Genomic DNA, 56917 nt, shown 5'->3' with positions numbered 1-56917 from the left:
TTGCGAATTTGCCTCTTGCTCCTATTGCGACGCACCAAAAATCGCTATAATATTCGGTTAGGAAGTTTCCGTTGTCTGGCAGGCACCACCTGGTACGAAAAGCCTTCGAAGACGACCTAACGAGCGATAATTACCGGTAATTATTCATCGCAACAATATTGATTTATTTTTTGAAATAATTAAGGAAAACAAATGAAAAAATCCCTGCTGATCGCCTCCCTGATGGTTGTTGCTCTGGCTGCTTGCAGCAAAAAAGAAGAAGCTCCTGCACCAGCACCAGTAGTTGAAACCCCAGCACCAGCACCAGCAGTTGAAGCTGCTCCAGCTGCTGCTGCTGACGCTGCTGCTTCGGCCGCTACCGACGCTGCTGCTGCTGCTTCGAGCGCTGCTTCGGCCGCTTCGGACGCTGCTGCTGCCGCTTCGGCTGCTGCATCGGCTGCTAAGTAATTAGCACCCAGCACTAGAGAAAGCCGGCCTTAGGGCCGGCTTTTTTGTTGGGTAAACGCCCAACCAAACCTACTGCGCGCGGCGCTTTGCGGCCTGCGATGCTCACCGTACTAAAGTACGGTTGCGCTTCTTAGCCACAAATCACTGGCGCTCGCTACGGTTTTGTTGGGCGTTGCTACGTCCAAGTGCATTCACAATTAAAAAAGGCTGGCCCGGTTTCCCGGGCCAGCCTTTTTAATGCGCGGCAGGTTCTGATGCCTGCCGCGAATGTAGCGCTTATTTCAACTGGTCGTTCAGCAGACCCAGGATCTTCTCGGCCACTGGCGAGGTATCGGGTTTGCCTTCGTTGCTGAGGACGCTGACCAAGCTGGTCGAGCCAGTGCCGGCCTTGACCAGGACGCGGTAGCGCTGCGCTTCCTTGTCCTTGTCGGACGACGAACCCCAGCTGAACAGCTTCGAGAAGAAGCCATCTTTCTTGACCGCGTCCGGATCGACGTAACGCACGAAATACGTGCCTTGCGTGCGGTCGCGGTCTTCCACGGTGAAGCCGACGCGGTCCAGCGCCAGGCCGACACGGCGCCAGGCGCGGTCGAAACCCTCATCGACTTCGATGGCGCGCGCCGGCGTGGCGGCATCGCCCACCAGCTTGGCGTGCTGCGGCTGCACAATCGCGGCATCGACGGACGTCTTCGCTTGTGCTTCGTCGCTGGCCGCGCCCAGGCGCGTCATCAGCTTGGCCAGGAATTGCGCTTCCAGGCCCGGATCGTTCGGGCGAGCGGTCCAGGTGGTGGTTTCCTTGTCGCGGCCGGTGACAACCTCTTCCACGCCGCGGTGGCTGATGTAGATCTCGGTCGAACCGTCGGCCAGGCGCTCCACGCGGGTACGGAACTTGTCTTTTTCACCGGTCGAGTACAGCGAATCGAAGGCCTTGCCGATGGTGCTGCGGATAAAGTCTTGCGGCACCTTGGCGCGGTTTTCGTTCCACTCGGTTTCCATGATGCCAGCCGTCGGCTGGTCGACGGCAATGGTAAAGCCCGAATCTTCCCAGAATTGCTTGAGCTGCGGCCACAGCACCTCGGGCGACTGCTTGACGACCAGCCAGCGCTGGTTGCCCGCGCGCTCGACCTTCACGCCGCCTGCCGTGACCGGCACCACGCCGACCACGCCGTCGGCGCCCACAACGACCGGGGTACCGGCCGTGGCGTTGCGCTGCGCGTTGTAGCCGGACGCCGTGGCCACGCCGTTTTTCGCATCCGGCAAGGAGTAGCGGTTGTCCTGCTGCAATTGCGTCAGGTCAGGCGGCACGTCCAGGGTGCCGGCTTTCTTGACCGACTTGTAGTCGACCTTGTCGCCGCCGACTACCGAACTGATCATGCCGCAGCCCGCGAGGCTGGCTGCGACGGCGCCGATGACGATGCCGCGGACGGCGATGGTGGCAGGCGCCGATTGGTTTTTCTTGCAATTAGTCATGTCGTAACTGGATAAGAAGCTAAGTAGCAGCTGGAATCAGGGAAGGTCCGGACTGGTCAAGTCCGGGCTTGAAGTTCGGCCTTAAGACAGGACGCCGGCGTCACGCAAGGCATCGCGCACGGTGGCATGGCAGTTTTCAGCCAGCGGCACCAGTGGCAAGCGTATGCCGGCAGGCATCAGGCCCATTTCGGCCATCGCCCATTTGACGGGCACCGGGTTGGGCTCGACAAACAATTTCTGGTGCAGAGGGAAAACTTTGTTATTGATGGCAATCGCCTTGGCACGCTCGCCCGCCATGGCCGCGACGCACAGTTCGTGCATGGCGCGCGGCGCGACGTTGGCCGTCACGGAAATGTTGCCGTGGCCGCCGCAGAACATCAGCGCCATGGCCGTCGGATCGTCGCCCGAGTACACGGCGAAGTCGGCCGGCACCAGGCGCAGCAGGTCGATGCCGCGGCCGATATTGCCGGTCGCATCTTTCACGCCGACGATATTCGGGATGGCGGACAGGCGCACGATCGTTTCGTTGCTCATGTCGGCAACCGTGCGGCCAGGCACGTTGTACAGGATGACGGGGATGTCGACGGCTTCGGCGATGGCCTTGAAGTGCTGGTACATGCCTTCCTGGGTAGGACGGTTGTAGTACGGCACCACTTGCAAGACAGCATCGGCGCCCGCTTCTTTCGCGTAACGCGTCAGTTTGATGGCCTCGGCCGTGGAGTTGCCTCCGGCACCGGCGATGATAGGAATGCGTCCCTTGGCATGTTCGACGGTCAACTGGATCAGTTCACAGTGTTCCTCCACGCTGACTGTTGCCGATTCGCCCGTTGTGCCAACGATGACGATGCCGTCCGTACCCTCGGCGATATGCCAGTCGATCAGCTTGCGCAGACCTGGAAAGTCCAGACTGCCGTCTGCGTGCATCGGGGTGACGATTGCTACAATGCTGCCCTTGATCATAGTAAGTTTATAGCGCCGATAAATAAAACAACGATTGTAGCGGATAGCCCGCGCCTGTGGTGCATTCTGACATAGTATGGCCGCTCAAAACGTCGGCAGCAAGGCTGCCAACCGTGGAAAATCCGGCCGGACGGCACAAATTCGTTGCACCAGAGCAGCTTTTGGCTGTTCGACGCGCCCATCTTCATACGCTACCACACGCAAACCCTGCTGCACCGCCCAGGTCAGCATTTCGCCTTCCTTGAGCAGGAATTTCGGATTCGACGGCTTGCCGAACTGCTCATTACCCTCGGCAAACGTTTCATACAGCAGCACGCCATCGGGCGCCAGGCTGGCAATCATGGCTTCCAGCAACGGCCGGTGCAGATAATTCGTGACGACGATGCCGGCAAAGCGGCCGGGAGCGAAGGGCCACACGGCGCCCGGCGCCTCCAGGTCCACCAGCGAGGTGGTGATACCCGTGCCGGCCGCCTTTTCCAGCATTTCCGGATCATGATCGAGCGCAAGCACCGGGTGGCCCAGGCTCACCAGGTGGCGCGCATGGCGGCCTGCGCCGCAGGCCAGGTCCAGCACTTCGCCGCCCGGGATCAGGGGTGCCCAGCGGCGCAGCCAGCCGGAAATCGTTTCAGTGTCTACTATTGGTTCAATTGCTTGCATCGGTACTTCCATCAATTATTTACAACCATCCAGTTGCTTGCATCAAGTCAACAGGGCCGTCAGGGGCGTGACCACGGTGACAAAAATGCCTATGACAAATTCGATCGCCGTCAGCAGGGCGCGGTTCAGGATGCCTGTGTACATCAGCAGCACCAGGGCGCCGAACACATACAGGCTGTAGCGCTCGATGCTGGCGTACGGGCGCGCCAGCTGCATCGGCAGCAAGCCCGTCATGATGCGTCCGCCATCGAGCGGCGGCACGGGAATCAGGTTAAAGACGAACATGGCCGCATTGACGCTGACGCCGGCGCCCGCCATCTTGCGGAAAAACATGCCCATTTCCGTCGGCGGCAGCACGCTGAGCACGACAAAGGCGATCATCCAGCCCAGGCCCATGACGAAATTGGCGCCAGGCCCGGCAAACGCCACCCAGGCCATCTGTTTCTTCGGATTGCGCAGGCGGCTGAAATCGACGGGCACCGGCTTGGCATAGCCGAACGGTACCTGGATCGTGAAATACAGTATCAAGGGCAGCAGGATCGTGCCGAAAGGATCGATATGCCGGATCGGATTGAGGCTCAGCCTGCCCTCGTTCGAGGCCGTGGGGTCGCCGAAATAGCGGGCGGCGTAGCCATGCGCCGCCTCATGCAGGGAAATGGCAAACAGCACCGGCACCAGGTACACCGCAACGGTCTGGACTATCGTATTGAAATCGCTCATGACCGCGATTCTACCAGAGGCGTCCCAGGCCCTTTCTTACGTTGTCATTAAGAACAACTGAAGAGCTGCGCCCCAACGGCCGCGCCATGCCCCTCTACAAGCCCAGCACGGCCGGGTCGCCCCGTCCCACGCGCACCACTTCCGGCTCCGGACCCGTCAGGTCGATCACGGTGCTGGGGCCATGCGCGCAGACGCCGCCGTCGATGATCAGGTCGACCAGTTTTTCCAGCCGTTCGCGGATGGTGTCGGCATCCGTCAGGCTCTCTTCGTCGCCGGGCAGGGTCAATGTGGCGCCCAGCAGCGGCTGGCCCAGCTCTTCCAGCAGGCATTGCACGATGCGGTGCTGCGGCACGCGCAGGCCGATGGTCTTGCGCGAAGGATGGCTGAGGCGGCGCGGCACTTCCTTGGTCGCTTCCAGGATGAAGGTGTAGGCACCCGGCGTGGCCGCCTTGAGCAGGCGGAACTGGCGGTTGTCGACTCTGGCATACACGCCCAGCTCGCTCAAGTCGCGGCACAGCAAGGTCAGATGGTGCTTTTCATCCACGCCACGGATGCGGCGCAGGCGCTCGACGGCGCCCTTGTCGTCGAGCTGGCACACCAGCGCGTAGCAGGAATCGGTGGGCAAGGCCACGACGCCGCCGGATTGGATGATCTGGGCCGCCTGCTTGATCAGGCGCAATTGCGGATTCTCAGGGTGAATCTGGAAAAATTGACTCATGTGTAAGCGTTCTGGCGAACCAGCTTGTTAAGTTAGCATTATTGTACGCTGCGCAGCGCGGCGATACGTTCTTCGATGGGCGGATGGGTGGCGAACAGCGCGCCCCAGCCGCCATTGCCGCCGCTGATGCCCAGCGCCTGCATCGATTGCGGCAGTTCGCCCGGCGGCACGCCGCCCAGGCGGGCCAGCGCATGCATCATCGGCGTGGGGCTGCCCAGCAGCTTGGCTGAACCCGCATCGGCGCGAAATTCGCGCTGGCGCGAGAACCAGGCGACGATGATGGAAGCGAGCAGGCCGAAGATCACTTCGCACACCATCACGGTCACAAAGTAACCGATGCCGCGCCCGCCGCCTTCGCGGTTGTTATTTTTCAACAGCACATTGTCGACAAACAAACCCACGACGCGGGCCATGAAGACGACAAAGGTATTCACCACGCCCTGGATCAGGGTCAAGGTGACCATGTCGCCATTGGCAACGTGGGCGATCTCGTGGCCCAGCACGGCTTCGACTTCATCGCGGTTCATGCTTTGCAGCAAACCGGTGGACACGGCCACCAGCGCCGAATTCTTGAACGCGCCCGTGGCAAACGCATTCGCGTCGCCTTCGTACACGGCCACTTCCGGCATGCCGATGCCGGCCCGCTCGGACAGCGCGCGCACGGTATTGACCAGCCACAATTCCGTCGACGAGGTCGGATTGTCGATCACGCGCGCGCCCGTGCTCCACTTGGCCATCGGCTTGCTGATCAACAGGGAAAAGATGGACCCGGTGAAACCCACCACCAGCGAAAACACCAGCAGGCTGCCCAGGTTCAGGGTACTGCCCCGCGCCGGATTGCCCACGCCCAACAAGCTGAGGACGAGCGACAGCACCAGCATCACGGCCAGGTTGGTTGCGATAAAAAGAACGATACGTTTCATGGGCGATGGCTCCAGATGACTATGTATAACAAGAATAACAAAAAGATATGCACGCAAACGCAGATTTCAAGCAGCGACACGACGGCGCATCGGCAGCCAGGAAAATCGTCGCGAGCGGCAGTGATTTGTGGCCGAGAAGCGCAACCGTACTGGAGTACGGTGAGCATCGCCGGCCGCAAAGCGCGCCGCGCAGCAGATTTGCCTGGCTGTCAGCTAAAACCAGTCGTGCCAGATGGGGGTCACGTTGGCAGGCAACGGCGGCAACATGGCAAAATCCACGCGCGATTCGCCCGGCGCATGGAAATCCGTGCCGCGCGAGGCGAGGAAGCCGTAGGCGTTGGCCAGCTGCGCGTATTCCGGATACTGGTCCGGACTGTGGCTGCCCGTGACGACTTCGATGGCCGCGCCGCCCAGCTGCTTGAATTCATCGAACAGCACGCCTTGCGCCATGTCGCTGAAGCGGTAGCGGCCCGGGTGGGCGATAACGGCCACGCCGCCCGCGCCGCGTATCCAGCCCACGGCTTCGGCCAGGGTGGCCCAGCGGTGCTCGACATAGCCTGGCTTGCCTTCCGACAGGTATTTCTTGAACACGTCAGGGATATTCGCGCATTTGCCCGTTTCCACGATGTAGCGGGCAAAGTGCGTGCGCGACATCAGATCGGGGTTGCCGACGAATTTCAAGGCCCCTTCATAGGCGTCGGGGATGCCGGCCAGGTCCAGCTGGCGGGCAATCTCGCGGCCGCGCGCGTCGCGCCCCGAACGCGTCTGGTGCAAGCCCTGCACGAGGCCCGGGTTGTTTTCATCGACTTGCAAGCCCACGATGTGCACGGTTTCGCCGGCCCACGTGATCGAGATTTCCACGCCGGCCACGAAACGCATGCCCAGGTCCAGCGCGGCCGCGCGCGCGGCGGCGACGCCCGATACTTCATCGTGGTCCGTCAGCGCCCACACATCGACGCCCGCCTTGCGCGCGTGCGCAGCCACGGCGGCAGGTGACAGCACGCCGTCGGAGATATTCGAATGACAATGCAGGTCGACTTTAAGCATGTGAAAACAATACCCTGCACGGGCTCAGCATGGAAGAAGTTTTCATTGTACGCTGCTTGTCAAATCGCGCTGCAGCGTTCCCGATACACATCAGGTCAAAAATGCTTCCACCAGGCGCGCCAGTGCCGCCGGTTGATCATGATGCAGCATGTGGCCCGCGTCCGCCATCATCTCGCAGCGCACATCCTTGATGCAGGCCAACCGCCGGTCGATCTCGATGCGCGCCTGTTCCTTGGGCCCCATCCATTGCCACATATTCGTCTCAATAGCTTCCACCCACAGCACGGGCGCCGTGATGCGGCGCCAGCACGCCATCACTTCTTCCACCTGGTACAGGATGGGATTGACGCGCTTGTGCTGCGGGTCGCCCATGATGTCCCACTCGCCCGCCTCGTTCTGCGCCGACCAGTGTTCAGCCAGGAAGGCCGCGCGGTCGTCCGGCAGGCGCGGATTGGTCTTTTGCAGGCGCTCGGCCACGGCCTTTTGCGTGGGATAACTGCGCATGGCAGGCGGCTCGCGCAATTCATCCAGCCACTTGGCGTAGCGGCCCGGCGCCTGCTCCGGTTTTGTTGCCATCATGCCGAAGCCCTCCAGGTTGATGAAGCGGCTGATGCGCTCGGGCCGCACGCCCGCGTACAGGCCAGCCACGTTGGCGCCCATGCTGTGACCGAGCAGGTTAACGGGCGCGTCCGGAGAATAGTGCAGCAGCATGGCGTCCAGGTCGGCCAGGTAGTCGGGGAACCAGTAGGTGTCCGATTGCGTGTAATCGCTCAGGCCAAAGCCGCGCCAGTCGGGCGCGATCACGTGCCAGTCGCCGTGCAACTCGTCGACGACGAACTGGAACGAGGCGGCCACGTCCATCCAGCCGTGCACCATGAACAGGATGGGCGCGCCTTCGCGGCCCCAGTGGCGCACATGCGTGCGGGCGCCGCGGATGTTGATGAATTCGGAACGGGAAAGTTTCATGGGTTTCATCTGATTGCCTGCCTTGAAAGTGGCGCAGATGGCGCCACATGCTGTGTCTGTAGATAGGATGAACATAAAAGTACGACCGTTCGATAATTATACCGGATTGACGGTCGGCGCTCGGACTTGTCCTGCAACAGCGTAAAATAGCGCAAAACTTTTGCGTCCGGCCGCGCCCGGCGCTTCCACCACCGCCACAGGCTAACGATGACACTCTACCAATTGGGCGCCGATGCGCCGCAGATTGATGCTTCCGCTTTTGTTGCCGACACGGCCAACGTGATCGGCAAGGTGACCCTGGAAGCGAATACCTCCGTATGGTTCGGCGCCACGATTCGCGGCGACAACGAACGCATCACCGTGGGCGCCAACAGCAATGTGCAGGAAGGCGCCGTGCTGCACACGGACCCGGGCTACCCGCTGGACATCGGCCGGAACGTGACCATTGGCCACCAGGCAATGTTGCATGGATGCACGATCGGCGATGGCGCCCTGATCGGCATCCAGGCCGTGATCCTGAACGGCGCGAAGATCGGCAAAAACTGCCTGGTCGGCGCGGGCGCCCTGGTCACGGAAGGCAAGGAATTTCCCGACAATATGCTGATCATCGGCTCACCGGCGAAAGCCGTGCGGGCCCTGACGGCAGACGATATCACCAGGCTACAAGGCAACGCCGTGAACTATGTGCAGCGCGGCCAGCTATTTAATACGCAACTCAAGAAGATTGGATAAGAGAATGACGACTGAAACCACGGGCGCCGTCAGCGCAGCCGCCACCGGCCAGGATACCCTGCAAAAATTTATTTTCGACAATGCCGCCGTGCGCGGCCAGTTCATCGACGTATCGACCACCTGGCAGGAAGTGGTGTCGCGCCACGCCTACCCCACGGCCGTGAAAAAAGTGCTGGGCGAAATGGTGGCCGCCGCCGCCCTGCTGTCGGCCAACCTGAAATTCAACGGCTCCATCATCATGCAAATCCACGGTGACGGTCCCGTGCGCCTGATGGTGGTCGAATGCGATTCCGACCTGCGCCTGCGCGCCACGGCCAAGCTGGACCCGGACGCCGCCATTCCCGACGTGGCCACGGTGCCGCAATTGCTCAACGCCACGGGCAAGGGCCGCTTCATCATCACCCTGGACCCGGCCGACAAGGTGCCGGGCCAGCAACCGTACCAGGGCATCGTGCCGCTGGACGGCGACGACATGGCCACCGTGATCGAAAACTACATGTTGCGTTCGGAACAGCTCGACACGCGTCTGTGGCTGGCCACGGACGACACCGTCTCGCGCGGCCTGCTGCTGCAAAAGCTGCCGCACCATGGCGGCAAGGCCGAGGCGACGCCCGTGTCGGAAGAAGATGCGCTCGACACGTGGAACCGCGCCGTGATGCTGGCATCGACCCTGAAAGAGGCGGAAATCCTGTCGACGGACATCGATACCCTCATGCAGCGTTTGTTCTGGGAAGAAACGATCCGCGTCTTCGATCCGCTGCACCCGAGCTTCCATTGCAGCTGCACGCGCGAAAAAGTGGGCAATATGCTCAAAATGCTGGGCGAGGAAGAAGTCAACAGCACCCTGGAAGAAGTGGGGCAAGTGGGAGTGAACTGCGATTTCTGCGGCCAGCATTACGAATTCGACAAGGTCGATTGCGCGCAGCTGTTCATCACGGATGCGCCGGCCGAGGTCTTGATTCCGCCAGCCGCCAGCATCAACTAAGCATTACAGTTTCGCCATGAATCTGCCGCGCCGCCCTTGAGGCGGCGCAATCGTTTCCACTGTCATCGTTCCGTCATCAGTTCGTCATCAGCCCGTCACGCGCCGCCGTTACGCTGCGCAGCTTGTATTACTTCCCACTTTCCACAGGCTGATGATGACCACCCACTTGACGCTGGCCCTGCGCCGCCATTCCTTCCACGTTTTGCTGGGCGCGTGCGCCGCGGGCTTGAGCTTGCCGGCCCTGGCGCAAACGGCCGTGGCCGCCGCCGTGGCATCCGCCACGACCGACATGGCAGCCGCTGCCGCCCCGGCTGCCGACGATAATGCCCCGATGGCCACCGTGGAGATTTCCTCGCGCAAGACGCGCTCCTCGGTGGCCCTGAGCAAGAATGAAATCCAGAAAATCCTGCCCGGCACGAATCCCCTGAAAGCCCTGCAAACCTTGCCAGGCGTCAGCTTCCAGACGGCCGATCCTTGGGGCAACAACGAGCAAAACCTATCGCTGTTCGTGCATGGCTTTCCGGTCAGCAACTCGGCTACACCATGGATGGCGTGCCGCTGGGCGACCAGCAATACGGCAACTACAACGGCCTGTCGCCGCAGCGCGCCGTCATCAGCGAAAACGTGCGCAGCGTCGTGCTGTCCTCGGGCGCGGGCGACCTGGCCACAGCCTCGACCAGCAACCTGGGCGGCACCATCGAAACCTATTCCAGCGATCCGCTGGCCACGCAAGGCGCCAGCCTGCAGCAGACGGTGGGCAGCCACCGCACCTCGCGCACATTTGCCCGCTACGACACGGGCGTTTTCGGCGACGGCAGCAGCGCCTATTTTTCCATCCTGCACCACGAAGCGCGCGCCTGGGATTTCGATGCGCGCCAGGGCGGCGACCAGTTCAACGCCAAATACGTCAACCGCAGCGAGGCGGGCAAGCTGACCCTGTTCTTCAATTACTCGGACAAGATCGAGCCGAACGAAGACAGCACCGTGCACGTGGCGGGAGAAACGAGCGCACCGTACACGCGCCCCTTCCTGTACCCGGACTTCAAGGCGGCCCTGAACTACCTGTCGCCGACGGGCGCCACGCCTGCCGCGGACGGCAACAATTACCGCAATTACTACAGCGATGCGCAGCGCACCGATTACCTGGCCTACGCCAAGTTCGACGCAAACTTGTCAGATGGCATGACCTGGTCGAACCAGGTGTATTACCACAAGGATGACGGCGCCGGCGTGGTGGCCGGCCCCATCGGCGTGGCCGGCTTGCCGGGCCTGTTCAGCGTGTACTACCCGAAACAGAACCTGAAACAAGTGTTCGGCAACTCGGGCTACGCCGTGCGCACGACGGAATACGACATCAAGCGCGGCGGCTTCATCTCCACCGTGCGCAAGGAAATCGGCAATCACCAGCTGGAGGCGGGCCTGTGGCTGGAACAGAACCGCTCGTCCGCCTACCGCCGCTGGTATGCGCTGGACGTCAACAACCCCACCTCGCCGTATGACCGCCCCAGCAATCCTTTGATCACGCAGTACGGCAGCGAGATCGACAACAAGGTGGTGCAACTGCACCTGCAGGATGAATGGCGCATCCGCCCCGATATCGCCCTGCAGGCCGGTTTCAAGTCCAGCCTGCAGTTTGCCGACGGTCAATTCCCCGTGCAGCCGGCGCTGGGCGCCATCGCGGGCGGCTCGACGGCCTTGCCGGTCGGCACCATCAACACGAAAAAATGGTTCCTGCCGCAAGTGGGCGCGCGCTGGGACTTCACGCCGCAAGACCAGCTGTACTTCAACATCCAGAAAAACATGCGCCAGTTCGTCACCTATGGCGGCGGCGGCGCCTCGCCGTGGAGCTTGTCGACTCAGGCCGCGTTTGATCTGTTCAAGCGCGACGCCAAGCCGGAAACGGCCCTCACCTATGAAGTGGGCGTGCGCGGCAGCCATCCTTTGAGCCTGGGCGCCATCACGGCCATCGATGGCCAGGTCAACGTCTACCACGTCGATTTCAGCAACCGCTTGCTGCAGATCAGCCCCACGCCCGTGATTTCCTCCATCATCGGCGGCAATCCCGTGCTGGCCAACGTGGGCAGCGTGCGCACGGACGGCATCGATATCGCGGGCACCGTGCACTTTGGTAACAATTTTTCGTTCTACAATGCCCTGTCGTACAACCGCTCGCAGTACGCGGACAATTACAACAATGGCGCCGCGCTGGTCTTGACCGCTGGCAAGAACGTACCGGGCTCGCCGGAATGGCTGAACAAGTTCGTGGCTTCCGCCACGTTTGGCGATATCGAAGTGCAACTGACGGGAGACTATGTGGGCAAGCGCTACGCGACGTACACCAACGATCTGTCGGTCCCCAGCTATTTCCTGATGGGCCTGGGCGTGTCGGGCAAGCTGCCGGCCATGGCCGGCTGGCTGAAAAACCCGCGCTGGCGCGCGAACGTCAGCAACCTGGCCAACCGCGAAGGTGCGCTGAACGTGGTGGTGGGCGCGGCCGACAAGACGTACAACACCTTCCCGATTGCCCCGCGCCAGGGCTTCCTGACCTTGACGGCGGATTTCTGATGCGCTCACCCATCCTCCCGCAACGGCACTTTTCGCGCCGCAACTTCGTCCAGGCGGCCGTGGGCGGCCTGGCCCTGGCGGCAGCACCGGGCTTTGCCGCCGGCCTGCTGGCCACGCCCCCGAGCCGCCCGCTCGTGTTCGCCCACCGGGGCGCCAGCGCCCTGCGCCCCGAGCATACCCTGGCGTCGTACGCCAAGGCCATCCTCGACGGTGCCGACTACGTCGAGCCGGACCTGGTGGCCACGCGCGACGGCATCCTCGTGGCGCGCCACGAAAGCAACCTGATCGACACCACCGACGTGGCGCGCCGGCCCGAGTTTGCCAGCCGGCGCGGCAAGAAGATGGTCGACGGCGAATGGCACGAAGGCTGGTTCGTTGACGACTTCACCCTGGCGGAACTGAAAACCCTGCGCGCCATCGAACGCTTGCCGAAAGTCCGCACCGGCAACACCTTGTACGATGGACAATTCCAGATCCCCACGTGGGAAGAAATCATCGATTTTGTTGCAGCGCAATCTGCCGCCAGCGGCCGCGTCATCGGCCTCGTGCCGGAGCTGAAAAGCTCGACCTACTTCCGCGATGCGGGCCTGGCGCTGGAAGACCGTTTCCTGTCGACCATGCTGGCGCACGAATACACGCGCCGCGCGCCGATCGAAATCCAGTCCTTCGAAGTGGCGAATCTGAAGTACCTGCGCGAGAAGCTGGGACGGCGCGCCAACGTGCGCCTGATGCAGCTGGTGGTGGGCGGCGACGTGCGTCCGATGGATGTCGTCAAGGCGGGCGGAAAGTTAACGTTTGGACAAATGACCACACCGGCCGGCCTGCGCGACATCGCCGCCTACGCGGACGTGGTGGCGCCGCCAACGCGAGCAATCATCGCGCTGGGCGCCGACCAGCGTCTGGCAAAACCCTCGTCCATCGTCGACGATGCACACCAGGCCGGTTTGCTGCTGCACACGTGGACCTTCCGCCCGGAAAACCGTTTCCTGGCGGCCGACTTCCGCGATGGCAATGGCGAGAATGCGCGCAACGAAGCCGGTTCCGTGGCGGAAATGCGGCGTTACATCGAGACGGGACTGGACGGCTTTTTCAGCGACGATCCCGGTTTGGGACGCATCGCCGCCGGATAAACATTTGGTAACAAATTCTTTTTCAGGGCGTGGCCGGCGGCTACGCCCTTATTATTCGTTTCTTGAATTTCTGAAATTGGAATTTGAAATTAGACATATATCGCCAACTCCATTATTGTGCAATGCAACAACAGACCATTCATGGAGGGCATATGTCCACTTTTACCAACACCTACAGCAACGACAACGACAACTACTTCAGCAACCTGGGCCGTGCGACGCGCGCCTTCCTGGGCGCCCTGCTCGCTTCCAAGCCGTACAGCGAACTGGCCCAGAAGGAAGTCATCGCCAGCGCGACGACCAGCGCCGACGACGAACGCTATGTACGCCCAAGCAAGCGCGATTTCGCCCTGCTTAACTCGGAGGCAAACCGCTACGAAAAGCTGATGCCTAACCTCGCAGCCGAGTTGCGTTTCTTGGCCTCGCGCGGCTAACTAAATACTGAAAGGATTTTTATATGATGTTTCTCGAAACCGCACTGATCGCCGTAGCCGTCGTCGTTACCGGCATCCATTTCTACCTGATCTCGACCGGCAAGGCGCGTTTCTGATCAGCAAGCAGCAAGGCAATAGTGTGCAGCAGTACAAGGTAACAATATGACATGTCAGCCTGGCAATCGGTCCAGGCTGGCAAGCGGGAAGTGGGTACGACTTAGTGCGGCGCAGCAGCGTCCACCGGCGTTTCCTGCAGTGGCGGGGTTTGGCCCTTGCGCACGATCTGCACGAAAATCTCATTCTGTTTGACCATGCCCAGCTCATAGCGGGCACGCTCCTCGACGGCGCCCGTACCATCTTTCAGGTCGCGCACTTCGGATTCGAGCTTGGCGTTGCGCGCCTTCAATTCCATATTCTTTTTATTCGCCACCGCCACCTGGGCTTCCATGTCGGCAACGCGCAGCCAGCCGCCTTTACCCAGCCAGAGGGGAAATTGGATCAGCAGCAGCAGGGCTGCCAGGGCGAGCGTAATCAGGCGCATGGGGTAGTCGGTTAACAAACCGGCCGGATATCTCCGGCCGGCCAGTGGGTTTTACATCAGCTTACTTCAGATTATAGAACGCATCGCGGCCAGGGTAGCTGGCGATGTCGCCCAGGTCTTCCTCGATACGCAGCAGCTGGTTGTACTTGGCCATGCGGTCCGAACGCGACATCGAGCCGGTCTTGATCTGCAGGGCGTTCGTGGCAACGGCGATATCGGCGATGGTCGAATCTTCCGTTTCGCCCGAGCGGTGCGAAATGACGGCCGTGTAGCCGGCGCGCTTGGCCATTTCGATGGCGGCGAAGGTTTCCGTCAGCGTGCCGATCTGGTTGATCTTGATCAGGATCGAGTTGGCGATGCCTTTCGAGATGCCTTCTTTCAGGATCTTGGTGTTGGTGACATACAGGTCGTCGCCGACCAGTTGCACTTTCTTGCCCAGTTCCTTGGTGAGGATCGCCCAGCCGTCCCAGTCGCCTTCATGCATCGCGTCTTCGATCGAGATGATCGGGTACTTGTCGCACCAGGTCGCCAGCAGGTTGGTGAACTCGGTGGCCGTCAGGCTCAGGCCTTCGCCTTCCATTTCGTACTTGCCGTTCTTGTAGAACTCGGACGCGGCGCAATCGAGGCCGATGGCGATCTGCGTGCCTGGCTCGTAGCCCGCTTCTTCGATGGCCTGGATGATCAGCTTGATGGCTTCTTCATGGTTGGCCAAGGATGGCGCGAAACCGCCTTCGTCGCCCACGTTGGTATTCAGGCCCTTCTTGTGCAGGATCTTTTTCAGCGTGTGGAACACTTCCGCGCCGTAACGGACGGCTTCCTTGAACGATGGGGCGCCCACGGGAATGATCATGAATTCCTGGATGTCCAGGTTGTTGTCGGCGTGCGCGCCGCCGTTGATGACGTTCATCATCGGCACTGGCATCTGCATGGCGCCCGAACCGCCGAAATAGCGGTACAGCGGCAAGCCCGCTTCTTCGGCGGCAGCTTTGGCGACGGCCATGGAGACGGCCAGGATGGCGTTGGCGCCCAGGCGCGATTTGTTTTCCGTGCCGTCCAGGTCGATCAGGGTACGGTCCAGGAAAGCCTGTTCATTGGCGTCCAGGCCCATGATGGCTTCGGAGATTTCGGTATTGATGTTTTCGCATGCTTGCAGCACGCCCTTGCCGAAGTAGCGCTTGGCATCGCCATCGCGCAATTCCACGGCTTCGCGCGAACCGGTCGAGGCACCCGACGGCACGGCCGCACGGCCCATCACGCCCGATTCCAGCAACACATCGCATTCGACGGTCGGGTTACCGCGCGAGTCCAGGATTTCGCGACCGATAATATCAACAATAGCACTCATGTCATTCTCCAAAGTTAAGCGTAACAGGGGCTGCACACTGCGTTCTGATGCGCAATTGCACAAAGGGGGCAAAGAAACTCCCGGCGGGAACCATCTGGCCGGGAGCTGTCTTACGGGTAATACTGTCGTGATCGACCGCGTTATTGCGCAGCGGCGTTGGCTTCTTTGTGCGCCAGCGCTGCCTTGATGAACGAGGTAAACAACGGATGGCCGGTGCGTGGCGTCGACTTGAACTCGGGATGGTATTGCACGCCCATATACCATGGGTGGGCATTTTCACCCGTGCGTGGCAATTCCATGATTTCGCACAAATCTTCGCTCGGCGTGCGGGCCGAGACGATCAGGCCAGCCGCTTCGACACGGGCCAGGTAGTGATTATTGGCTTCGTAGCGATGGCGGTGACGCTCGGTCACCACGCTGCCGTAGATCTCGGCAGCGAGGGTGCCCGGATTGACGGCGCAGGTCTGCGCGCCCAGGCGCATGGTACCGCCCAGGTCCGAGTTTTCATCGCGCAACTCGACTTTACCATCGTGGTTTTGCCACTCATTGATCAGTGCAACAACAGGTTGATCCGTATCAAGGTCGAACTCGGTCGAATTCGCGTTCGGCATGCCAGCCTTGTTGCGCGCGTATTCGATCAGGGCCACTTGCATGCCCAGGCAGATGCCCAGGTAAGGGATCTTGTTTTCGCGGGCGAACTGGGCCGCCTTGATCTTGCCTTCCACGCCGCGCTTGCCGAAGCCGCCCGGTACCAGGATGGCATCGTACTTGGCCAGGTTCTCGCAACCCGTCGTTTCGATTTCTTCCGAATCGATGTACTCGATGTTGACGCGGCTTTCCGTGTGGATGCCGGCGTGGCGCAGCGCTTCGATCAGCGACTTGTACGACTCGGTCAGCTCGACATACTTGCCGACCATGCCGACGGTCACTTCCGCCTTCGGGTGCTCCATCGTGTAGATCAGCTTGCTCCAGATCGACAGGTCGGCCGGTGCGGGATCGAGGTCCAGCGCATCGCAGATGATCTTGTCGAGGCCCTGGTCGTGCAGCATTTGCGGCACTTTGTAGATGGTGTCGACGTCCCACACGGAAATGACGGCGTCTTCCTCGATGTTCGAGAACAGCGAGATTTTCGCGCGCTCGTCTTCCGGGATGGCGCGGTCGGCGCGGCACAGCAGCGCGTTGGGCAAGATGCCGATTTCACGCAGCTTTTGCACCGAGTGCTGGGTCGGCTTGGTCTTCAACTCACCGGCCGAGGCGATGTAAGGCACCAGGGTCAGGTGGACGAAAGCCGTGTTCTTGCGGCCGGCGCGCAGACTCAGCTGACGCGCCGCTTCCAGGAATGGCAACGATTCGATATCGCCGACGGTGCCGCCGATTTCGCACAGGGCCACGTCGTAGCCTTCGGCGCCACGGCGGATGTAATCCTGGATTTCATTGGTGATATGCGGGATCACCTGCACGGTCTTGCCCAGATATTCGCCCCGGCGTTCCTTGCGGATCACCGATTCATAGATCTGGCCAGTGGTGAAGTTATTCACCTTTTTCATGCGGGTGGAAATGAAGCGCTCGTAGTGACCGAGGTCGAGGTCGGTTTCGGCCCCGTCGTCGGTGACGAATACTTCACCGTGTTGCATAGGGCTCATCGTGCCAGGATCGACGTTGATGTACGGGTCGAGCTTGAGCATGGTGACTTTAAGGCCGCGCGATTCGAGGATCGCGGCGAGGGAGGCGGCGGCAATCCCTTTTCCAAGGGAGGACACAACGCCACCAGTGACGAAGACAAATTTGGTCATTGCAGATGGTGCCGAACGGCACGTGCGGGAAATTGAAATTATACACTAAAGCCCGCCTGCGTCGCCCCCCGCGCGCGGAAATTTGCGCCAAATACCGACTATCCCTCCCCCTCCTGCTGTCTACGCACAACAAAATTACCCGATAGCAAGAATTGAAATATTTCCAATTCCATACTTTGTGTGGGCGAGCGAACAGACCCTGCCGCGCCCTGGCCGCAGACTGGGATTTTTCAACAGGAGGTCACCATGAGCTACGAAGAACGCGACGCCTACGGCATGTATGTCAACCGCGGCCACAAAGGCCCCGGCCCTGAACTGATGGGTGCCGACACCCTGATCGGCGACCATGTGCACAACGCCAAGGATGAACACCTGGGCGAAATCAAGGAAATCATGATCGACATGCGCAGCGGCAAGATCGCTTATGCCGTCATGTCGCACGGCGGTGTCTTCACCATCGGCGAAAAACTGTTCGCCGTGCCCTGGGAAGCGCTGCTGCTCGACACCGTCAACAAGCGCTTCACCCTGAACGTCGACAAGGAACGCATCGAAAACGCGCCCGGCTTCGATACCGATAACTGGCCGAACATGGCGGACAGCGCCTGGGCGACGTCGATCCATAGTTACTATGGCACCACTCCTCGCGAGTATTAATTAACCCCTAAGCGGTGGGCTGGGGTGCACCTTAAAACCGGTACTCCAGCCCCGCCACATAGGTCCTGCCCCGCGCCGTGCTCAGCGGCGTGTTGTCCTGCGACTGCGACGGCATCGAGTTCAGGCGGTTCAGCGCTTCCGAAAAATCCTTGTTCATCGCGTTCTGCACGGACAGGCGCAGGAACAGGGTTTTCGACATCTGGTAACTCGCATACAAGTCGATCACGGCCGGGATCTTCGGATTGTCGGCCTTCAACACTTCACCCGTCGCTTCATCAGCTTCGTTGTCCGGCGACAGGCGGCGGTTCGACCCCGTGTGCTTGATGATCGCGCCGATCTCCATTTTATTGTCCAGCAAACGCGTGCCCACGTCGAGATTGTAATAAGTGCTGGGCAGCTCGCTGATGTCGGCCGCGCCGAACCAGGCGCTGGCGATCGAGGTGGGCTGGCGCGTCGTTTCGCGCGTGTACGACAGGCGCGCATACGCCGGTCCCAGATGATATTGCGCTTCCAGTTCCCATCCGCGCGAATACACGGGCGTGGCCGAGTTGATGTAGATATACATATTCGTCATGTAGTCATCGACATTCTGCCAATCATTGGCAAGCACTTCCGCGATATTGCACTTGCGGCCGCGGTCGCACACGAGGAAGGACTGGCTGGTGATATAGCCATCAATCTTGCTCTTGAAATACAGCGCCTTGAAATTCAGCACGTCATTCTTGCTCAGCAAGCCATGCAGGCTGGAATTGAAGCCCAGCTGATAGGTCGTCGCTTTCTCGCCCTTCAGAAACGGATTCATCGAAGCCCCGCCGTCATTCGAGAAAAACACTTCCTGCGGATTCGGCCCGCGCATGGTGCGCTCGGCGCTGGCAAACGGCTGGAACCACGGCGTCACTTGCGCGGAAACGAGCAGCGAAGGGTTGATGCCGTGTTCTTTCAGCGCAATATTGCTCGCCCCTTGCGGGAAACACTGCACGCGCGGATCGCAGGCGGGCTTGTGGCCGGTCAAATCAAAGTGCGTGGTGTTCAGGCCCGCATTGACCTGAACCATGCCGCGGTTGTATTGCAGGCCCGCGTACAGGCTGCTGATCTTTTGCACGCCTTCGGGGCCGAAGGTATTGTTTTCAATAGATTGCTGGTTCGCATCCGGGTTGTCCGGATCGTCGACGAGGCTTTCCACGTGCTTGCTGTACTTGTTGCGCATCAGCTTGCCGCCCACCGTCAGCAGCGCATCGCCGCCGGCCAGCTTGAAGCTGCTGGTGTTGTTGATGTCGATGGCATCGGCGCGGTTGGCCGCATTCGTGTTGATGAAATTGGTCAACGCTTCAGGCATATATTTCTGATTACCACGGCTGCTGCTGGCCACCACATTGAGGTCGATCAATTCCGAAAACGGCGTGTAGTGATATTTGACGTAGTAGTCATTGCTGCGGATATCGCGGCGCGTAAACGTGCTGCGGTAGTCGCGCGCCGACAGCTCCAGCGCGTGGAAGTCGCTCAATGTGAGGTCCAGCTTGAGCAGCTGCGATTTCGGTTTTTGCTTGTAATAGCGGTTGTAGCCGAAACCGAATTCCTCGCTGTTGACGCCTTTCGCATTCTTGTAGTTGTTGCCGATCGCGCTGGCACTGGTGGCGGCCATGAAGCCTACGCTGCCGCCATCGAAGGCAGGGTTTTTCATGCCCACGGCCAGCATGGCGCTGCGTCCTACACCGTTGTTCCCTGTCGACATCTTCGTGCGCGCGCCCACCTTTTCGCCGGCGAAGACCACGTCATCGACGCCGATGGTGCGGAAGTTGGCGCTGCCGGCCAGTGCATTGACGCCATCGCCGCCGACCACATTGCCGCGTGACACGTCCACGCCGATGATGAAGTTCGGGTCGATCAGGGCGCCGAACTGGCTGCTGGGCACGCCGCCGTGCGACACGGACGACGGTGCGCTGCCATAGTAATTCTGGCTCACGCCATCGACCATCATGTTGACGCGCCCCACGCCCGACAAGCCGCGGATGTTGACGCTGACGGCGCCCTGCGCCGGATCGATCTGGGTAAACGTGCCCGGCATGCTGCGCACGATCTGGTCCACGGGTTGCAAGCGCGTGTCCGCGCCGCGCGCGCTGACGGCGCCCGGTTTTTCCAGCGCCTGCTGTTCCGCCGGAACCGTTTCACCCGATACATTCAGCGGCGAAAACACGACCTTGCCGTCGCTACTTTCTTGCGCCCATGCCTGCTGCGCCAGCAACGCCATGCAGACGCCCACGGCTCGTGTCATTGTCTTGATATGCATACACCCTCGATTTGTTATGGTTGGATTTTTAATGAATACAAGCGGCATCCTCATGCCTTGTCCTGCCCTGGCTCCAGCCTGAACGAGACGGGCAAGGTGACGGTCACCGTGCCCTGGTGTAAGACCTTGTCGGGCGGCGCCGGCAGCGGCTGCGCGCGCTGCAGCACTTGCAGCGCTTCGCGGTCGAGCAGCACCGTGCCCGATGAAGTGACCAGTTCGCTGGCCAGCAGCTTGCCGTCGCGGTCCACCTGGAAGCGTACCCAGGCGGCGCCGGCCCGCTTGCGCTGGCGCGCGTCGCCCGGATAGCGTTTGAAATGGGCCAGGTGGCTGAGCACCCGGCTTTGCCAGCTGGCGGGCGCAGCGCTGGCGGGCGGCGTGTCGCTGTCGAACGGCGCCGCCTGCGGACCGCGCACCGAACTTGGCGCCGGCGTGGCGCTGCTGCTGGCCTGGGCTTGCATGGACGCTTCCCTGGCGGCATCCTTGCCGGGATCTGGCGACGGACTGGCTTCTGCCTTCGCTTCTTTTTCGGCCGCGACGATTTGCGGCGCGGCGGCGCGCGCCAGCACGGGCAGCGCTTGCTGCCTGGTCGTACTCTTTTTCGGTTGGGCTGCGCTGGACGCGGCCGACTGGCGCGCCCCTGCCGCTGCCGCTTGTTGCGTCTCCGGCGACATCGCTTGCGCGGCAAATACGACCATCACGCTGGCGGGCGGCTGCGCGGGCGCGACAGCGACGGGCTGCCAGGCCATCCACAGCAGCAGCGACAGTGCGGTAGCCGCCACCAGCGACGTGGCGATGCCCCAGCTCAATACCGGACGGGGATTCACCCGCCCTCCCGGCCCACCAGGCCCACTTTCAGATAGCCGGCCTGGCGCAGGGCATCCATCACGCCCAGCACGTCTTCATACGCGGCTTGCTTGTCGGCCTGGAAGAACAGCGTGCGCTGGCGGTCGCCGCCCGTCTGTGCATCGAGCAGGCTGCCCAGCTGCCCGCGCGCCACGGGCGACTCGCCCAGGTACAGGCTGTGGTCGGCTTTCAGGGAAACGAACACCGGTTTTTCGGGACGCGGCTCGGGCTTGGCCGTAGCGGCCGGCAAGTCGATCTTCAGGTCGACGGTGGCCAGCGGCGAGACCACCATGAAGATGATCAAGAGCACCAGCATCACGTCAATGAAGGGCGTGACATTGATCTCACTCAATTCCGGCATGTCGGCCGTGTCGTCGTCCTGCGATGGGAAAAGGCTGGCCATGGCTCAGGCCTGCTGGCGCAGGTCGAGGTCGCGGCTCAGCATCAGCAGCACTTGCGCGGAAGCGGCCCGCAGCTGCGCCTTGTACTGATTGATGCCACGGCTCAAGACGTTGTAGATGACGACGGCGGGTATCGCCGCCACCAGGCCCAGCGCTGTCGCCAGCAAGGCTTCCGCGATGCCGGGCGCGACGGTCGCCAGATTCGTGCTCTGGCTGACGGCGATGCCGATAAAGCTGTTCATGATGCCCCACACGGTGCCGAACAGCCCCACGAACGGTGCCACGGCGCCTATGCTGGCCAGTAAACCGATGCCTTGCGCCATGCTGCGTACCTTGTGCGCGATCAATTGCTCCTGGCGAAACCCGGCACGCTCCTTCAGGGCCGCCGCCGGCGCGCTGGCATGCGACAGACTCAGTTCCTGCTGCACCTCGGCCAGCAGCTGCTGCGCCAGCGAATTGCTGCCTGCGCCCTCTACTTTGACGGCCGCGTCCGGCAAGGACGTTGCCGTCTTCAGCATGGCGACGGCTTGCGCCGCCGCGCGCCGCGCTTGCAGCAAGCTGGCGCCCTTCACCAGTAAGACCACCCAGGTGGCCAGCGCGCCGAGCAGCAAGCCGATGAGCACGCTTTTGACGATCTGGTCGGCGGCGAAGAACATGCCCAGCGGCGACATATCGTGCGGCAATGCGGACGCTTGCGCCGTGGCATGGAACAGGGAAAGAAACACGCCGCCGGCGGCGGCTTTGATACAGAGGATACGCATGGGAGCTTCAACAGGTAACAGGCATGGCTGCGCCAACGGCGCGCACGCGCATGCAAAAAAATCGGAAAAACTACCTGGCTGCTGCGAAGAAGCTTGCTGGGGAGGAGTGCCGGGCTGAACGCCCGGCGGAGTTACAACGAATTACTTTGCGCTGGCGACGGCGGGTGCCGCCACCGGCGTGTACCACACAAAATCCGCCTGCGGCGCCAGCACCGTGGCGCCCTGCTGGGCGAGGACCAGCACCAGCGGCGCGGGGCCGCCCGTCAAGTCCTGTACATGCAGCGGCACGCCCAGGTCCTTGTGCGCATGGTAGGCGCCGGCGATCAGCACGGCGGGCGCGGGCGCGGCCAGCAGGCGCTCGGCCATGCGGCGGTCGCGCTGCTGCTGCACCGACAGCATGGCGGCCAGGCGCGGCGCATCGATCTGGTTGTCGTGCATGACGCGGATGATGTCTTTGAGTTTGTCATGCACCTTGCCATCGTTGGCCAGATTCGAATGCTTGCCCTGCACGGCAGGCTGGTCGACAAACAGTTGCTTGATCTCGCTACGGTCCAGGTTGGCAGACCAGACGGGATAAGGCGCGTGCATCACGGTCATGACCAGGTCGCCATATTGCGCCCACTTCCAGCTCGGCTGCCAGGCCAGCAGCTCGGCCACGTGTTCGGGGCGCACGACGGGGTCCGTCTGCAGCCACGGCTTGACCTTGTCCACCTTGGCTTGCTGGTCCGGGTTCAGCATTTCCAGCAGCACGCTGCCTTGCGGACGCTGGCCCTGCAATTGCTGCAGCAGCCACTGCTCGATCTTGTGGTGGCTGAGCTGGTCATGCTGCTCGCCCACGATGACCCTCGGGGCGGCGGCCAGCTGGGCCAGCAATTGCTCGGCAGTCAAGCGCTGGCCGCTGCGCAGGTCGATGATCTCGCCCAGCTGGCGCACGTCTTGCACAGTAGCGGATGCCGCAGTCGTGGTACTCAGCGGAGCGACGCTGCTGCAGGCGCTCAGCGCCAGCACGCAGACGGGCAGGATGGCGGCGAGGGACAGGGGGAGTTTCATGGCATGGCCTTTCGGGTGGAAGCACGCATTGCAAAATAACTACTGGCGGGCATTTTAATAGAAATGATTCTCATTTACAACCAATGCACGGCACGCCATGCGGATTTTTTTACAAGCGGCAAAAAATTAACTGGCGCTTCAGTGAAATCCCCGGGCGCGGAGTAGAATAAAAAAAACGGAGGACTTGCGTGAATCAAACTGACCAGTTGGCGGTACTGAAAAAACCGCTGCCCGTATCCCTTGCTGCCGTACTTTCCCTGATCTTTGCCGACCGCTTTTCCATGACGCAAGCCATGCGCGCACACCATGGCCGCGACGAGTCGAGCTATCCCCCCATGCTGCCCGATGCCGTCATCTTCGCCCATTCCACCGAGGAAGTGGCGGCCGCCGTCAAGCTGTGCAGCGCGCACGACGTGCCCGTCATCGCCTACGGCAGCGGCACTTCGCTCGAAGGCCATGTGCTGGCACTGCATGGCGGCGTGACGATTGATCTGTCGCAAATGAATCACATGGTCGCCGTGCACAATGAAGACTTGACGGCCACCGTGCAGGCGGGCGTGACACGCAAGCAGCTGAACGAGGACATCCGCGACACGGGCCTGTTCTTCCCTATCGATCCGGGCGCGAATGCCTCGCTGGGCGGCATGGCGGCCACGCGCGCCTCGGGCACGAACGCCGTGCGTTACGGCACCATGCGCGAAAACGTGCTGGCCCTCACGGTGGTGACGGCCGACGGGCGCATCATCAAGACGGGGACCAGGGCGAAAAAATCGTCGGCCGGCTACGACCTGACGCGTTTATTTGTCGGCAGCGAAGGGACCCTGGGCATCATTACGGAAGTGACGGTAAAACTGTATCCGCTGCCGGAAGCGATCTCGGCCGCAGTGTGCTCGTTCCCCGGCACGGGCGAGGCCGTCAGCGCCGTGATCCAGACCATCCAGATGGGTATTCCTGTGGCACGGGTCGAGTTTCTCGATGAAAATGGCGTGAAAGCCATCAACGCCTACGACAAGATGGCCTTGCCGGAAAAGCCGCTGCTGCTGTTTGAATTCCACGGCACGCCGGCCAGTGTGGCCGAGCAGGCGCAGCTGGTGCAAGCCATCACGGCGGAACATGGCGCCAGCGATTTCGAGTGGGCCAGCCGACCCGAAGAGCGCTCGCGCCTGTGGGCCGCTCGCCACAACGCGTACTTCGCCCTGCTGCAGATGCGGCCGGGCAGCCGCGCCATTTCCACCGACTGCTGCGTGCCGATTTCGCGGCTGGCCGAATGCATCCTCGCCACCAAGGCCGATTGCGAGGCGCAGGGCCTCGTCTATGCCATCATCGGCCACGTGGGCGACGGCAATTTCCACGTGCAGATGCTGGTCGACCCCGACGACCCGGCCGACATCGCGCGCGCCGAAAAGGTCAACAGCGACATGGTCACGCGCGCCATCGGCATGGACGGCACGTGCACGGGCGAGCATGGCGTGGGCATGCACAAGATGGCTTTCCTGGTGGAAGAACATGGCGAGGGCGCCATCGACACCATGCGCGCCCTCAAGCACGCGCTCGACCCGAAGAACATCATGAATCCGGGGAAGATTGTCAGATGGTAGGTCGCGCCCTTCGGGATCGGCATTTTTCCCACTGGGAAAAATGCCCTCTCTGGGTACGTCTCCAGTCCTTGCCGTTGGCTTAATTTCTACGCCGTCATCAAAGTCATAAGCCCGCAAGCAAAAAATGGGGGCAGACCCGCCGGGTCTGACCCCAGCCTTGGCCATTTTACAATTCCATGCGCATCGGCACGAAAGCGATGCCGCCCGTTTCCACCTTCGGCCCCGTGGCAACAAAGCCCAGGCTTTGATACAGGGGCAAGGCGTAGGCCGAGGAATTGACGGTAAAGGCCGTCACATCGCCCTTGGCCAGCGACGCGTCGCGGGCCGCCTGCCACAGGCGGCGCGCCATGCCGCGCCGGTGCAGGGCGCGCGGCACGAACATGTGGAACAGATGCGTGTTGTCGCGCATGGCCACCACGCCGGCCAGTACGCCGTCGATATGCGCGAGCTGGTAGGCGTAATTGGGCAGCGACAGATAGCCTTCGATGGCGGGCTGGCGGCAGTTCTCGATGAACTTTTCCGCCCCCACGCCGTCCGGGTGCAGGGTCAAAAAGGGCATCAAGTCGTCGATCAGGGCGACGATGGCGGGCGCGTCGGCGACCAGGGCGGGACGCAGTGTCGGTTCGGGGAGTGTCGTCATATTCAAATAATGCCATGCCCCCTCCCCGCCGGCAACTCTCAGCAAAAATCGCGGCTGCTGGTCCGCAAGCGCCCCAGCAAGTGCGACATATCGACCAGGTGCTTGGCCACCAGGTTGCGCACGATGCCTTCCCTTTGCCAAACACCGTACACGCCCAGCAGCGGCGCGCTCAGCACTTCACGCCGCTGGCTTGCCACCAAGTCGGGCCAGACGATGACGTTGACCGTGCCCGTCTCGTCTTCCAGGGTCATGAAGATGACGCCCTTGGCCGTGCCCGGACGCTGGCGCACGGTGACGATGCCGCAGGCGCGCGCCACTTGCCCGCTCGTGTACGTCATCAGCGTGGACGCCGGCATGAAGCGCTGTTCCAGCAATTGTTTGCGCAACAGCGCCAGCGGGTGGCGACCCAGGGTCAGGCCTTGCGCGCGGTAGTCGCTGACGATGCTCTCGCCTTCCGTCGGCGCGGCCAGCACGGGCAAATCTTCCTCTTGCGTGGTATCGCGCAGCAAGTCCCTGTCCGGCACGGCGCCGGCCGCCTGCCACAGCGCTTCGCGCCGGTGCCCGGCCAGCGCATGCAGCGCGTTGCCGGCAGCGAGCACCTGCAAGTCATGGCGGTCCAGGCCGCCACGGCGGGCCAGGTCGGCCACATCGACGAAGGCGGCGATGGCACGCGCATCCTCAATGCGTTGGGCAGCCTGCGCGCGCATGCCGAACAGGCTGTTCAAGCCCAGGCGCACGGCCGGTGCATCACGCTGCCCGCCCTGCCCTGCCGGCGCTTCCAGCGCCGCCTCCCAGCCGCTGACGGCCACGTCGACGGGCAGCACCTGCACGCCATGGCGGCGCGCATCCTGCACCAGTTGCGAAGGGCTATAAAAGCCCATGGGCTGGCTGTTGAGCAAGGCGCACAGGAAGGCAGCCGGTTCGTGGCATTTCAGCCAGGAACTGGCGTACGTCAGCAGGGCGAAACTGGCCGCGTGCGACTCCGGAAAACCGTATTCGCCAAAGCCCTCAATCTGGCTGAAGATGGCCTCCGCGAACTCCCGTTTATACGCATTTTTGACCATCGTTTCGACGATGCGTTCCTTGTAATTGTTCATGCCGCCCTTGCGTTTCCAGGCCGCCATGGCGCGCCGTAGCTCATCAGCCTCGCCGGGCGTGAAATCGGCCGCGATGATGGCCACCTGCATCACCTGCTCCTGGAAAATCGGGATGCCGAGGGTGCGCCCCAGCGCCTTGTCCAGGCCCTTCGGATACTCGACCGGCTCTTTCTGCTGGCGCCGCTGCAGATAAGGATGCACCATGCCGCCCTGGATGGGCCCGGGGCGCACCAGCGCCACCTCGATGACGAGGTCGTAGAATTCACGGGGCCGCAGGCGCGGCAGCATGCTCATCTGCGCGCGCGACTCGATCTGGAATACGCCGATGGTGTCCGCCTGGCACATCATGTCGTAGGTGGCGGGGTCTTCGGCGGGAATATCCTGCAGGCGAAATTCCTCGCCGCGCCGCCCGCTCACCAGTTCCAGGGCGCGGCGCAGGGCCGACAGCATGCCCAGCGCCAGCACGTCGACCTTCATCAAGCCCAGTTCTTCCAGGTCGTTCTTGTCCCACTCGATGACGCTGCGTTCGGCCATGGTCGCGTTTTCAATCGGCACCAGGCGCGACAGCTTTCCCTGAGCGATGACAAAGCCGCCCGGATGCTGCGACAGATGGCGGGGAAAGCCCAGCAGCTGCTGCGCCAGGCCCGCCCACTGCTGCGACAATTCCGCTTCCGGGTCCAGCCCGCATTCGGCCAGGCGCTCGAGCAGATCGCGCTTGCCGTCGAACCAGCGGTGCGCCTTGGCCACCTTTTCCACGATGGCCAAATCAATCCCCAGCGCCCGCCCGCTGTCGCGCAAGGCGCTCTTCGGCCGGTAGCTGATCACCACGGCCGCCAGCGCGGCCCGTTCGCGCCCATATTTGCCGTAGATATATTGGATGACCTCTTCGCGCCGCTGGTGCTCGAAATCGACGTCGATATCGGGCGGCTCGTTGCGCTCGCGCGACATGAAGCGCCCGACCAGGCAATTGCCGCGCGCCGGGTCCACTTCCGTGATGTGCAGGCAATAGCAGACGGCCGAATTGGCGGCCGAACCCCGGCCCTGGCACAGGATGTTTTGCGAGCGCGCAAAGCGCACGATGTCGTAGACGGTCAAAAAATACGCTTCGTAGGAAAGATCCCGGATCAGCTCCAGCTCCTGTTCGATCTGCTCCTGCACGTTGGCTGGAATACCGAGAGGAAAGCGCAGCAGCGCGCCCGCATACGTTTCTTCGCGCAGATACGTCGCCGGCGTGTGGCCGTGCGGCACCAGCTCGACGGGATAGTCATAACGCAGGCTGTCGAGCGAAAACGTGCACTGACCGGCGATGCGCACGGTTTCCGCCAGCGCTTGCGGCGGATACACATTGGCCAGGCGCAAGCGCGCGCGCAGATGCTGTTCCGCATTTTGCGCCAACGCATAGCCGCACTCGCCCACGGGTTTGCCCACGCGGATCGCGCACAGGGTGTCGAGCAAGGGCTTGCGCGACCGCACGTGCATGCACACGTGGCCGACGGCTGCCACGGACAAGCCCAGCGCCTGCGCCGCCTCCTGCACGGCGCTGCGGTGCGCGTCATCCTGCGCCCGCTGCAGCAGGTTCAGGCCGATCCAGCTGCGCTCGCGGCCAAAGGTGGACGCCATCCACTCACCCTGCGCGCGCACGGTTTCCGCCTCGGCCGCATAGCTGGGCAGCAAGATCATCAGACAGCCGGGCAAGCCCCGCAAATGGGCAAACTCCGCCGCAGGCGCGGTGAAATCATCGGGCGTCAGCAGATAGCGCCCCTTGGCCGCCCGCGTGCGCGCCATGGTGATCAGTTCCGACAAGTTGCCGTAACCATCGATATCGCGCACCAGGGCCAGCAGGGACGGCCCCGGACTGCCGTCGGCCTGCGTCAAATGGAAATGCGCGCCGATAATCAGGTGAAAACCGGCCCGCTTGGCCACCGCATGGGCGCGCACGACGCCGGCCAGCGAACACTCGTCAGTAATGGCCAGCGCCTTGTAACCGAGCTGCACGGAGCGCGCCACCAGCTCTTCCGCATGCGAGGCCCCATGCAGGAAGCTGAAATTGCTCAGGCAGTACAACTCAGCATACTCGGGTAAGACGGCGCCCCACATGATCTACCTCAATACTGTATGTAAACACAGTATATTATACTCATCTGGAATCAAGTAGCCGGTTCCAGTCGGATAGTGTTCATTTTGATGGGCACACGGAGCGTCTGCCGGCCCGCGCTAGGCTTTGGCCTGTCGCATGACGGACCAAATTGATAGTCCGGCAAATCAATTAGCAACTATGCGAAACTCCGTCGCTGTGGCTACGGGGCGAACTTGATTTCGCTCCCGTTTCAATTCCACGATGCCGTAATTGGACATTGTTTTCAATGTGCGCGACAGGTTGCTAGGTTTACGGCCCGTTGTCTCAGCCAATGCAGAGATGGATTCCGGTTGCGTTTCCAGAATCACGTGCAACAACGCCCGGTTTTCGTCGCTCAGGACTTCCGCCAGCGATTTGATCGAAGTGAACCAGACCTTGGGCTCATCCGCCTTCGGTTTATATATGCCGCGAGCGATGGCGAGCACGCGTTCGCGGATTTTCTCTTGCGGCATGATGCCAATAAAAATCGGTTTCATTGCTTTTTTACCTCCAGCAAAATGCGGTCCACGTCAGCAAAAGAATCATTGATGAGATGCTGCGCATCCTTGAATTCGTATGGCACTCCCTGATCTGACGGATGCCGGTGTTTATGGTCGAATGCCACGATGCGTCCCGCATATTTGAATTTCTTTGGCGGCTTTACCATGTGCGCATTGTCGTAACCGAGGATGCGTTTGCCATACGGTTCGTGCAGCGTCAGCGAGTAGCGTATGCCGTGAGGAATCTCATCCGACACTTCCGTCCGCCTGGCTTCTATCTTGATCCAATAACCGCCATCCTGGTCGAGGATGGAACCATCCATGTCCAGCAATGTATCGATGGCAGGATCGGTCCTCATGCTGGAAGTATATCATCTGCTGATATGTCACTTCCACGAAAGCGTCAATAGGCGCAGCCTTTGACTCCACCCAGCCAAGACATCGCGAAGCTTTGCACTTATTTTCGTTTATGCTGATGTTTTATCTTGCCCATCGACCGCCATGATCGTCCACTTATTAAAATGTTTCGGCGCCGCCCCCGGCGGCGGCAATGCGGCACTGGTCGTGGAAAACGGCGGCAGCAGCGAAACGGCGCGCCAGACCTTCGCGCGCGAACGCCAGGTCAGCGCCTGCGTCTTCCTCGACCGGCAGGCGGACGGTGCCATCGTGCTTGACTATTTTTATCCGCACACGCACAGTCCCTTGTGCCTGCATGCCACCCTGGCGGCCGCGCATGTGCTGCTGACGGCGCCCGGCGCGCCGCCGGCGCTGACGGTGAGCACGGCCATGCGCGGGCAAGCCTTGCAGCTGGTGCGCCGCGCGGAAGGGATATTCATCGGCTTGACATCGCAGCCGGCACCGGTCGTCATGCTGGAAAAATATGTGCCGTCGGAACTGATGGGCCAGCACATGCACTTGCTGTCGCCGCCCGTGATCGCCTCCGTCGGCAGCCCGAAGCTGCTGCTGGAAGTGGCCGACCGCACCACCCTGCGCGCGCTGCGGCCTAACCTGGAACTGATCGCCGACTGGAGCGCCTTGCATCAGGTCAGCGGCTGCTATGCGTATTGCCGCACGGGCGAGAGCGAATATGAAGGACGCAACTTCAACCACCGCGACCCGGCGCTGGAAGACAGCGCCACGGGCGTGGCGGCAGGCGCGCTATCGGCACATTTGCAACAGTCGCTGCGTCTGCATCAGGGCCACGTGACGCAGCAGCCGTGTCTGATCGAGGTGCAATACAGCACGCAGGCAATCTGGGTGGGCGGCATGGTGCAGCGCAGCACCTGAACGGGGCATCACGCACCAGTACAAGGCAAGCTCGGCAGCGGCCAAAAGAGAATCAACCAGGAAACAACAGTTACAGCAAATTTGTAATAACAAAACGAAGTATCGCTGGTGAATGCTGAAATGATGGCACTAGAATCAAGTCACGAATCTTGCTCATCAGCCACTTGGAGACACTGCGTGCCGACCCTCACCACCTTGCGTAAAGCCATCCTCATCAGCCTGTACGGCAGCGCCGCCCTGGCCGCCTTCAGTCCCGCCGCCATGGCCCAGTCCACGGAAGCGGCCGCCACGGACGGTCCCGTGCAAACGGTCAGCGTGGTCGGCTCGCGCCGGGTCGCCAGCTCCGCCACCGATACCATGGTGCCCGTCGATATCATCCCCATTTCCCGGGTGGCCGAGCAAGGCGGCCAGTTTGATCTGGCGCAATCGCTGCAATACATTTCGCCCTCGTTCAACTCCACGCGCCAGACGGGCGCCGACGGGGCCGACCTGATCGATTCGGCCGCCCTGCGCGGCCTCGGCTCCGACCAGACCCTGGTGCTGGTGAATGGCAAGCGGCGCCACACGACGGCCCTGGTCAACCTGTTCGGTGCGCGCAACCGCGGCAACACGGGCACGGACATGAATGCGATTCCTTTGCTGGCGATCAAGAACGTGCAAGTGCTGCGCGACGGCGCGGCCGCCCAGTACGGCTCGGACGCCATTGCCGGCGTGATCGACATCGAACTGAAGAAAAGCCTGGGCTGCGAAGCGGTGGCCGGCTACAGCCAGTACTCGGAAGGCGACGGCAAGAATTACATGACCTCCGCCTACTGCGGCATCGCGCTGGGCGACAAGGGCACGCTTGCCATCACGGGCGAATACCTGGACCGGGGCCGCTCGAACCGGGCCGACGCGGACAGCATGCGCATCATCGGCGACACCAAGTCCAAGAACAAGACCCTGTACGTCAATGGCGACTACGCCACCAGCGGCACGGGCAAGCTGTACTTCACGGCCGGCGCGCAGACGCGCGACGCGTCCAGCGCCGCGTTCGGCCGGGGCGGCATCGGCAGCGACGACATTCCATCGCGCAATTCGGCCGCCATGTACCCGGACGGTTTCGTACCGTTCATTAACGGCAAGATCGACGACCAGTACGCCACCATCGGCCACCGCAGCCAGATCGGCGAATGGCATGCGGACTTTTCGCAAACCTATGGCTACAACAAGATGCGCTACGACATCAGCCATACCCTGAACGCCTCGATCGCCAACCTCGACCTGATGAATGGCGGCAAGGGCGTCAGCGCCAGCAACTTTGACGCGGGTGGCTTCTCGTTCCAGCAGCTGACCAGCAATGCCGATTTCAGCCGCTACTACGACACGGTACTGAGCGGCATGAACGTGGCCTTCGGCGCCGAATACCGCAGCGAAGAATACAAGATCATGGCCGGCGAGCCGAACTCCTACATCGATGCCGACGGCGTGGGCGTGGGCGGCAATGCGGGCAGCCAGGGCTTTCCCGGCTTCCAGCCCGGCGACGCCACCAAGGCCAAGCGCCACAGCATCGCCGCGTATGGCGACGTGGAACTGGACTGGACGGAACGCCTGAAAACCCAGGCCGCCCTGCGCTACGAAAAATTCAGCGATTTCGGCTCCACCGTGACGGGCAAGCTGGCCGCCAGCTATAAAGTGGCGCCCAACGTGCTGCTGCGTGGCTCGGCCAGCACGGGCTTCCGCGCGCCATCGTTGCAACAAGTGTATTTCTCGTCCACCTTCACCGACTTCATCGGCGGCGTGCCTACCGACGTGGTGCTGGCGCCGAACGGTGGCACCGTCGCCAATGCGGCCGGCATTCCCAAGCTGAAAGAGGAAAAATCCACCAGTTTTACGTTCGGCACCACCTGGACGCCGACGCAAGCCATTTCCGTGACGGCCGACTTGTACAATATCAAGATCAAGGACCGCATCGTGCTGTCGGGCCGCTTCAATGCCGACAACTACCCGGACCTGGCCGCGCGCCTGGCCCTGCTGGGCGTGGGCGAAGCGCAATTCTTCGTCAACTCCATCGACACGCGCACGCGTGGCCTGGACCTGACGGCCTCGCACAAGGGAGAATTCGCCGGCAACCGCCTGAACACCTTCCTGGCCTTGAATTTGAGCAAAACGGAAGTGACGAAAGTCAAGACGCCCGCCTCGCTGACGGGCTTCGAGGATGTCTTGCTGTCCGAACGCGAACGCCTGTTCATCGAACAGGGCGGCCCCCGTTCGAAAGCCACCCTGGGCTTCGACTACATCACGGGCAAGCTGGAGTCGGACTTGCGCATCATTTATTTTGGCCCGCAAACCCTGGGCACCTTCAGCGGCACGGCCGAGGGCGTACCGAACGCCCGCTACGCGGCCAAGACCTCGGCCGACCTGAGCTTCACCTACAGCATCAACAAAAATACCAAGCTGACCTTTGGCGGCAACAACATCTTCAACGTCAAGCCGACCACGCAAAACGCGGACGAGACGGACAACGGCTTCAAATACGACAGCGTGCAATTCGGCCTGAACGGCGCCTCGTATTTCGGCCGGCTGTGGGTGAAGTTCTGATCGCCGTGTCCACCTGAAGAAACAGCGGCTGCGCCGGCATGGGCAGCCGCTGTTTTTTTGCATCAACTCCCGGTCGGCAGACGCTGGACGAGGGATGGTTCCCCCTCGTCTAGGCAATTCAGACAGGACAGTTCAACATCCACTGCACCCCGAACCGGTCGGTCAATTTACCGAAATAATCGCCCCAAATCTGTACGGCGAGCGGTGTCGTGACCACACCTTGATCCGCCAACTTGTCAAACAGCTGTTTTGTTAACTGCCTGTCCTTCATCTGCAAAATATGCGCAGACCCTCGCATTGGCTCCGCATCATCATTATCCGAAGCAAAGAACAACACGCCTGGCCCCTCAAACCGTGCATGCATGATTTTCCCGCGCATGGCTTCATGCGGGACAGGCATGCCATCGACGCCAAATCGCAATACCTCGGTAATCTTGCCCAGCCCGCATTGCGTGTAGAACCCCAGTGCTTGTTCGCACGTCGTGGTAAAGAATAAATAATTAGACAATTGCATCAGCTCATCCTTACAGTAATGTAGGCAACGCGAAAGTAAAAAGACGGTGAACCCGCATGGGACTCAGTAGCGGTCAACATCCCGGTACTGCTCCCATGGAGGATAGCCACTTATCGAACCGAAAAACTCATGCATTGTCACGACAACAGGGGGGGACCGCTCCCGGCCAGCGCTGCCGCGGCGAACAATCTTTGTCCCGCGGCGGAAAGCAAGGATAATAGCGCCTAACTCATAAGCACAGTATTGGATTACCTCATGGAAATTAAAGTCAACTTTCTCGACAAGCTGCGTCTCGAAGCCAAGTTCGACGATTTTACGGTCATCGCCGACCAGCCCATCCGCTACAAGGGCGATGGCTCGGCGCCTGGCCCGTTCGATTACTTTTTGGCATCGTCGGCACTGTGCGCCGCGTACTTCGTGAAGTTGTATTGTGATACGCGCAATATTTCCACGGAAAATATCCGTCTGTCGCAAAACAATATCGTCGATCCGGAAAACCGTTACCAGCAGATTTTCAAGATCCAGGTCGAGCTGCCGGCCGATATCTCGGCCAAGGACCGCCAGGGCATCCTGCGCTCGATCGACCGTTGCACGGTGAAAAAAGTCGTGCAGACGGGCCCCGAGTTCCTCATTGAAGAAGTCGAGAACCTGGATGCCGATGCCCAGGCCTTGCTGGCCCTGAATCCGGCCCCGGGCGCGAGCACCTATATCGTCGGCAAGGATTTGCCGCTGGAACAGACCATCGCCAATATGTCGGGCCTGCTGGCGGGCCTGGGCATCAAGATCGAAATCGCCTCGTGGCGCAACATCATTCCGAACGTGTGGTCGCTGCATATCCGCGATGCGCATTCGCCCATGTGCTTTACCAACGGCAAGGGCGCGACCAAGGAAAGCGCGCTGGCGTCGGCCCTGGGCGAGTATATCGAGCGTCTCAGCAACAACCATTTCTACGCGGGGTCGTTCTGGGGCAACGACATCGCCAACGCGGATTTTGTCCATTATCCGAACGAGCGCTGGTTCAAGCCGGGCCGCAAGGATACGCTGCCGAAGGAAATCCTCGATGCGTACACCCTGGGCATCTACGACCCCGATGGCGAGCTGCGCGGCTCGCACCTGATCGACACCAATTCCGGCAATGCCGAGCGCGGCATCTGCTCGCTGCCATACGTGCGCCAGTCCGACGGCGAGACCGTGTATTTCCCGTCGAACCTGATCGAAAATCTATATGTCAGCAATGGCATGAGCGCCGGCAATACTTTGGTCGAAGCCCAAGTGCAATGTCTGTCGGAAATTTTCGAACGGGCCGTCAAGCGCGAAATCATCGAAGGCGAGATCGCCCTGCCCGACGTGCCGCAGGAAGTGCTGGCGAAATACCCGGGCATCCTGGCGGGCATACAGGGGCTGGAAGAACAGGGTTTCCCCGTGCTGGTGAAAGATGCGTCGCTGGGCGGCGTGTACCCGGTGATGTGCGTCACTCTGATGAACCCGCGCACGGGCGGCGTATTTGCCTCGTTCGGTGCGCACCCGAGCCTGGAAGTGGCGCTCGAGCGCAGCCTGACGGAATTGCTGCAGGGCCGCAGTTTCGAAGGCTTGAACGACTTGCCGCAGCCGACGTTTGCCAGCGAAGCCGTCACCGAGCCGAACAACTTCGTCGAACACTTCATCGATTCGAGCGGCATCGTCTCGTGGCGCTTTTTCAGCGCCAAGGCCGATTACGATTTTGTCGAGTGGGATTTTTCCGGCCACGGCGAAAACTCGAATGCCGAGGAAGCGGCGACCCTGTTCGGCATCCTCGCCGGCATGGGCAAGGAAGTGTACACGGCCGTGTATGACCAGCTGGGCGCCACCGCCTGCCGCATCCTCGTGCCCGGTTATTCGGAAGTGTATCCGGTGGAAGACTTAATCTGGGACAACACCAACAAGGCGCTGCTGTTCCGCGCCGACATCCTGAACCTGCATCAGCTGGACGATGCCAGCCTGGAAGACTTGCTCGACCGGCTGGAAAACAGCGAGCTCGACGAGTACGGCGACATCGCCACCCTGATCGGCATCGAGTTTGACGAAAACACGGTGTGGGGCCAGCTGACGACCCTGGAATTGAAGCTGCTGATTCATCTCGCCTTGCAGCAATTCGAGGAAGCAAAAGAGCTGGTGGAAACCTTCCTGCAGTACAACGACAACACGCTCGAACGCAAACTGTTCTATCAAGCCTTGAACGTGGTGCTGGAGGTGGAACTGGACGACGAGCTGGAACTGGACGATTACGTCGTCAATTTCCGCCGCATGTTTGGCAAGGAACGCATGGACGCGGTGCTGGGCTCGGTGAACGGCAGCGTGCGTTTCTTCGGCCTGACCCCGACCAGCATGCAGCTGGAAGGCCTCGACAGGCACCAGCGCCTGATCGACAGCTTCAAGAAACTGCACGCGGCGCGCGCCAAGGCGGCTGCTGCCTGACCTGGGAGCGATACCATGGCCGCACTGGAATTCTGGTTCGATTTCGGCAGCAACTACAGCTATCTGAGCGCCATGCGCATCGAAGCGCTGGCGCGCGAAAAGCAGGTCCATGTGATCTGGAAGCCCTTCCTGCTGGGCGTCGTCTTCAAGGCGCTGGGCTGGCAGGCATCGCCCTTCATCTTGCAAAAACTCAAGGGCGACTACACGTGGCGCGACATGGCGCGCCAGTGCGAAAAGTACGCGTTGCCATGGCAGCAGCCCAGTTCCTTTCCCCGCACGGCCCTGTTGCCCATGCGTGTGGCCTTGATCGGCGCGGACCAGGGCTGGATCGCGCCATTCGCGCGCCGCATGATGACGATGAATTTTGCCGCGGACCGCGATATCGACAACATCGAGGCCGTCAGCGAAGCCTTGAAGGAACTGGACCTCGATGCGCGCGCCGTCCTGGCGCTGGCTTTGACACAAGACAACAAGCTGCGGCTGCGCCGCCAGACCGAGCAGGCACAAGCGCTGAACCTGTTCGGCGCCCCCAGCTTCGTCAGCAACGGGGAATTATTCTGGGGCAATGACCGGCTCGAGGATGCACTGCTGCATGCGGCAGCCAGCCGCCGTTAAACTCAACTCCCCGTCAGCGCCGCGATCTCTTTCCGCATGTTGTCTATCGCCCGCTCGTTGTACTGGTCGGCGAAATACGCATCGCCAAACAGCTGGCCCGCCTGCGCCTTGGCGCTCAAGTGCTGCAGGGCCAGGCCCCGCTGTTCATTGAAGCGCACGGGGTCCACGTGCGCGTATTCTCTTCCGATGGCTTGCGTGTAGGCGTGGTACACCTCTTCATCTTGCCCGAGGATGGCCAGGTCGGCGCTGAGCATGGCGTCTTTCAACGCGTGGCTGATGCCGGGGCCCTGGAAATGGTCGGTGGCGCGTATCAATTGCGCCACATCCTGGTTGTCGCCCGCATCGAGGCCGCTGGCCAGCCACAGCTGGGCACTCGCCTCTTCGCTCGAATACAGGGCATCATCGTCGTGGCTGTAGACGGCGTCGTGGAACCAGAACGCCTTCTTGACCAGCGCGCTGTCGCGCTTGGGCGCATAGGTGTTGTCGGCCCACACGCGGATTTCGGACAGGCCGTGCACCAGATGGTCGAGGTTGTGATAGTGGCGGTCCGCGCCGCCATACGCCTGCGGTCCCGTCAAGTGCGCGAACCAGTGATCCGCCAGCGCGACGTCGGCCTGCGAGGCGGTCGCGTAGTGCCACAGCGCTTCCCACTCCTTGCGCAGGCAGTCGAGTATCCATGCCTGGTAGGCCGGACCGGGAACGAATTTCTTCATGGTCCAGTTCCAGCCGACAGGCCCTTCCAGCGCCTTGACGAAACTGGAACTGACGGAGCCGAGGTCGCGCGGCGGCATGACGAAGATCGTCTTGGCGCCCTGCAACACGTCCACATTGGTTTGCTGGATCAGGTTTTCATAGTCGAAATCGGCCGTCGTGCGGATGCCGCGGATCAGGTAGTCGCAGCCGTGCTTTTTCGCCGCGCGCGCCGTGTAGTCGCCCTTGACGATGACCACCTGCACATTGTCCCAGCCGCACTCGCGCGCGCTCTGCTCGATGATGCGCTTGCGGTCTTCGGCGGGAAATTGGGGACGCTTGGCGGGGTTTTGCGACAGGAACACGATCACCTCGTCGGCGAGCGAACGCGCTTCGCCGATCACCCACATGTGGCCGTTGGTGATGGGGTCGAGGGTTCCTGAAAATCCGATTCTCTGCATGCTGCGCTCCGTGGTCTGGTTCTGCTTGTTTCGCAGACAATATAGGGCCACGGCGCGCGCGTCAATGCAACATGCCAAAGATGACGATTAAAACGCTCATTTCACGGCTTGCGGGAATTCCACGCGCACGCACAGGCCGCCCAGGCGCTCGGATTTGTCGAGCACCAGGCGCGCGCCATGGCGCTCGGCGATGGCCTTGATGATGGCCAGGCCCAGGCCGCTGCCGTTGGCGTCCGTGCCGGGCACGCGGTAGAAGCGGCTGAAGACGCGCTCGCGCTCTTCGGGCGGGATGCCGGGGCCGCTGTCTTCCACCGATAACGTCACGCCGACGGGGCTGGCGCGCAGGTCGATGTCAACGGTGCCGCCCTGCGGCGTGTACTTGATGGCGTTGTCGACCAGGTTGCGCAGCATGATGTTGAGCGCGTCGGCCTGCCCGGCCACCTTGGCCGGGTCCATGTGGTGCAGGCCCAGGTCGATCTTGCGTGCCTGCGCGATGCCGGCCATGTCGCCCAGCGCGCGCTTGACGACGTCGTTCAAGTCCACCGCCTGCAGCTGGTCGCCGCTGGCGGCGCTCGCTTCCTGGCGCGCCAGCACCAGCAGCTGCTCGACCAGGCGCGTGGCCCGCTCGATGCCGGCGCTCACGCGGCTGATCGCCAGGCTGCGCTTTTCTTCCGATTCGGCCCGTTCCAGGCTCAATACCTGCAGTTTCAATGCCGCCAGCGGCGTGCGCAATTCATGCGCGGCATCGGCGACGAAATGCTGCTGTGCGTCGAACGCCGTCTTGACACGGCCGAACAAAAGATTGAGTTCATGCACCAGGGGCCGCACTTCGTCGGGCAAGCCCGCTTCCGATACGGGAGATAAATCGTCCGCCTGGCGCGCCGCCACCTGCTTGCGCACGCGCGAGACGGGCGCCAGCGAACCGCTGACGACCCACCACACGACGAGCATCAAGATAGGCGCCATCAGGGCAATCGGCCCCACCGTGCGCAGCGCCAGGCTGCCGGCCATGCGCTTGCGCACGGCCATGTCCTGGGCGATCTGCACGGTCTGAGAACTGGTTTGCACGGAAAAGATGCGGTAAGTCGTGCCGTTGGCTTTCACGTTCGAAAAGCCCAGCACGGCGCGCTGCGGCAGTTCCGCGCGCGTGATCGAGCGGAACACCTGCACGCCGTCCGGCGTCCACACCTGCACCACCATGTCGTTGTTGACAGGGTCGGCCGGCAAGGCTTGCGCGTGGTTGGCCAGCGGCGCGCCGGAGCGCAGCGACAGGGCCATCTGCTGCATGTGGTAATCAAAAATCTGGTCGGCGTCGTACAGGGCGCTGCGGTAGGCGATCGACGCCTGCGCCAGGGCCGCCATGATGATGGCCGCCAGCAAAAACCACAGCAGGCGGCCGCGCAGCGAGTGCGTCACCGTAACCTTCATCCTCATGCCTTGGGCACCATGTAGCCGAGGCCGCGCACGTTCTGGATCAAGTCGCTGCCGAGCTTCTTGCGCAAGCCGTGAATATACACTTCCACGGCATTGCTGTTGACTTCATCTTTCCAGCTGTACAGTTTTTCTTCCAGCTGCGCGCGCGACAGCACGATGCCGGGGCGCGCGATCAACGCTTCCAGCACGGCCCATTCGCGCGCCGACAGGTTGACGGGATGGCCTTCGGCGATCACTTCGCGCGTCAGCGGATTGATGGAGACGCCCTGGTGCTCGAAGACCGGTTCCGGCCGTCCCGAGGCGCGCCGCAGCAGGGCGCGGATGCGCGCCAGCAGTTCGTCGAGGTCGTACGGTTTTAATACGTAATCGTCGGCGCCCGCGTCGAGGCCGGCGATGCGCTGCTCGACGGCGTCGCGCGCCGTAGCGACCAGCACCGGTGTGTCGAGCTTGCGCAAACGCATCGAGCGCAGCACGTCGAGACCGTCCTTGCGGGGCAAGCCCAGGTCCAGCAGCACCAGGTCATAGGTCTGCGTCTGCAGGGCCGTATCGGCCATGTCGCCATCCTTGACCCAGTCCACCGCGTAATGCTCGGCGCGCAGCAAGTCGAGCACCACCTCGCCGATCATCGTGTCGTCTTCTACCAGCAATAGCCGCATGGCCGCTCCTTTTTTATTTATTTGCCCCATAGCGGAAGGCTGGGGTCAGACCCGGCGGGTCTGACCCCGGTATTTACCCCAGCCGCACGGGGATGAATATCTTGTCCGGGCCGCGCTGTATCAGCAAGGCGACCGACTTGGCGGATTTCTCCACCACGTCGCGCACCTGCTCGACCGTGTTGACGGGACGGCCATTGACCGACAATAGCACGTCGCCCGGCTGCACTCCGGCATTCGCGGCGGCACCGCCCGCGTCTTCCACCAGCAGGCCGGCGCTGATGCCCGCCTCGCGTTTTTCATCCGATTGTAACGGACGCAGGGCCAGGCCCAGCTTTACCTTGCCGGCGGCGCTGTCGCTCTTCGCCACGTCGGCCACCTTGTCGGCCGCATTGCCCAGGGTTGCCGTCAGGCTGACGATCTTGCCGTCACGCCAGACATCCATCGTGATCTTGTCGCCTGGCAAGGACGTGCCCACCAGCGCCGGCAAGTCGGCCGAGCCGATGATGCGCTGGCCATTCACCTTGCGCACGACGTCGCCCGATTTCAGGCCCGCCTTGTCGGCCGGGCTGCCCCGCTCGACGTTGGCCACCAGCGCGCCTTCCGGCGTGGCCAGCTTGAACGAGTCGGCAAAGCCCTGGTTGACTTCCTGCACCGTCACGCCCAGCTTGGCATGGCTGGCCTTGCCCGTGGCGACGATCTGGTCCTTGATGCGGCCGGCCAGGTCGATCGGGATGGCGAACGACAAGCCCTGGAAGCCGCCCGTCTGGCTGTAGATCTGCGAATTGATGCCGACCACTTCGCCGCGCGTATTGAACAGCGGACCGCCCGAGTTGCCGGGGTTGACCGCCACGTCCGTCTGGATGAACGGCACATTGCTGTCGTCGGGCAGGGAACGGCCCTTGGCGCTGACGACGCCGGCCGTCACCGTGCTGTCGAAACCGTATGGCGAACCGATGGCCAGCACCCACTCTCCCACTTTCAGGTCGCTCGAATGGCCGAGCGGCACGACGGGCAGGTTATTGGCATCGATCTTCAGCACGGCGATATCGGTCTTCGGATCCGTGCCCAGCACCTTGGCGCGGAATTCGCGGCGGTCGTTGAGCTTGACGGTCACTTCGCGCGCATCGCGCACCACGTGGGCGTTGGTCATGATGACGCCGTCGGGGCTGACGATGAAGCCCGAACCGAGGCCGTGCGTGGGCACGTCGCGCCCGCCCCGCTGTCCGCCTTGCGGGCCCTGGAAGCGGCGGAAGAATTCGAAGAAGGGGTCGTTGCCGAAGTCGTCGTTGCCGGCCTGGGCCGATGGGTCGTAGGCCACCTTGGTGCTGCCCGTGACGCTGATATTGACGACGGCCGGGCTGTTGCGCGCGGCGATCTGGCTAAAATCGGGCAAGGCCACCAGCGGCGCGCTGGCTGCAGGCGCCACGGCGGCAGCCACGGGGGCGGCGGGGGCGCCAGCGGCGGCGGCATTCGCGCCGGCATTGTTCTGATGCACCACCATGGCGCCGCCGGCGCCCAGCACACCGATCGCGGCCAGCGCGGCTACGGTGCGTTTGATTTTCAGGGATGCGGTATTCGTTTGCTGTTCCATGAATTGCTCCTCATTCAATGAGATTTTGATGTATGCAATATTGGGCCACGAGTCTTAGGCGGTGCTTAACATTTTTCCATTTGGAAACAGGCATTTGCGCCTTTAAGCAGGGTTTAATCTTGCGTGCCGCATGACAATCAATGGAAGCCCGAACGGGCTCCGGACGTGACACTGGCCGGATCAACCGGCCAGTATTTTACTGCATGAGAGAAGCTAGCCCGGGCGCCCTAGGGGCGCCGCGATCAGATCAGGCTGCCTGGCGCTGTTCCAGCACACTGACGGTATCGCTGCCGGTGCCGGTACCGATCTCGATCTTGCGCGGTTTCAGCGCTTCCGGCACTTCGCGCACGAGGTCGATGGTCAGCATGCCGTTTTCAAACGTGGCGCCCGTGACCTTCACGTGGTTGGCCAGCTGGAAACGCTGTTCGAAGTCGCGGGCAGCGATGCCGCGGTGCAAGAACGTGCGCTCGACGCCATCTTTCTGCTTGCGGCCCGTGACGTGCAGCGAGTCGCGTTCGGTGATGATGTCGATTTCTTCGCGCGAGAAGCCAGCCAATGCCATCACGATACGGTATTTATCTTCCGACACCAGTTCGATGTTGTAAGGCGGATAGCTCGGTTGCGCATCGGCGCGTTGTTCGTTGAGCAGCTGTGCCAGGCGGTCAAAGCCGATGGCGGAACGATACAGAGGAGCAAGGTCAAAAGTACGCATGATAAATATCCTTTTCAAATGAAGCGATAAGAGGGGCGGACCTCACCATGAGCATCCGCCTGTTACCGATATACGGCCTCTCCAGTCCCTTTCAAGGCCTTGAAATTGGCGTAAAACGCCCCAGACGGCCTCAAATTTGTAAGAAATTTTTACAGAATGCTAGACTCGCCCTTTGTCCTCCCCGCCGCCCCGTCCCATGCCCCGCTCCATGCCCTATTCCCGTGCCGTCCTGTCCCTGTCCTTCTCGCTTCTCGTTTCCACTGCGGCCCAGGCCGCCTCGCCCACTGCTCCCCCCATCGTGCTGCAGGTGGACGCCAGCAATGTGGCGCAGCAACTGTTCAGCATCCGCGCAAGCATTCCCGCCGCGCCCGGCAAGCTGACCTTGCTGTATCCGCAATGGGTACCGGGCAACCACGGCCCCAGCGGCCCGCTGAACCAGCTGGCCGGCCTGCGCCTGTCCGCCAACGGCGCGCCCCTGGAGTGGCGGCGCGACCCCGTCAATATGTTCGCTTTTCACCTCGACGTGCCGGCCGGCGCCACGGCCGTGGAAGCGCAATACCAGCTACTCTCGCCCGTCGACACGAGCCAGGGCCGCATCACCATGACAAGCGCCATGCTGGGCGTGCAATGGCATGCGATGACCCTGTATCCGGCCGGGCGCGCCGCGCGCGACATTCTCGTGCAACCGAGCCTGACCCTGCCGGCCGGCTGGGAATTTGCCAGCGCCCTGGAAGTGCGCGCGCGGGCGGCCACGCCGGCCAGCCAGCAAGTCGATTTCGAGCCGCTGGACCTTGACACCCTGGTCGACTCGCCCGTCTTTGCCGGCCGCCATGTCGAGCGCATCGACCTCGACCCGGGCGCCAGGGTGCCCGTGCTGCTGAACGTGATGGCCGACAGCGCCGACAGCCTGGAGGCGTCGCCGCAGCAAGTCGAACAACACCGGGCCATGCTGCAGCAAGCCTACAAATTGTTCGGTGCACGCCACTACCGCCACTATGATTTCCTGCTGGCCTTGAGCGACGAGTTCGGCGGCATCGGCCGCGAACACCTGCAGTCGAGCGAAAACGGCGTCAAGCCCGGCTATTTCAGCGAGTGGGACAAGAACGAGGCGGGCCGCGTGCTGCTGCCGCACGAGCTGGTGCACTCGTGGAACGGCAAGTTCCGCCGTCCCGCCGGTCAGGACACGCCGGATTTCAACACGCCGCTGCAAAACAGCCTGCTGTGGGTCTACGAAGGCCAGACGCAATATTGGGGCAATGTGCTGGCGGCCCGTTCCGGCCTGGTGGCGCCAGCCAACATGCGCGACCTGTTCGCCGCCACGGCAGCCCATTACGACGTGATGCCCGGGCGCAGCTGGCGCACCATGCAGGATACGACGAACGATCCCATCATCAATGGCCGGCGCCCCATAGCCTGGAGCAGCTGGCAGCGCGACGAGGATTACTATATGGAAGGCGCGCTGATCTGGCTCGACGTCGACACCACCATCCGCGCACTGTCCCGCGAGCGCCGCTCGCTGGACGACTTCGCCCGCAGTTTCTTTGGCATGCAGGATGGCAGCACCACGCCCCTGCCCTACACCTTCGAGGATGTCGTCGCGGCCCTGAACGCCGTGCAGCCGCACGACTGGGCCGCCTTTTTTCGCACGCGCCTGGAGAGCCACGGCCCCGGCGCACCGCTCGATGGCCTGGCCCGCGCCGGCTGGAAACTCGTCTACCGCGACACGCCGACGCCCTTCCTGAAAGCGAATGAAGAGCGCAGCAAGAGCACGGACCTGAGCTATTCGCTGGGTTTGACGATCGACAAGGACGGCAAGCTGGACAAGCTGCTGTGGGACGGCCCCGCCTTCCAGGCAGGTTTGTCCGGCAACACGACCTTGCTCGCCGTGAATGGCACGGCTTACACGCCCAAGCTGCTGAAGGCGGCCATCCAGGCGGCCAAGGCCAGCCCGCAGCCGATCAACTTGCTGGTCAAAAAGGGCAAGCAATTCCAGACGGTAGCGCTCGACTACCACGGCGGCTTGCGCTACCCGCAACTGGAACGCATCGCCGGCACGCGCGACCGCCTGTCGGCCATCCTGCAGGCGCGCTGAGGCGGAGATTGCCCGGCGATTTTGTGCCGCGCCCCCTATGCGGGACCGGCTTTTGGTGTATGCTGGCGGCATGAACAATGACACCGACATCCAGCTCAGCGGCCCCTTCAAGGCCACCGACGGCTCCGGCCGTGCCCATGACATCAAGGCCATCCGCATCTTCGACGAAGGCTACGGCATCATCGACGTCTACGTCGATTTCGCCGCCCCGCTCGAAGCGGGCGCCTACAAGGACAAGACCCTGGTCGGCCACATCCTGGCCCGCCTGCGCAGCCTTGGCTACGTGGGCCCCGACTTCGGCCATGGCGACCTGGGCTTGCAAGACAAGAAACTGATCGTCCTGGAAGCGCCCGAGGAATTTTCCGCCTTTGCCGTCAGCAAGGGCTGGAAGGATCTTTCGGCCGAGTTTGACGAAGACTGAGCCTTCGCCACCGGAACGCCATCATGCGCCGCGCCTGCCCCTGCAGGGGCGGCGTTTTTCATCGTCCCCTTGCTCCTTTGCCCATGTTCCTGCTCTTTCTGCGCACCTGCGCCCTGCCCTTCCTGTTTTGCATGCTGGCCGGATGCCAGCAATCCGACATGATCAAGGACTTTGAACAGATAGTCCCGCTGCAAGACCAGCAGCTGGCGCGGCATTACAGCGATCTGCTGCGTGAAAAACAGCTGGACTATGTGCGCATGGCAACCGAGCCGGGCAATAACGGCGATCAGATCCGCCAGGCGCTGCCCGCCTTGAGCGCCGCCTTCCCGGCAGGCGAGCCCCAGTACGTCAAGGTGGTGGGCTACCAGCGCATTGAACAGCGCGATATACCGCAATTGCTGCGTATCAGCTTCGAATATGCCTATCCGGAAAAATGGATCGTCAGCACCATCGTGCTGAGAAAATATGGCACTGACGCCACCATCATGGGCTTGAGCGTGGCGCCGCAGACGGCATCGCTGGAACAGCAGGCGACCTTCACGCTGCGCGGCAAATCGCTGCGCCACTACGTGGTGCTCGGCGCTGCCATCCTCTCCCCCATGCTGATTTTGTCTGCCCTCGTGTTATGCCTGCGCAGCAAGCTGACCGTGAGAAAATGGCCCTGGTTGCTGTTCATCAGCATCGGCTTCGGCCAGCTGTCGCTCAACTGGGCGACGGGACAGTATTTATTCCTGCCCAGCGCCTACCAGCCCTGGACATTCATCGTCTCCTTGCCGCTGGGCGCCATCGTGTTTCTGCTTGTCAGAAAAAAACTGGCCGCGCCTGCAAGCCTCATGGCGTAGGCGCAGCCTGCAGATAGCGCGCGCTCCACGCGGCGATGACGTTGGCGACATAGGCCGCATCATTGCGCCCCGTCAATAAGTGGTCGGCGTCGTCGAGCGAGACGAAGCTTTTCGGGTGCTTCGCGGCAGTAAAAATATCCATCGCGTTCGACAGGCTCACCGTCGTGTCGTTCGGCGCGTGCATCACCAGCAGGGCGCGGCGCAGGCCGGCGATGTGCTCCTTTAAACTGTGGCGGCCCGCGTCGTCGACGAATTGCTGGCGGATGCGGAAGGGCCGCCCTTCCAGCTGCACCAGCGCTTCGCCTTCGGCAGCGATTCGCTCCAGATGCTCGCTGAACATGCGCGTCACGTAGGCGGGCGTGCTCGGCGCGGCCAGGGTGGCAATGGCGGTGGCTTCCGGCACGTGCGCGGCGGCCGCCAGCACGGCGGCGCCGCCCAGGCTGTGGCCGATCAGCAATTGCGGCGCAGCATGTTTTGCCCGCAGGAAATCGGCGGCGGCGATCAAATCGTCCACATTCGACGAGAAATTCGTGGCGGCAAACTCGCCCTCGCTGGCGCCCAGTCCCGTGAAGTCGAAGCGCAGCACGGCGATGCCGTGTTCCGTCAAGCCTTGCGCGATGCGCCGCGCGGCCAGCACATCCTTGCCGCAGGTAAAACAGTGGGCGAACAGCGCGTACGCGCGGATGGCGCCGTCGGGCGCGTCGAGGCGCGCCGCCAGCACATGGCCGTGCGCGCCGGGAAAATCTTGCCGGGTGGATTTCATTGTCTCAGATCAAAGCTGCCGCGCAGGGCGGCCGATGGCGCATTGTAGCGCCGCCCGGCCGCCGCCTGTTTTAACCACGCTTGGGAATATCCACGCCCCTGGCAACGGCTGGCCTGGCCAGGAACGCATCCAGCGCACGCCGCACGTTCGGGAAATTATCAAAACCGACCAGGTCGCCCGCGCCATAGAAACCCACCAGGCAGCGCACCCACGGGAAGATGGCGATATCGGCAATCGTGTACTGACTGCCCATGATCCAGTCGCGGCCCTGCAGGCGCTGCTCGAGCACGCCCAGCAAACGCTTCGCTTCGCCCAGGTAGCGTTCGAGCGGACGCTTGTCTTCGTATTCCTTGCCGGCGAATTTGTGGAAGAAGCCCACCTGGCCGAACATGGGGCCGATACCGCCCATCTGGAACATCAGCCATTGGATGGTTTCGTAGCGCAAGCCCGCATCCTGCGGCAGGAACTTGCCCGTCTTTTCCGCCAGGTACAGCAGGATGGCGCCCGACTCGAACAGGGCCAGCGGCTTGCCGTCGGGACCGTTCGGGTCGAGGATGGCGGGAATCTTGTTGTTGGGATTGAGGGACAGGAAGGCGGGCGACAGCTGGTCGTTTTGCTCGAAGCTGACCAGGTGCGGCTCGTACGCCAGGCCCAGCTCTTCCAGCAGGATCGAGACCTTGATGCCGTTCGGCGTGGGCAGCGAGTACAGCTGCAGGCGCTCGGGATGCCGGGCAGGCCATTTTTGGGTGATGGGGAAGTCGGAAAGCGGTGTCATGGATATCCTTCATTTCAATTAAAGACGCGGCGCAAGAAAGCAAGTATAGCCAAGCATGGCAGTTTCAGCAGGACACCGCCTTCAGCCAAACAGACCATGCAAAAACCAGCGCGGCGCGGCGTCTTCTCCGCTGCCGGCGATGCGTTCGCGGTAGACCCAGTAGTGGGCATGGTCGAGGCCTTCCGCAATAAAATAATCGCGCGCCTGCGACTGGCCCCACCAGCCCGCTTCGATGCGCTCGGCAACGGACACCATTTTCAAGGGCGAGCCATAGAAGGGACGGTGTTCGCGCATCAAGAGGGCGATGGGCTGGGCCAGCAGCCAGCCGGGACGGGGCATGCCGGACAAGCCGGGCGGCAAGTCGGGTGGCGCGTTCTTGCCACTGCCCCTGACCGGCAGCGGCAGCCACTGGTTGGCCGCCTCGGGGCGGTAATCGGCGCGCGGTGCGGCCTGCAAGACATTGTCTGTGCCCAGGCGCGCCACCAGCAATTCCAGCAGGCGCTGACGCTCCTGCGGCGTGCCGCCCGGCTCGGGGAACAGGCTCTCGCTGGGCGGCGCCATCGCTTGCACCTGCAGCGCTTCCAGGCTCAAGCCGATCACGGGCGCCTCCAGCGCCAGCTGCGCCAGGCGCTCCTTGAGCAGGCGCACCAGATGCTCGTCGCGCCAGACGGCTTCGCCCAGCGCCAGGTCGATGACGGTGGGCGGGCGCGCCACCCTGCCCCGTTCGTGCGCCAGCAGCAGCTGTATGCGCTCGACGGCAAATTGCCGCGCGCACAGCCAGCCCGTCATTTGCTGCAGCAGGCGGCGCGCGCCGAACAGCAGCGCGTCGGCGTGCTCCACGCGGTCGAACAGTTCCAGGCTGGCGCGGAACGTGGGCGGCGCTTCGAGCCAGACGAACAGTTCCGTGCTGTGGCCATGCGCGTCGTCGAGCATGGCCAGCAAGGCCCCGCCGCAGCGGCGCTGCAAGCCGGGCCGGGGCAAGTGGCGCAACTGCCCCAGGGTGCGGCAGCCGATGCCCTCGAACCAGTCGAGCCAGGGGCGCGCGGGCGGCAGCAAGGCGCACGGCAAGCCATCGAGGCGGCGCACGAGGCTGGCCATGCTCAAGGTCCGGCCCCGGCGCATCCCGGCGCGCGCCAGCAGCCAGGCGCCGCGTGCCGTGGGGGCGCACGACAGCTGGGCCGTGTAGCCGAGCGCGCGCAAGCTGGCCGCGATGTGCCGGCACAGGGCGCGCACGCCGCCGAACAGGCGCAGGCTGGCGCCCGCGTCGACGAGCAGGGTCGCTTCCTCGCCCTGCGCCACCAGCGGCGAATATTGCAGCAGCGCCAGCGCCACCGCCTGCAGGGCCTGCGCTTCCAGCTCGGGCGAGCGCTCGTGCAAACGCGCCTGCGGTGCCAGCATCAGCGCGCCCGCGCGGCGCATGCCCGACCGGATGCCGGCGGCCAATGCCAGCGGCGACAGGGCCATCACTTGCTCCTGCTCCAGCACCACGCCGAGGCTGTCAGCCGACCAGCGCGGGCAAAACACTTCGAGCGGGAGCCGGGGCAGGTACAGGCCGATCCAGAGTCGCATGGCGCAGCAGTAAAGAAGGAGGTTGCAGGGGCAGGAACAACGGCGCGTCGCGCTGCGGTCCCCGGCGCTTGATGAAGCCGATCTCGATGCCGCCGGCGGCCGGACGCACGGACAGGCGCAGCGGCGCGGGCGACGCATCCTGCGCGCCGTGCAGGGGGCGCAGCATGCAGAACAGGGTGTTGCCCGACTGCGCCGCCAGGTGCAGCCGGCGCAGGCTGTCGGCGCGCACGTGCGATTGCCAGAACAGCAGGGCGCCGCACGTGCCGCTGCGCAAGATGTTCTCGGCCGCCCACAGGGCATCCTTGCTGCCGGCGCTTTTGAGCCACAGCAATTGCGACGGCGCCAGCCCCTGCGCGGCCAGGGCCAGCGCCTGCGGCGGATGGGGCGGCTGCAGCAGCACGATGGGCAAGCCCGGCAGCTGCGCCAGCGCGGGCGCCAGCAGCCGCAATTCGCCGCTGCCCGGCTGCTGCACCAGCAGATCGATAAGGCTGCCGCTGGGCCAGCCGCCGCCGGGCAGCTGCGCCGACAGGGCGGCAAAGCCCGTATCCAGGCAGCGCGCGGCGCCCTGGCCCAGCTGCGACGCACGCCACAGGGACGGGTGCAAGGCTTCCGGCGACGCCATCAATTGGGAATGTTGCATAATTGAATATCAAGATGAATACTGTATGCATATACAGTACTATCCGGACCCGCTTTTGGCAAGGCTTATCTGCGCAGCGCCTGCCCGCAGGCCGCTCCGCCATGTCCGAAAAACCCCGTTTCTGGCATCGATTGCTGTACCATAAGCACTCTCCTTACCGCTCGGCAATGCACCGGGCGGCTTCCTCCGTCCATAAGGAAACGCATTTGACCACCATCCAACTCATCAGCGCCATCGTCTTCGGCCTTGCGCTCATCCACACCTTCGCCGCCAAATCGTTTGAAACATTATCGCGGCGCCACCCCCGCCATGCGGGCTTGCTGCATCTGCTGGGCGAAGTGGAAGTCGTGTTCGGCTTCTGGGCCTTCATCCTGATCATCATCATGGCCTTTGTCTCGGGCAGCGATGCGGCCATCGAGTACGCCGAGTCGCGCCATTACACGGAACCGCTGTTCGTCTTCGTCGTCATGGTCGTGGCCGCCTCGCGCCCCGTGCTCGACGCCGTGCAGCGCCTGTTGAAAGGCGTGGCGCGCGTGATGCCGCTGCGCACGGAACTGGCCCTCGTCTGGCTGGGCCTGGCGCTCGTGCCGCTGACGGGCTCCCTGATCACGGAACCGGCCGCCATGACCCTGGCCGCGCTGATGCTGGCGCCGCAAATCTTCCGCCCGGGCATCCCTGAATGGCTGAAATACGGCGCCTTGGGCGTGCTGTTCGTCAACGTTTCCATCGGCGGCACCCTCACCTCGTATGCGGCGCCGCCCGTGCTGATGGTAGCCACCACATGGAACTGGGACAGCGCCTTCATGGCCACCCATTTCGGCTGGAAAGCCGCCATCGCCGTGCTGGTCAATGCCACGGGCGTAAGCATATTGCTGCGCAAATACCTGCATAGCAACACCTCCGACATCAAGCCGAAAGCCGGTGAAGTCGAAGCGCCGAAAGTGCCGCTGGCCGTCAGCCTCGTGCACATGATCGTGCTGGCCGGCGTCGTCACCCTGGCGCATCATCCCGTGCTGTTCATCGGCCTGTTCCTGTTCTTCCTCGGCTTCGTGCAGGCGTATGAGCGCTATCAAAGCCCGCTGATCCTGAAAGAGGGTTTATTGGTCGGCTTCTTCCTCGGCGGCCTGGTGGTACTGGGCGGCATGCAGCAATGGTGGCTGCAACCGATCGTCTCGAGTCTGAAGCCGCTGGCCCTGTTCTTCGGCGCCCTGGGCTTGACGGCGATCACGGACAATGCAGCCCTCACCTACCTCGGTTCGCTGATCGTCGGCATGACGGACGAAGCGAAATACATGCTGATGGCCGGCGCCGTGGCCGGCGGCGGCCTGACCGTCATCGCCAATGCGCCGAACCCGGCCGGCGTGGCCCTGCTGCGCCGCGGCTTCAAGGATGAATCGATCGGCGCCGTCGGCCTGCTGGCCGGCGCCCTGCTGCCGACGGCCGTGGCGGGCCTGGCCTTCCTGGCCTTGTAAGCACCCTCGCGGGGCGGCTGCCGGCCGCCCCTGCTCTCCCTCAGTTTCCCCTCAGTTTCCCTCATACACGAGGAAATGCAGCCGGTCATAGAACAGGCTGTAGGCATAGTCGAACGTGCCCACGCTGCGAAAACCCTTGTGCAGATACACTTGCAGCGCTTCGCTCTTTTCCCACACCGTCAGGGTGATGCGCGCACAGCCCTTGCGGCTGGCCAGGTCACGGATTTCATGGAACATTTGCCGGAACAGGCCCTGCCCGCGGTATTTCTCGTCGATGGCCAGGCTGCTGACGAAACAGTCGTCGGCGCGCGCATGCGCGAGCACGAAGGCGTCATACGCATCGTCGAGCGCCTTCATATCGTCACGGTAATATGACACGGCGCCGCAGGCCTGGAACTCGTCCATCGTCGCGGCCGTGAAAAAGCCGATGAAGCGCTCGTCCTCGTCATGCAGGCCGTGGATGTGCGCCAGATACGGATCGATGTTTTGCCGCCGCTGCAATTCGACGAACTGCAGATTGAGTTTATTGCCGAACGAGCAGTATTCCAGATAACTGGTGGCAAACAGCAGTTTGGCCATGCGGTTCTTCGCCTCGTCGCCCAGCAGTTCACCTGCCACCAGCTTGAGCGGCGCATGCGACAGCAAGCCCGCCTGCGCCTCGTCACCTGGCGGGGCGGCCTCGCTGACGGCCGGCATGCGGCTGCCGTGGCGGCCGACGGTGGGGCGCCAGAAATTGCCGGCGGCAATATGCTGAGAACGGTGGGCCAGCAGGTAGCGGCAAAAAACGTCATTTACGCGATCGAGCTGCGGATCGCTTGAGAGCACCGAGTAATAGTGGAAGTGATCGATGTCCGCCCGCAGCTGGGCCGCATACGCCATGCGCGGCACTTCCTCGATGTCGAACACGTCGACGATGTCGGGCAGGCGCAAAGGATCATCGAGTTGCCAGTCGATCTCGTCGAGCCGCGCCACGCAGCGCGCATACGCGCGCCGCTCTTCGTCGCTCAAGGGGATGTGCATGCCGGTAATGATATCGTCCAGCAAGCGCATGCCGCGGATGCCGCCCGCCACCGCTTCGCGCACGCCGTCATACAGCACGCAATAGCGCTGGTAGAACTCGGCATGGCTGAGCAGGGTCACGCCCAGATTTTTCTTCCATTCCGCATAGAACTGGCCGAACAGCTGCGCCTCGAATTGCGGACAGGAACGGGGAATCTGCGCATCGATGCCCGCATAGGCGAGGTTCACATTACGCTGGATCACGCGCAACGCGGCGTCGTTTTTCTTGGCGATCAGCATGCCCGTTTCATCGAGAAACAGATTCATCCAGCTGACATGCCGGCGCTCTTCGCTGTCATCACTCTTGCGCTGGAAATAGTCGGGCACTTCCGGCTTCATCAGGAAAATCGTCGCCGGATTGTGCGGGATCGTATCGACGTCCATGTACATGCCGCCGTATTCGCACATGATGAGGATGCGGAAATAATCGGACAGGGTGGCGAAGTAGCGCTGCGTATGCAGGATATCGAGAATGTCGAAGCGGGCCGGCGCGAAGTCGAGCGCCAGCGCGCGCAGCGAATTGATGTGCAGGGTCGTGCCGCCGATGGCATAGCGGCCTATCGTGTAGCGCCCGGCGCCGCCCGTGGGGCTGAAGCGTTCGTCATTGCGCAGCTGCTGCGCATCCCACACCCACAGGATGGAGACATACGGCGCGCCGCCGTTGTGCCGCACTTCTTCCAGCGCCGCGCCCCACTGCCCGATCGCGTCAAATGCGATGGCGGGCAGCGGTCCGCCCATCCAGATGCGGTGCAGGTAGCGCTCGTCGTCACCGAGGGCGCGCGTGGGGATGCAGCTGAGCGAGGAACAGCTTGCCGCATTGAAATGGTTAAAGTTCAGACCGACGAAGCTGCGCAGGGCGGCGATCCCCGCCTGGTGTTCCGCGGCCAGTTGTTCCAGATCAATGCCAGGGGGCCGCACATCGGCCAGAGTGATGTAATCGAGCTTCAGCCGGTTGATGCGGAACTCGTATTCCAGGTTGAAAATCTTTGCTTGATCGTGTTTCGAGGCCAGGTCATCTATTTTCATGGGCGCACCATTTTCCGCAGGAGAGTGTCAATAAACTTCGCAGGAGGTAAAACAAGGTCGACAACATGCGCATCGCTGCGCCATCAGTGCCGGGCGAGCAGCACCTCGCTTTCCCGGCGCCCCGCCATGCCCCGCGTAAATAGCAGCAGGCAGGCGGCGATGACCACGATGACGGGGATATTGAGCAGCGCATACGTTTCCAGCGCATAGCCGAAACGCTGGCACAGCACGTTGTACAGCTGCAGCCAGGCGGACAGATAAATGCAGTACAACAAGCTCATGGCAGCCGTCGTCAAGGTCACCGATTCCTTGCTGGCCGTAATCGCGCTGCGTATCAGGGCGCCATTGAACAGGCCGAAGCCGATGGAATAGACAAACATGCAGGCGGCGAACACGTCGACGTGATGGCGGCCCGCGCCGGCGCCCAGCATGCCGGCGGCCGCGATCAGCCCGCCCAGGCGCAGCAGATGGACGAGGGGGAAATCCTGGCGCAGGCGCTGGATGGCGATGCTGCTGAGGACAAAGCCCGACAAAATCACGCATTGCAGGGCGATATACGTGGCGTAGGAGGCGCCCATTTCCTGCAGCACGAAGATGGGCGAGAAACCGATCCAGGCCGTCAGGGGCACGGTGGCCAGCCCGGCCGTAAACATGCCGAACATGAAGCGCTTGTTGCTGAAAATGGCCGCGTAGCTGCGCACGATGGCGGCAAGGTCCAGGCGCGTGCCCCTGGGGGCCGCGCGCGGCATGGTCTTGAACAGGCCCAGCAAGGACAGCAGCGCCAGCAGGCCGGAGAGGAAAAAGACGTAGCGCCAGTCCAGCCGGCTGATGATGGCGCTGCCGAGGATGGGACCGGCCAGGGGCGCGAGGATGGTGGTGCTCGACAGAATGCTGCTGAGCTTGACGGCGGCCATGTCGTCGAACAGTTCATGGATCATGGCATAGCCGACGAAGATGAAGCAGCAGCCCATGCCCTGGATGAAGCGCACGGCGAGAAATTGCTCGATCGAGGCGGTCAATGGCACGGCCAAGGTGGCCAGCAGGAACAAGGCATTGCCGGTCAACACCAGCTTGCGTTTGCCGATGCAGTCGGCCAATGGCCCCAGGAAAATCTGCAGGGAACTGCCGCCCAGCAAATACAGGCTCAGGGACAGGGGGACAAACTTTTTCTCCGCCTGGAACTCGTCGACGATGCCCAGCATCGCCGGCATGATCATGTCGTTCGACAGATAGATGTTCAGTTCGAAGACGAGAAAAAACGCAAAAAACCACAGCAACTGCTTGGACTTGATGGACATGGCGCGTTCCGTAACGTGGGTGGCTGCCGTCAGTGCATGCCAGCCGTCGGGGCATGGGACGGCGGACACATCTCACACTGAAAACGTATACCAATTGTATACCAATTAGTATTTTTAACGCCGATTTTTGTGATTTTTAAATACCGCAGCAATACCACTTACGATAATTCCATGGCATTGCGGGAATGGCGCCTGCCCTGAAAAGGGCGCGCCAGCATGCCGGCGCGTTGGCGCGGGCATGCCGGGAAGGGAAAAACGATGCGTACCAGTGGGCGCGCGGCGAGCCGCTTACCGGCGGCGGTGGCCGGCGAAGAAATCGAGCAGCATCTTGCTGGCGTCGGGCTTGGCCTTGTCGTTGAACGGCAGGCTGGCGTCGCCGCCGCTCCACGCGTGCTCGAGGTGCTCGACCTGCGCCACGCGCAGCAGCACCTGCTTGCCCACCTGATAGTCGTGCAGCGCATAGGCATGGGCCGGATTGCGCCCGCCCGCAGCCCCGCCGGGCAGGCGCTGCGCCGTTACCAGCGTATCGGCGGGCATGCGGTTCACGCGCACGCTCTGGCGTACCAGCTGCGTCTGGTTAATGGGACGCACCACCTTGTCGGCCTGCCCTTGCAGCAGGATGGTGGGCAGGCGGGGGAACGCGGGCTGGCGCGCCAGCACTTCATCGATGGCCGCATCGGCGCGGGCACTGGCGCCATGCTGCATCACGCCCAGCGCGCCGATCAGGTTATGGCCGGCGCCAAACACAGGACCCGAATGCAGGCCCAGCGCGGCGAACAGATGCGGGTGATTCAGGGCCACGATATGCGCCATGCCGGCGCCGGCGGAAATGCCGCAGATATAGATGCGCGCGCGGTCGATCGCATAGCGGGCCGCCACCTGCTCGATGGCGCCGACGATCAGGCGCACGTCGCCGCCGCCCTCCTGCGTCAGCTTGTCGTACCACTTCCAGCAGCGGCGCGCATGCGAGCGCAGCGATTGCTGCGGATACAGCACGGCATAGCCCTTGCGCTCGGCCAGGCGGTTCATGCGCGTGCCGTCGGCAAACTGCGTGGCGCTCTGCTCGCAGCCGTGCAGCATCACCAGCAGCGGCCGGCCACGGCTGCGCATGGCGGCGCTCGGCGCTTTTTCGGGCAGGTACAAAAAATAAGGCAGGCGCCGTCCGGGCAACTGCCCCAGTTCCGCCAACGGCGCGTAGTGGGCGGCCAGCCACTTGCCCGGCGGGGGCGCCGTTCGCTTGCGCACGCGCGGTGGCGACAGGGGCGTGGCAAACGGCGCCAGCGAGGGCACGGCGTCGCTGGCGGGCCTGGCGCGCGGCGTCGGCCTGGTCTTGGCCACAGGCTTGCTGCGGGGCTTGGCCCTGGGCTTGGCAGGCACGGGCCCGAACAGCACCTTGGCCAGCTTGGTTGCCGTGCGCTGCTGTGCCTTACCGGCGCGCAATAGCCCGCGCAGCCATTTGGTGGCGGGCTTTACCATGGCGCTCGGCGCGCGTGTCTTGGTGGAGCGTACCGCAAGTTCATCCCTCTGCATCGTTGCATCGTCAGCATGTGCGGCCTCCTCCGTAGAACGCATAGAGTACCGCAATTGGCCGACCACACCGTACGTTTGCACACGGATAAAAGTGCCGCTAAGTAATCCTCAGGAAATTATTGTGAATTTATGACGAACAGAACCGGATGCTATGCAAGGCGTCCACTGCAACGCAGTGCGAGCACTGCTAGCAGTGGGCAAGCCTCGTCGGCCACCTTGCAGAGCGCCGGTTATGGAAGTCAGAAATCATAATAATTTATTGGGGGTTACTTAACACCATTGAGGCAGATCAAACGCGAACAGGTGCGTAAGCTTAATCTGCATGTTCGATCAGCATTTCACCAGAGGAGAGAACACCATGAGCTATCTGGACCGCGACATCCTGGGCATGTACCGCAACCACGACGGCCCGGGGCCAGCCCTGATGGGGGCCGACACCCTGATCGGGGACGAAGTCTACAATCACAACGACGAGGAGCTGGGTGACATCAAGGAAATCATGCTCGACATGCGCACCGGCCAGATCGCCTATGCCGTGCTGTCGTTCGGCGGCATCCTGGGCATGGGCGACAAATTGTTTGCCGTGCCCTGGGAACGCCTGACCCTGGACACCGTCAACAAGCGCTTCCTGCTCAACGTGGACAAAGACCTGCTGAAAAACGCTCCCGGCTTCGACAAGAACAACTGGCCCGACATGGGCAGCGATGCCTGGAACCAGCAGATGGAAGCGTTCTATGGCAGCGGCACGCGCTACAGCAGCGGCGCCATGGCCGGCAGCCGCATGCCATCGGGCAGCGACCTGCGCGGTGGCGCCAGCCTGCAATCGGGCAGCGAAGGCAGCCTGTCCGGCAGCTCCATGAGCGGCAGCCGCGCCGGCACCAGCAGCCAGAGCGGCTCGCGCTCATCGCTCAGCGACGATGATCTCAATAAAGATAGAACGTAGATCGGGCAGACCGGACAGGTCGCACTGGTCGGGTAGGTCGGGCAGGTCGGGTAGGTCGGGTAGGTCGGATTAGCGGCGCAGCCGCGTAATCCGACACCACCAGCGACACCGTT

At 62.5% G+C, this 56917-nt stretch carries 51 protein-coding genes; 17 read left to right on the top strand and 34 right to left on the bottom strand.

Annotated features, from left to right (window positions below):
* Nucleotides 1–192 precede the first annotated feature (192 nt).
* A complete protein-coding gene (locus JAB8_RS28335; protein WP_071650198.1) occupies nucleotides 193–447 on the top strand; it encodes a hypothetical protein in 255 nt (84 codons plus the stop codon).
* A 276-nt stretch (nucleotides 448–723) separates the two neighbouring features.
* On the opposite strand, the gene bamC is transcribed toward JAB8_RS28335, so the two are convergent.
* From bamC to JAB8_RS24360, 8 genes are all read right to left on the bottom strand, one after another.
* Nucleotides 724–1917 carry an outer membrane protein assembly factor BamC gene (gene bamC, locus JAB8_RS24395; protein ID WP_070221425.1) on the bottom strand — a complete coding sequence of 398 codons (1194 nt, stop codon included), beginning with the start codon at nucleotides 1915–1917 and terminating at the stop codon, nucleotides 724–726.
* A gap of 81 nt (nucleotides 1918–1998) precedes the next feature.
* Nucleotides 1999–2877 (bottom strand): 4-hydroxy-tetrahydrodipicolinate synthase, encoded by an 879-nt coding sequence (gene dapA / locus JAB8_RS24390; protein WP_070221426.1) that lies wholly within the window; start codon nucleotides 2875–2877, stop codon nucleotides 1999–2001.
* A gap of 84 nt (nucleotides 2878–2961) precedes the next feature.
* Nucleotides 2962–3534, bottom strand: coding sequence for a class I SAM-dependent methyltransferase (locus JAB8_RS24385; protein WP_070291804.1), 573 nt, complete (start codon nucleotides 3532–3534; stop codon nucleotides 2962–2964).
* A 42-nt stretch (nucleotides 3535–3576) separates the two neighbouring features.
* Nucleotides 3577–4254, bottom strand: a complete 678-nt coding sequence (locus JAB8_RS24380; protein WP_070221427.1) for a site-2 protease family protein — start codon at nucleotides 4252–4254, stop codon at nucleotides 3577–3579.
* 94 nt (nucleotides 4255–4348) lie between these two features.
* Nucleotides 4349–4972 carry an L-threonylcarbamoyladenylate synthase gene (locus JAB8_RS24375; RefSeq protein ID WP_070221428.1) on the bottom strand — a complete coding sequence of 208 codons (624 nt, stop codon included), beginning with the start codon at nucleotides 4970–4972 and terminating at the stop codon, nucleotides 4349–4351.
* A gap of 38 nt (nucleotides 4973–5010) precedes the next feature.
* Nucleotides 5011–5895, bottom strand: a complete 885-nt coding sequence (htpX, locus tag JAB8_RS24370) for a protease HtpX (RefSeq protein ID WP_070291792.1) — start codon at nucleotides 5893–5895, stop codon at nucleotides 5011–5013.
* A 213-nt stretch (nucleotides 5896–6108) separates the two neighbouring features.
* Nucleotides 6109–6942 (bottom strand): 3',5'-nucleoside bisphosphate phosphatase, encoded by an 834-nt coding sequence (locus tag JAB8_RS24365; protein WP_070291791.1) that lies wholly within the window; start codon nucleotides 6940–6942, stop codon nucleotides 6109–6111.
* Nucleotides 6943–7032: 90 nt separating this feature from the next.
* Complete coding sequence (locus tag JAB8_RS24360) at nucleotides 7033–7908, bottom strand: alpha/beta hydrolase (RefSeq protein WP_070291790.1); 876 nt, start codon at nucleotides 7906–7908, stop codon at nucleotides 7033–7035.
* Between the two features lie 207 nt (nucleotides 7909–8115).
* Between JAB8_RS24360 and JAB8_RS24355 the strand changes: the two genes are divergently transcribed.
* Nucleotides 8116–8640, top strand: coding sequence for a gamma carbonic anhydrase family protein (locus JAB8_RS24355; protein ID WP_070291789.1), 525 nt, complete (start codon nucleotides 8116–8118; stop codon nucleotides 8638–8640).
* Between the two features lie 4 nt (nucleotides 8641–8644).
* Nucleotides 8645–9625, top strand: a complete 981-nt coding sequence (hslO, locus tag JAB8_RS24350; protein ID WP_070291788.1) for an Hsp33 family molecular chaperone HslO — start codon at nucleotides 8645–8647, stop codon at nucleotides 9623–9625.
* Nucleotides 9626–9733: 108 nt separating this feature from the next.
* Here the strand turns inward: hslO and JAB8_RS30040 are convergent, their stop codons facing one another.
* Complete coding sequence (locus tag JAB8_RS30040) at nucleotides 9734–10012, bottom strand: hypothetical protein (RefSeq protein WP_254679588.1); 279 nt, start codon at nucleotides 10010–10012, stop codon at nucleotides 9734–9736.
* 156 nt (nucleotides 10013–10168) lie between these two features.
* On the opposite strand from JAB8_RS30040, the gene JAB8_RS24345 reads away from it, so the two are divergent.
* From JAB8_RS24345 to JAB8_RS24335, 3 genes are all read left to right on the top strand, one after another.
* On the top strand, nucleotides 10169–12190 hold the full coding sequence (locus tag JAB8_RS24345) for a TonB-dependent receptor (protein ID WP_254679587.1): 2022 nt from the start codon (nucleotides 10169–10171) through the stop codon (nucleotides 12188–12190).
* Nucleotides 12190–13320: a glycerophosphodiester phosphodiesterase gene (locus JAB8_RS24340; protein ID WP_070291787.1), complete on the top strand. Its 1131-nt coding sequence runs from the start codon at nucleotides 12190–12192 to the stop codon at nucleotides 13318–13320. Before JAB8_RS24345 ends, JAB8_RS24340 begins: the two co-directional genes overlap by 1 nt.
* Nucleotides 13321–13472: 152 nt before the next feature.
* Nucleotides 13473–13754 carry a hypothetical protein gene (locus JAB8_RS24335; protein WP_070291786.1) on the top strand — a complete coding sequence of 94 codons (282 nt, stop codon included), beginning with the start codon at nucleotides 13473–13475 and terminating at the stop codon, nucleotides 13752–13754.
* 217 nt (nucleotides 13755–13971) lie between these two features.
* On the opposite strand, the gene ftsB is transcribed toward JAB8_RS24335, so the two are convergent.
* From ftsB to JAB8_RS24320, 3 genes are all read right to left on the bottom strand, one after another.
* On the bottom strand, nucleotides 13972–14295 hold the full coding sequence (gene ftsB / locus JAB8_RS24330; protein ID WP_070221436.1) for a cell division protein FtsB: 324 nt from the start codon (nucleotides 14293–14295) through the stop codon (nucleotides 13972–13974).
* A gap of 61 nt (nucleotides 14296–14356) precedes the next feature.
* Entirely contained in the window at nucleotides 14357–15640 is a 1284-nt protein-coding gene (eno, locus tag JAB8_RS24325; protein WP_070260371.1) for a phosphopyruvate hydratase, read from the bottom strand.
* A 140-nt stretch (nucleotides 15641–15780) separates the two neighbouring features.
* On the bottom strand, nucleotides 15781–17433 hold the full coding sequence (locus JAB8_RS24320; protein ID WP_070291785.1) for a CTP synthase: 1653 nt from the start codon (nucleotides 17431–17433) through the stop codon (nucleotides 15781–15783).
* A gap of 246 nt (nucleotides 17434–17679) precedes the next feature.
* Here JAB8_RS24320 and JAB8_RS24315 point away from each other — a divergent pair, with 246 nt between their 5' ends.
* On the top strand, nucleotides 17680–18087 hold the full coding sequence (locus JAB8_RS24315; protein WP_070291784.1) for a PRC-barrel domain-containing protein: 408 nt from the start codon (nucleotides 17680–17682) through the stop codon (nucleotides 18085–18087).
* A 31-nt stretch (nucleotides 18088–18118) separates the two neighbouring features.
* On the opposite strand, the gene JAB8_RS24310 is transcribed toward JAB8_RS24315, so the two are convergent.
* The 5 genes from JAB8_RS24310 to JAB8_RS24290 form a co-directional block, all read right to left on the bottom strand.
* Entirely contained in the window at nucleotides 18119–20374 is a 2256-nt protein-coding gene (locus JAB8_RS24310; RefSeq protein ID WP_070291783.1) for a TonB-dependent receptor, read from the bottom strand.
* 50 nt (nucleotides 20375–20424) lie between these two features.
* Complete coding sequence (locus tag JAB8_RS24305) at nucleotides 20425–21198, bottom strand: energy transducer TonB (RefSeq protein WP_070291782.1); 774 nt, start codon at nucleotides 21196–21198, stop codon at nucleotides 20425–20427.
* Nucleotides 21195–21620 carry a TonB system transport protein ExbD gene (exbD, locus tag JAB8_RS24300; RefSeq protein WP_070291781.1) on the bottom strand — a complete coding sequence of 142 codons (426 nt, stop codon included), beginning with the start codon at nucleotides 21618–21620 and terminating at the stop codon, nucleotides 21195–21197. The genes JAB8_RS24305 and exbD overlap by 4 nt, the downstream gene beginning before the upstream one ends.
* A gap of 3 nt (nucleotides 21621–21623) precedes the next feature.
* A complete protein-coding gene (gene exbB / locus JAB8_RS24295; RefSeq protein ID WP_070291780.1) occupies nucleotides 21624–22379 on the bottom strand; it encodes a tonB-system energizer ExbB in 756 nt (251 codons plus the stop codon).
* 141 nt (nucleotides 22380–22520) lie between these two features.
* Complete coding sequence (locus JAB8_RS24290; protein ID WP_070291779.1) at nucleotides 22521–23429, bottom strand: ChaN family lipoprotein; 909 nt, start codon at nucleotides 23427–23429, stop codon at nucleotides 22521–22523.
* A 281-nt stretch (nucleotides 23430–23710) separates the two neighbouring features.
* Here JAB8_RS24290 and JAB8_RS24285 point away from each other — a divergent pair, with 281 nt between their 5' ends.
* Nucleotides 23711–25027, top strand: coding sequence for an FAD-linked oxidase C-terminal domain-containing protein (locus tag JAB8_RS24285; protein WP_083287071.1), 1317 nt, complete (start codon nucleotides 23711–23713; stop codon nucleotides 25025–25027).
* A gap of 166 nt (nucleotides 25028–25193) precedes the next feature.
* On the opposite strand, the gene JAB8_RS24280 is transcribed toward JAB8_RS24285, so the two are convergent.
* The 4 genes from JAB8_RS24280 to JAB8_RS24265 all read right to left on the bottom strand — a co-directional run bounded on the left by JAB8_RS24280 (nucleotide 25194) and on the right by JAB8_RS24265 (nucleotide 29739).
* A complete protein-coding gene (locus JAB8_RS24280) occupies nucleotides 25194–25667 on the bottom strand; it encodes a GNAT family N-acetyltransferase (protein WP_070291778.1) in 474 nt (157 codons plus the stop codon).
* 38 nt (nucleotides 25668–25705) lie between these two features.
* Nucleotides 25706–28861, bottom strand: a complete 3156-nt coding sequence (locus JAB8_RS24275) for an error-prone DNA polymerase (protein WP_070291777.1) — start codon at nucleotides 28859–28861, stop codon at nucleotides 25706–25708.
* Between the two features lie 165 nt (nucleotides 28862–29026).
* Nucleotides 29027–29377 carry a transcriptional regulator gene (locus JAB8_RS24270; RefSeq protein WP_070291776.1) on the bottom strand — a complete coding sequence of 117 codons (351 nt, stop codon included), beginning with the start codon at nucleotides 29375–29377 and terminating at the stop codon, nucleotides 29027–29029.
* Complete coding sequence (locus tag JAB8_RS24265; RefSeq protein WP_070291775.1) at nucleotides 29374–29739, bottom strand: DUF6516 family protein; 366 nt, start codon at nucleotides 29737–29739, stop codon at nucleotides 29374–29376. Before JAB8_RS24265 ends, JAB8_RS24270 begins: the two co-directional genes overlap by 4 nt.
* 142 nt (nucleotides 29740–29881) lie before the next feature.
* Here JAB8_RS24265 and JAB8_RS24260 point away from each other — a divergent pair, with 142 nt between their 5' ends.
* Entirely contained in the window at nucleotides 29882–30667 is a 786-nt protein-coding gene (locus tag JAB8_RS24260) for a PhzF family phenazine biosynthesis protein (protein ID WP_070291774.1), read from the top strand.
* Nucleotides 30668–30844: 177 nt separating this feature from the next.
* Nucleotides 30845–33247 carry a TonB-dependent receptor gene (locus tag JAB8_RS24255; RefSeq protein WP_070291773.1) on the top strand — a complete coding sequence of 801 codons (2403 nt, stop codon included), beginning with the start codon at nucleotides 30845–30847 and terminating at the stop codon, nucleotides 33245–33247.
* Between the two features lie 118 nt (nucleotides 33248–33365).
* Here the strand turns inward: JAB8_RS24255 and JAB8_RS24250 are convergent, their stop codons facing one another.
* Entirely contained in the window at nucleotides 33366–33761 is a 396-nt protein-coding gene (locus tag JAB8_RS24250) for a glyoxalase/bleomycin resistance/extradiol dioxygenase family protein (RefSeq protein WP_070221449.1), read from the bottom strand.
* A gap of 255 nt (nucleotides 33762–34016) precedes the next feature.
* Between JAB8_RS24250 and JAB8_RS24245 the strand changes: the two genes are divergently transcribed.
* Together JAB8_RS24245 and JAB8_RS24240 are read left to right on the top strand one after the other, a co-directional pair.
* Complete coding sequence (locus JAB8_RS24245) at nucleotides 34017–36215, top strand: OsmC domain/YcaO domain-containing protein (protein WP_070291772.1); 2199 nt, start codon at nucleotides 34017–34019, stop codon at nucleotides 36213–36215.
* Between the two features lie 15 nt (nucleotides 36216–36230).
* Entirely contained in the window at nucleotides 36231–36830 is a 600-nt protein-coding gene (locus tag JAB8_RS24240) for a 2-hydroxychromene-2-carboxylate isomerase (RefSeq protein ID WP_070291771.1), read from the top strand.
* 2 nt (nucleotides 36831–36832) lie between these two features.
* Here the strand turns inward: JAB8_RS24240 and coaD are convergent, their stop codons facing one another.
* The 5 genes from coaD to JAB8_RS24215 form a co-directional block, all read right to left on the bottom strand.
* Nucleotides 36833–37981, bottom strand: coding sequence for a pantetheine-phosphate adenylyltransferase (coaD, locus tag JAB8_RS24235; protein ID WP_070291770.1), 1149 nt, complete (start codon nucleotides 37979–37981; stop codon nucleotides 36833–36835).
* Nucleotides 37982–38077: 96 nt separating this feature from the next.
* Nucleotides 38078–39409, bottom strand: a complete 1332-nt coding sequence (locus JAB8_RS24230; protein WP_070291769.1) for an ATP-binding protein — start codon at nucleotides 39407–39409, stop codon at nucleotides 38078–38080.
* A gap of 2 nt (nucleotides 39410–39411) precedes the next feature.
* Entirely contained in the window at nucleotides 39412–40071 is a 660-nt protein-coding gene (locus JAB8_RS24225) for a response regulator transcription factor (RefSeq protein WP_070221454.1), read from the bottom strand.
* Nucleotides 40072–40144: 73 nt separating this feature from the next.
* Nucleotides 40145–41662 (bottom strand): Do family serine endopeptidase, encoded by a 1518-nt coding sequence (locus JAB8_RS24220; protein ID WP_070291803.1) that lies wholly within the window; start codon nucleotides 41660–41662, stop codon nucleotides 40145–40147.
* A gap of 247 nt (nucleotides 41663–41909) precedes the next feature.
* Nucleotides 41910–42374 carry an Hsp20 family protein gene (locus JAB8_RS24215; RefSeq protein WP_070221455.1) on the bottom strand — a complete coding sequence of 155 codons (465 nt, stop codon included), beginning with the start codon at nucleotides 42372–42374 and terminating at the stop codon, nucleotides 41910–41912.
* A 208-nt stretch (nucleotides 42375–42582) separates the two neighbouring features.
* Here JAB8_RS24215 and JAB8_RS24210 point away from each other — a divergent pair, with 208 nt between their 5' ends.
* The 3 genes from JAB8_RS24210 to JAB8_RS28700 all read left to right on the top strand — a co-directional run bounded on the left by JAB8_RS24210 (nucleotide 42583) and on the right by JAB8_RS28700 (nucleotide 45729).
* Complete coding sequence (locus tag JAB8_RS24210; protein WP_070291802.1) at nucleotides 42583–44466, top strand: M61 family metallopeptidase; 1884 nt, start codon at nucleotides 42583–42585, stop codon at nucleotides 44464–44466.
* Between the two features lie 70 nt (nucleotides 44467–44536).
* Nucleotides 44537–44887, top strand: a complete 351-nt coding sequence (locus JAB8_RS24205; RefSeq protein ID WP_034783462.1) for a hypothetical protein — start codon at nucleotides 44537–44539, stop codon at nucleotides 44885–44887.
* Nucleotides 44888–44970: 83 nt separating this feature from the next.
* A complete protein-coding gene (locus JAB8_RS28700; protein WP_083287908.1) occupies nucleotides 44971–45729 on the top strand; it encodes a hypothetical protein in 759 nt (252 codons plus the stop codon).
* On the opposite strand, the gene JAB8_RS24195 is transcribed toward JAB8_RS28700, so the two are convergent.
* The 4 genes from JAB8_RS24195 to imuA all read right to left on the bottom strand — a co-directional run bounded on the left by JAB8_RS24195 (nucleotide 45719) and on the right by imuA (nucleotide 49476).
* Nucleotides 45719–46492, bottom strand: coding sequence for an alpha/beta hydrolase (locus JAB8_RS24195; protein WP_070291768.1), 774 nt, complete (start codon nucleotides 46490–46492; stop codon nucleotides 45719–45721). The genes JAB8_RS28700 and JAB8_RS24195 overlap by 11 nt on opposite strands.
* Nucleotides 46493–46562: 70 nt before the next feature.
* On the bottom strand, nucleotides 46563–47267 hold the full coding sequence (locus JAB8_RS24190; protein ID WP_070291767.1) for a glutathione S-transferase N-terminal domain-containing protein: 705 nt from the start codon (nucleotides 47265–47267) through the stop codon (nucleotides 46563–46565).
* An 81-nt stretch (nucleotides 47268–47348) separates the two neighbouring features.
* Nucleotides 47349–48836, bottom strand: a complete 1488-nt coding sequence (locus JAB8_RS24185) for a DNA polymerase Y family protein (protein WP_070291766.1) — start codon at nucleotides 48834–48836, stop codon at nucleotides 47349–47351.
* On the bottom strand, nucleotides 48766–49476 hold the full coding sequence (gene imuA / locus JAB8_RS24180) for a translesion DNA synthesis-associated protein ImuA (RefSeq protein WP_070291765.1): 711 nt from the start codon (nucleotides 49474–49476) through the stop codon (nucleotides 48766–48768). The genes JAB8_RS24185 and imuA overlap by 71 nt, the downstream gene beginning before the upstream one ends.
* Nucleotides 49477–49682: 206 nt before the next feature.
* Here imuA and JAB8_RS24175 point away from each other — a divergent pair, with 206 nt between their 5' ends.
* The gene (locus JAB8_RS24175) at nucleotides 49683–50948 is read left to right on the top strand and encodes a putative Na+/H+ antiporter (protein ID WP_070221461.1); all 1266 of its coding nucleotides are present in this window, start codon (nucleotides 49683–49685) and stop codon (nucleotides 50946–50948) included.
* Nucleotides 50949–50999: 51 nt separating this feature from the next.
* On the opposite strand, the gene JAB8_RS24170 is transcribed toward JAB8_RS24175, so the two are convergent.
* The 3 genes from JAB8_RS24170 to JAB8_RS24160 form a co-directional block, all read right to left on the bottom strand.
* Entirely contained in the window at nucleotides 51000–53033 is a 2034-nt protein-coding gene (locus JAB8_RS24170) for a GNAT family N-acetyltransferase (protein WP_070291764.1), read from the bottom strand.
* A gap of 83 nt (nucleotides 53034–53116) precedes the next feature.
* On the bottom strand, nucleotides 53117–54331 hold the full coding sequence (locus JAB8_RS24165; RefSeq protein ID WP_070291763.1) for an MFS transporter: 1215 nt from the start codon (nucleotides 54329–54331) through the stop codon (nucleotides 53117–53119).
* A 288-nt stretch (nucleotides 54332–54619) separates the two neighbouring features.
* Entirely contained in the window at nucleotides 54620–55807 is a 1188-nt protein-coding gene (locus JAB8_RS24160; RefSeq protein ID WP_070291762.1) for a PHB depolymerase family esterase, read from the bottom strand.
* A gap of 412 nt (nucleotides 55808–56219) precedes the next feature.
* Between JAB8_RS24160 and JAB8_RS24155 the strand changes: the two genes are divergently transcribed.
* The gene (locus JAB8_RS24155) at nucleotides 56220–56804 is read left to right on the top strand and encodes a PRC-barrel domain-containing protein (RefSeq protein ID WP_070221465.1); all 585 of its coding nucleotides are present in this window, start codon (nucleotides 56220–56222) and stop codon (nucleotides 56802–56804) included.
* The last annotated feature ends 113 nt before the right edge of the window (nucleotides 56805–56917 follow it).

The organism is Janthinobacterium sp. HH106 (assembly GCF_001758725.1).
Lineage (GTDB): Bacteria > Pseudomonadota > Gammaproteobacteria > Burkholderiales > Burkholderiaceae_D > Janthinobacterium.
This window is presented reverse-complemented; position numbering and strand designations above follow the sequence as displayed.

Excerpts from the sequence above, each read along its gene's own strand:
- bamC (WP_070221425.1), bottom strand. The coding sequence starts at position 1,917 with ATGACTAATTGCAAGAAAAACCAATCGGCGCCTGCCACCATCGCCGTC.
- JAB8_RS24185 (WP_070291766.1), bottom strand. The coding sequence starts at position 48,836 with ATGCGACTCTGGATCGGCCTGTACCTGCCCCGGCTCCCGCTCGAAGTG.
- JAB8_RS28335 (WP_071650198.1), top strand. The coding sequence starts at position 193 with ATGAAAAAATCCCTGCTGATCGCCTCCCTGATGGTTGTTGCTCTGGCT.
- htpX (WP_070291792.1), bottom strand. The coding sequence starts at position 5,895 with ATGAAACGTATCGTTCTTTTTATCGCAACCAACCTGGCCGTGATGCTG.
- JAB8_RS24155 (WP_070221465.1), top strand. The coding sequence starts at position 56,220 with ATGAGCTATCTGGACCGCGACATCCTGGGCATGTACCGCAACCACGAC.
- JAB8_RS24345 (WP_254679587.1), top strand. The coding sequence starts at position 10,169 with ATGGATGGCGTGCCGCTGGGCGACCAGCAATACGGCAACTACAACGGC.
- JAB8_RS24170 (WP_070291764.1), bottom strand. The coding sequence starts at position 53,033 with ATGAAAATAGATGACCTGGCCTCGAAACACGATCAAGCAAAGATTTTC.
- JAB8_RS24355 (WP_070291789.1), top strand. The coding sequence starts at position 8,116 with ATGACACTCTACCAATTGGGCGCCGATGCGCCGCAGATTGATGCTTCC.
- imuA (WP_070291765.1), bottom strand. The coding sequence starts at position 49,476 with ATGCAACATTCCCAATTGATGGCGTCGCCGGAAGCCTTGCACCCGTCC.
- coaD (WP_070291770.1), bottom strand. The coding sequence starts at position 37,981 with ATGCAGAGAATCGGATTTTCAGGAACCCTCGACCCCATCACCAACGGC.
- JAB8_RS24310 (WP_070291783.1), bottom strand. The coding sequence starts at position 20,374 with ATGCATATCAAGACAATGACACGAGCCGTGGGCGTCTGCATGGCGTTG.
- JAB8_RS24375 (WP_070221428.1), bottom strand. The coding sequence starts at position 4,972 with ATGAGTCAATTTTTCCAGATTCACCCTGAGAATCCGCAATTGCGCCTG.
- JAB8_RS24340 (WP_070291787.1), top strand. The coding sequence starts at position 12,190 with ATGCGCTCACCCATCCTCCCGCAACGGCACTTTTCGCGCCGCAACTTC.
- JAB8_RS24320 (WP_070291785.1), bottom strand. The coding sequence starts at position 17,433 with ATGACCAAATTTGTCTTCGTCACTGGTGGCGTTGTGTCCTCCCTTGGA.
- JAB8_RS24285 (WP_083287071.1), top strand. The coding sequence starts at position 23,711 with ATGACGCAAGCCATGCGCGCACACCATGGCCGCGACGAGTCGAGCTAT.
- JAB8_RS24210 (WP_070291802.1), top strand. The coding sequence starts at position 42,583 with ATGCCCTATTCCCGTGCCGTCCTGTCCCTGTCCTTCTCGCTTCTCGTT.
- exbB (WP_070291780.1), bottom strand. The coding sequence starts at position 22,379 with ATGCGTATCCTCTGTATCAAAGCCGCCGCCGGCGGCGTGTTTCTTTCC.
- JAB8_RS24290 (WP_070291779.1), bottom strand. The coding sequence starts at position 23,429 with ATGAAACTCCCCCTGTCCCTCGCCGCCATCCTGCCCGTCTGCGTGCTG.
- eno (WP_070260371.1), bottom strand. The coding sequence starts at position 15,640 with ATGAGTGCTATTGTTGATATTATCGGTCGCGAAATCCTGGACTCGCGC.
- hslO (WP_070291788.1), top strand. The coding sequence starts at position 8,645 with ATGACGACTGAAACCACGGGCGCCGTCAGCGCAGCCGCCACCGGCCAG.
- JAB8_RS24240 (WP_070291771.1), top strand. The coding sequence starts at position 36,231 with ATGGCCGCACTGGAATTCTGGTTCGATTTCGGCAGCAACTACAGCTAT.
- JAB8_RS24265 (WP_070291775.1), bottom strand. The coding sequence starts at position 29,739 with ATGAGGACCGATCCTGCCATCGATACATTGCTGGACATGGATGGTTCC.
- JAB8_RS24380 (WP_070221427.1), bottom strand. The coding sequence starts at position 4,254 with ATGAGCGATTTCAATACGATAGTCCAGACCGTTGCGGTGTACCTGGTG.
- JAB8_RS28700 (WP_083287908.1), top strand. The coding sequence starts at position 44,971 with ATGTTCCTGCTCTTTCTGCGCACCTGCGCCCTGCCCTTCCTGTTTTGC.
- JAB8_RS24245 (WP_070291772.1), top strand. The coding sequence starts at position 34,017 with ATGGAAATTAAAGTCAACTTTCTCGACAAGCTGCGTCTCGAAGCCAAG.
- JAB8_RS24365 (WP_070291791.1), bottom strand. The coding sequence starts at position 6,942 with ATGCTTAAAGTCGACCTGCATTGTCATTCGAATATCTCCGACGGCGTG.
- JAB8_RS24360 (WP_070291790.1), bottom strand. The coding sequence starts at position 7,908 with ATGAAACTTTCCCGTTCCGAATTCATCAACATCCGCGGCGCCCGCACG.
- JAB8_RS24270 (WP_070291776.1), bottom strand. The coding sequence starts at position 29,377 with ATGAAACCGATTTTTATTGGCATCATGCCGCAAGAGAAAATCCGCGAA.
- JAB8_RS24165 (WP_070291763.1), bottom strand. The coding sequence starts at position 54,331 with ATGTCCATCAAGTCCAAGCAGTTGCTGTGGTTTTTTGCGTTTTTTCTC.
- JAB8_RS24205 (WP_034783462.1), top strand. The coding sequence starts at position 44,537 with ATGAACAATGACACCGACATCCAGCTCAGCGGCCCCTTCAAGGCCACC.
- JAB8_RS24250 (WP_070221449.1), bottom strand. The coding sequence starts at position 33,761 with ATGCAATTGTCTAATTATTTATTCTTTACCACGACGTGCGAACAAGCA.
- ftsB (WP_070221436.1), bottom strand. The coding sequence starts at position 14,295 with ATGCGCCTGATTACGCTCGCCCTGGCAGCCCTGCTGCTGCTGATCCAA.
- JAB8_RS24280 (WP_070291778.1), bottom strand. The coding sequence starts at position 25,667 with ATGACGACACTCCCCGAACCGACACTGCGTCCCGCCCTGGTCGCCGAC.
- JAB8_RS24260 (WP_070291774.1), top strand. The coding sequence starts at position 29,882 with ATGATCGTCCACTTATTAAAATGTTTCGGCGCCGCCCCCGGCGGCGGC.
- JAB8_RS24315 (WP_070291784.1), top strand. The coding sequence starts at position 17,680 with ATGAGCTACGAAGAACGCGACGCCTACGGCATGTATGTCAACCGCGGC.
- dapA (WP_070221426.1), bottom strand. The coding sequence starts at position 2,877 with ATGATCAAGGGCAGCATTGTAGCAATCGTCACCCCGATGCACGCAGAC.
- exbD (WP_070291781.1), bottom strand. The coding sequence starts at position 21,620 with ATGGCCAGCCTTTTCCCATCGCAGGACGACGACACGGCCGACATGCCG.
- JAB8_RS24275 (WP_070291777.1), bottom strand. The coding sequence starts at position 28,861 with ATGTGGGGCGCCGTCTTACCCGAGTATGCTGAGTTGTACTGCCTGAGC.
- JAB8_RS24195 (WP_070291768.1), bottom strand. The coding sequence starts at position 46,492 with ATGAAATCCACCCGGCAAGATTTTCCCGGCGCGCACGGCCATGTGCTG.
- JAB8_RS24215 (WP_070221455.1), bottom strand. The coding sequence starts at position 42,374 with ATGCGTACTTTTGACCTTGCTCCTCTGTATCGTTCCGCCATCGGCTTT.
- JAB8_RS24190 (WP_070291767.1), bottom strand. The coding sequence starts at position 47,267 with ATGACACCGCTTTCCGACTTCCCCATCACCCAAAAATGGCCTGCCCGG.
- JAB8_RS24225 (WP_070221454.1), bottom strand. The coding sequence starts at position 40,071 with ATGCGGCTATTGCTGGTAGAAGACGACACGATGATCGGCGAGGTGGTG.
- JAB8_RS24385 (WP_070291804.1), bottom strand. The coding sequence starts at position 3,534 with ATGCAAGCAATTGAACCAATAGTAGACACTGAAACGATTTCCGGCTGG.
- JAB8_RS24335 (WP_070291786.1), top strand. The coding sequence starts at position 13,473 with ATGTCCACTTTTACCAACACCTACAGCAACGACAACGACAACTACTTC.
- JAB8_RS24220 (WP_070291803.1), bottom strand. The coding sequence starts at position 41,662 with ATGGAACAGCAAACGAATACCGCATCCCTGAAAATCAAACGCACCGTA.
- JAB8_RS24160 (WP_070291762.1), bottom strand. The coding sequence starts at position 55,807 with ATGGTAAAGCCCGCCACCAAATGGCTGCGCGGGCTATTGCGCGCCGGT.
- JAB8_RS24230 (WP_070291769.1), bottom strand. The coding sequence starts at position 39,409 with ATGAAGGTTACGGTGACGCACTCGCTGCGCGGCCGCCTGCTGTGGTTT.